Source organism: Rhizobium sp. Leaf341 (genome assembly GCF_001424325.1).
Taxonomy (GTDB): domain Bacteria; phylum Pseudomonadota; class Alphaproteobacteria; order Rhizobiales; family Rhizobiaceae; genus Ferranicluibacter.
This window is the reverse complement of the sequence record NZ_LMPE01000003.1, coordinates 338,099-395,769: the sequence shown is the minus strand read 5'-3', so window position 1 is coordinate 395,769 and position 57,671 is coordinate 338,099. Positions and strand designations below refer to the sequence as shown.

The following is a 57,671-nucleotide window of genomic DNA, read 5'->3' as shown; positions in this document are numbered from 1 at the left end:
CGTCAAGGGCGTCCTTTACGGCATCGCCGCAGCGCTCCCCCATATGAAGGAGCAGAGGTCGGGCCACATCATCAACCTATCCTCCGTGGCCGGCCACAAGCTCTTCGGCGGCTCCGCCGTATATTCGGCGACCAAGTTCGCAGTGAGGGCATTGTCGGAGGGGCTGCGGCAGGAGATGGCGCCTTACAACATCCGCACGACGATCATCTCGCCCGGAGCCGTCAAGACGGAGCTGCTTGACCACATCAGCGAGAAGGACGTGCAGCAGGCGAATCAGGATTACGTAGGCCAGGTCGGCGTACCAGCCGACACGTTTGCGAGGATGGTCGCCTTCGCAATCAGTGAACCCGATGATGTCGCCGTGAACGAGATCCTATTCCGCCCGACGGCACAGGAACTGTAGTTAAGACTTCAAACTGCCCGGCGGCGGTTATCAGACCCAATCGAAAACGGCCGAAGGGACAGCCCTAGGTCGTCTTTCTGTTCCAAGTCTCGCGCGACCTTTGTTGTCCATATCAGATAGACCCTATCAGAAACGGCTGTCTAATCCTGCGTTTGCTCGCTCCTATCTCAAGATGGCAAGTCCATCAAAGAAAGGATGACGACCGTGAAATTCCTGGCCGCCGCCACCCTAACTCTTGCGACCATCGCATCCTCCCCCGCCTTCTCACAGCAGAGTTCGACCATGACCAGATCATCAAGCGTGTCTTCGGACGTCATCTGGGGCGTTTCCCCCGCTCTCGGGCGATACGAGAAGGAAGACGTCGTGGAGGGCCTGTGGGCTCGCCCGCAGCTTTCCATCCGCGACCGCAGCGTCGTTACCGTCGCCATCCTCGTCGCCCGCAGCCAGGCTGCCGATCTTCCACATTACATCAACCTCGCGCTCGACAACGGCGTGACGCCCAAGGAACTTTCCGAGATCATTACTCATCTCGCATTCTATGCGGGTTGGACGAACGCGATGTCGGCGGTGGCTGTCGCCCATGACATCTTCGCCGAGCGCAACATAGGCGAGGATCAGTTGCCTGAAGCTTCTCCGGATCTCATGCCGCTCAACCAGGAGGGTGAGGCTGCGCGCCAAAAGGCGGTGCAGGGCCTGCTGGGCGATGCGTCACCTGGGCTGGCCGATTTCACGACGGATCCGCTGTTTATGGATGTCTGGCTGCGACCGGATCTCTCGCCTCGTGATCGCAGTCTCGTGACCATCACGTCTTTGATGGCCAATGGTCAGGTCGCTCAGCTCGCAGGTCACCTCAACAGGGCGCTCGACAACGGACTCACCCCGGAACAGGCGGGCGAGGTGGTCACGCAGGTCGCCTTCTACGCGGGCTGGCCGAATGCCTTCTCGGCAGGGCCTGTCGTCGCCGAAGTGCTCAAGAAGCGCCAGCAGTAAACCAACAAGCAAGAAGGACTGACTTTTATGAAGAACACTCTCATCGCCGCTACTCTTTCCACGATGGCCTTGGCTGACGCGCCTGCGGCTAGATCCGAAGGCATTACAGTCAACCCCGTCGGCGCTGCAGCGTCAGTCATCGCTGATCCGAAGAACTTCACAGGCAATGTCGTCGTTGACATGCTGCTGCCTACTTCGATTTCGACGCCAGCGTCGTCTGGGCTTGTCACCTTCGCACCCGGTGCCCGAACCGCATGGCATACCCACCCTCTTGGTCAGATGCTGATCGTCACAGCAGGTAAGGGCTGGGTGCAGCAGGAAGGTCAGGCACGTCAGGAGATCCGGCAGGGCGAGACCGTCTGGATCCCGGCAGGCGTCAAGCACTGGCATGGCGGCACCGCGCAGAACGCGATGAGCCACTACGCCATTACCTACATCCAGGACGGCAAGAACGCCGAGTGGTTGGAGCTCGTTTCTGACGAGCAGTATCTTGACTAGGTAGCGTCGACCCACTCGCCTCGATGATCCGGAAGTCGAACGACCGATACCGCGAGATAAGGAGCTGGCTTAGCATTCGAGAAACTAGACAGCGGTCCCGCACCTGTCGGGGCCGTGCCTCGCTCTCTCGCCTGGTCGCCTATGCCGCGGAACGAGGTGACGATGATCTGCAATGGAAGAGGCCTCTTCATGCAATCCAGAACCCACTTGGGCGTACTAGCCCATACCTCGGGGCCTCAGCGTCCGGTGCTTGAATGTTAGCATGTCTTCCTCCTTTGTCCGCCAGATCGAAAAACACGGTCTCTTGTCGGACCGATAGCCGTGTTCAGTCACAGACTGTTTGAAGTACTCGAACGGGGTCCCCAGCCATCTTTTTGAGACTTCCAAGCATTTTGGGATCTGGGGAACGTCACATACCACTTGAAGAGAATTCGGGCCAAGTAGCTGAAAAGACGCCAACTTTTCCGCAACTACTGAAAGAGGGAATAGGCCCGAAAAACGGCTTTCCTGGGGACCTTGGATTCTCACATTATTTCAATGGCTTAGTATAAAGGCCTTGAAATTCCCTCTATTTTCCCGCCGCGAGCGACCTTGGATGCCACCTTTGTGCCCTGGCTTTGAGCATCAGTCAACTAGGCGGTCAAGCGGCAATAATTTCCGCTTTCGAACCTCAAGTTTGCGGTGAGGCGGCCATTAATCGCCCGGTAGCTTTGCGCCTTGATGTCGGTCATACACGCCTTAGGGAGGCGCGCCTGAAAGCAGACTTTCCGACCGCGCGTCTGCCATGCGCAGAAGATTGAAGACGTGCCGCTTCGCCTGCTGAAGGACTCGTTTCAGCACGGTTTATTTAGGTCCTCCAGAGCTGGGTTCGCGTATTCGTGAAAGCCGCTTCGTCCTCAGAGAGGTGCGAGTTGTGCGCCCCTTTAACGCAGCTTAGTCGGCTTGCTGCTTGATTTTGTGCGTGATGTCTTCCACTCGAAATAGTCGACACCACTCGACTTCAAAATCGTCTATATTGAAAACCGCCACATTGTAGCCGTCTTCACCAAACGCGCTTTTGTACGCCACGCCGTCGTAACCGAGGGAGCGGAACAACTCAGCGAGGATCTGTGTTGGAGCGTACTCCGCTGCGTCGTCGGACCGATCTGCCGGCGTTGAAAATGCCCTGTCGATATCCGACCAAACTGCTTTCTCCAACTCCGCGCGTTCCGGCTCTTTGAGGTATATGAACTGCTTTTCGGCGAGAATGCTGCAGTCGATAAGCTTCAGTTCGCGCATACATTTCAAAACGGCAACAGTCACGTAAGCGCCGATCGCAGGTCTGACTTCCGATACTGCCGTGGAGTCGTCTGTCGCCATATAGAGACAGGGTATGCCACGGGTGTTCACGCGCCCGTCGCTGGCGCGATCACGCAAAGGCATCATGCGGGTCTTGTTGGCCGCGCACTCGATGTCGTCGATGTAGATGTCTTCACCGTCGTCACCGGTTTGATATATCGGTCTCAGGCCATGTGCCACTTGAGCGCGCCTTAACCTCGTGCCCACGTTAACGATATTCTCTCGGGTATGACACGTCGCGGCGACAGCTTGCAGAAATTCTTCCGTCTCCGGAGAGCGAATGAAACGACGCGACTTCACGACTTCGCGTCGGAAATGATGATAATCACGATGCGACTTGAAAGTTCGAGCCAAACGCTCTTCAGTCACGACTCCGCTCCCCATGATCGTCAATCACTACGTCAGTACTATATGCTCAACTGGTCCAGGAACATGCTCAAGAAGGTTTTCCTGACAACGCGCGCTTCCTATGCCGACATTTCTTTCGACAGCTATGGCATCAGCCGGCCGCAACCGGTTCTCTCTCTTTGAGAAGTCTCGCGCCAAGCGAATCATCCATCGCTCTCCAGAGGTCGACCACGACGTCGCTTTCGAGCTCTGACGGGGTCAATCCGAGTATCTTCTTAACTTCGGCTCGCACCCGCGCGACAAATGGCAAAAATTTCTCTGTCCTCGGCGACTTGGGTAGAACAGCCTCGATGGTGTCCAACGACCACAGAACCGTCGCCCAGCATTCCAGGAAGTCTGCAGGCATCGAATTGTATTCGCGGGCGATCATGAGACGTCGGACGGGAGGCCTTTTTCCGCAGAAGAACGACGAGATCACTCTGAATGCCATACGAGGCCAGCCGCGGTCGTCCGTGGAAGGCTCAAGACCGTTCGGCAGATGAGTCGTCCTAGCTTTGTGAAGGAGCATCATCAACCAGAAGCGGACACGAAGAACGTCGGGCGCACCAAGCGGCTCGTCCCCTGCCGTCACTCGCTCGACATAAAGGCCGACCATCTTCTCGTACTGCTTGGCGTCAACCCAGATCTCATGAGCGGGGCTATCTTCCTCTTCTTCTTCTTTCATTTCGGCCCGCCGCGTGGCGGCTTCCGTCAGGGCCACCTCGTTCTCGTCCCCAAGATCCATCCAGTCTTCGTCGTCCTCGGCCTCATCTTCGTGAACAAGGGCGCGCGACTGGCCGACGAGTTCGTTCATGAACTGGCGGATACGGTCGGAATGTTTGCCCGACAACGCGTTCTGGCGCTCGTCGGAACGAGCGTCCGGAACACGCGTCCTCATGAACTCGTCGTAGCTCAGAAAGCGCGTCTCCTGCTGCTTCGCCTCGGTGCGGGGACCGTGGGAGGCGCGGGACGACGCGATCGATGCGGTCGAAATCTCGTTGAGGTCTGCCCGTGCGAGCTCGTCGGCCGCCTGATGCATCCAGAGCTCGAAGTCAGCGTGCGCATCGAAGATCTCAATCGCCTTCGCAACGGATCCGGTCGCTATTTCCCGGCGCCGGCTTCTTAGCAAGGACCGCTGGATGACGTAGGCTCTGCTGGAGACGAACTGGCCGGATTCGACTGTCACGAAGCTTATCGCGCTCCTGCGTTCGGCCGTGATCCGGAACGTCACGTTGGGGCGTTCGGATCCGAGCGCGTAGGCGATAGTGTCGATCAATTGGGTGTTTCCGTCCAGCAGGCGAATGACTCCCTCGCTCGGCACCTCGCTCGGAACCATCCATGTGAGCACGTCGCCTTCCATTTCGAAGAAGCCGGGCCGCCGAGAAGATATATCTTCGAGCGGAATGGGTGGAGACCGCCCGGCCTCGATCAGATCATCAGGGTCGAGCGGATCTTGTTCTAGTATCTCCTCCAGACCAAGGGCCTTCGCCGCCGCGCCCGCTGGGAGCCTTCGATAGATGCAGGCCTCAGCATTTCTTTTCGAAGGTCCGAGTAAGCCGAGCGCGGCCGTCGTGCAGTTGGCGCTTCCGACTAGCACATGATCATGTTCCGCGGTGCTCGCAACGCAGACCTTCGCATGGGTAAACCGGCCGGCGAGCTTGCGGGGCAGATTTCTGAACTCCACCTCTGCCGGTCGTTCCGCTTCGACAGGAAACCCGATGTTCTCGGCATCCAGCAAAACGGAGATTCTGTCCGCCCGGAGCTGCTGCTGGAGGAACTCGAGCGCAGACAAGTTTTCGTCCCAGTAGGGGCTGACGACGACGAGGCTCTCGACTGCGACATCACCGACGAGGTCGAGGAACCGCCGCCCGATCCCGTCGTCGGCAGCGTTGGTCAGGAACGCGATGAGCGTCCCATCATCGAGCGTCGCCGTCCCCGCCTCGCCTCCGCCGCGCAGCCAGGGCGTTCTGTCCTTGATCCAGTCTAGGGCGTCGACCGCAGAGCGAGATCTCTCCTTGACCAGGCCTTCCAGGTAGGCCCAGGCAGCTCGTAAGATGTCACGTTCGGGACCGGGTTCGTCGCCGCATTCGATTTCGATGACGGCTTCGGCGTTGCCTGCAAGGCCGGCAGCGGTGATGTTCGCCGATCCGACGAAAAGGCGACCGCCTTTGCGACCGAGCTGCAGAACGACCTTCGGGTGGAAGAGACCGTCGGCAACTGGTGGTGAAGTTAGCGCGTAGTCACGACCCAACTGCGACGGAAGGCGGGAACCGTCCGACAGCGACATGGAGGCCATGCGCTCGTCCGCGACGACGAGGATGTTCGTCGCACCACTCGCCACGAGCTGGGGGAGCATAACCTCTTCCAAGGCCGAGAACTCGACGGCGAACGTCGTCGCGACGGCTGAATGATACGGGCGTCCTCCGCTCCGACGCGCCATTCGCTCGAGGTACTTCACGCCGTCCCTCCGAGCAGTTTTGCGGCACGTTCAGTGAGGCCGTCGTCATCGACCAGTCCGACGTCCACGAGGAACTGGATGGCGGGGTTGAGCCGTGGAGTCGTGGCGACCGGCGCGTATCCATTGCGGCGAAGGAGCCGTCCGTCGCGAACTTCGAACAGAAACGTGTAGTCCTTCTGTCTCCGGAGCTTCTGCATCGCGACCCAGCTATGTCTAAGGACCACCCGCTCGATGACATATGCCGAAATCAGGTCGCGAACGGGCTCATCCGCCCGGCGTGAGAACCAGTTCATCTCCGTCACGATGGACCTTGCATTGCCTGAGATGGGAAGCTCCCGCCGCATCACTTCGCTCAGACGTTCGTCCGATGCTATCCGCTCGAACAGCGCGGCGAGCGTCGAAATCGCGTCCCAGGCCTTTGCTTCCGGAGTTCCACGTCGTCCTGTCAAGTTCGACCACCTACCGCGATAGTCGAATGCCTCGTTTCCTAGCCTATGCTGAAAAGCGGACCACCGTTCGTCCGCACTCTCATCCAACCCGAGCCGTCCCCAGATCTCTCCACGGATTTCGGCGAGCGTCAAACCTGCATCCTGCTCTCCCATGAGAGCGAGAGCCCATTCCAGAAAGGCCGCTGCGGCGATCTGCATGAAATCGTGGCAGTGGTAAGCTTCCCACCGAACGCGCTGCCGGTCCAGATCGTCGTCACCGAACGTGGGCGTCGAGAACAGATGCCACCGGACGGACATCGGATCAGGGCGGCCGGCCATAGCCTTCGATGTTGCTAGGACGAGCTTAAGGGACGCCGTGCGACTCAGGTCACCTGTCGTCGCTTCGGCTCCTGTCATGAAAAGGAGCTGGTCGTAGATCGCCAGCTCGTCCGAATTTTCGAGAATCTGCGAGGGGAGGATCGGCCAGAGCTCGTCCAAGATCGAGGGCGTGACCTTTGCCGACTTTATGCACTCGATCAGAAGGGCCTCAACCTCGTCTCCAATCGCCTCTCGAAAGGCCTGGGCCGCGGCCAGTCCGAGACCGTTGCTTGCCCGCTGGATACCATGGTCTCCTTCAACGAAAAGTCCGAGTTCCACCATCTGCGAATAGTAGGCGCCGCCGAAGACGCCCAACGACTGCCGGAGGTAACGAGTCACGTTCGCGTCGTTAGAAGCGGCCTGCGTGAAATCTATCTCAGCCTCCTCAAGCGAGAGCCTCCGGTCCGCCCACTCGACACCGCCAACCCCACCCTCGCCTCCATGATAGGACGCGACGAGCGCGAAAAGAGCTTCGGCGCGCCGGACCCAGGAGCGCCATTCGGCAAAGTCTGTGGATCCCTTTTCGCGCGCGTAAGCCTCGCTTACCCAGCAATAAAGGCCGTAGTAGCGGATGCGCAAAGTGACGTTGCTGATGCCCGGAACTAGAGACTGATAAAGCGCGACGCCGGCATTCTGCATCCCGAGAGGGTCGAGTCCACGCTTGTCGATCCGCTCCGTCCACTCAGGCTCAGCTATCATTCAAGTCTCACCGGCATCGGTTTACAAATAGCGCTATAGGGCGGGAAGATCTAAGAGTTGGCAATATTGATTTTAGCCCGGCATTAAGCGTCGAAAACTTCCCGCTGCCATCACTCTGGCGGAGGGTTAAAAACAGATGTCCAGTTCGGCGCGATCAGATGGTCTGACGATGAGTAGATTATATTCTCGCAATCCTGCGTCGCTCCGCCAACTTGTTGATGTATCCGCGTGCGGAGGCCGTCCATCAGCATTTTGCCGTGGCTATGCTCGAAGGCCACGGGGACAAGGCCGTTTGGAGGCACGAAGTTGGCAATTGCTGGCGGATCCGCAGGCATGCCGCACTGTGCCCATTCGGGTTTTCCGCGCTTGCGCGTGCTTTCGTAGACCGTCGTTCGGATTTGGCCGCGCGCGGTGTGGGCGGCAGCGACAAGTTGGTCACGCTTAAAGGCTGTGACCTGGGAGATTGCAGCGTCGACCACCTCGGGCGCAAGCTGTGGAAACTTGGCCTTCAGGTGCTCGGCTTGGGCGAATGAATGTTCAACGTCGTTGAGAGGCGTGAACACTTCCGTGACGCGTGTGACGCCATTCCGCAGCCGCTCGGCGTCCGCAGTCGCGATCTCAAAATCCATCTCCGGTTGAGTGCGGAAGTCGCGGTCGCGATGGAGGATGATCCGCGCGTCGGGTCTCATGTCAGTGATCATGCTGGCGAGCAGGCGGGCGGCTGGCAGATTGCCGCATCCGTTGTAGGAGATGACGGCGAGGTTTTGTGGAGCCCCGTTGGCTATCGCCAGCGCGGTGACTGGTTTGGTGCGCTTGTCCTCGGTCATCAGGAGGACGGGACGCGCGGGGTCGAAGGCGTCGGCGCCGGCTGAAAGCGCACCGAGGGTCATGAGTATGGGAATCGCAGGCCGTTGGGCTTCGTCGACGGGCACCTGGACGCCCTCGCTCATCCAGACGACGGCAGCGTCGGCGTCATACATCAGGCGCTGGATTAGCTGCGGGGAGTGACTGGCGAATAGGATACGCGTTTGTGTCTCTGCGGCGACACCGCGCAACGCCTCGTAGAGCCGCGACTGGCTGTCGGCGTGAAGATGGGCATCCGGCTCGTCGAGTAGCAGGAGCGGGGGCGCGTAGAAGCAAGCGTAGGCGATGATCTGGATAACCTGCAGCATGCCCGTGGAAGCCATGTCGATCGTCACTCGGGAATCCGTCCCCTCGACTTCGACCTTCACATACCGATCGCGGTGCTGGTCATGCGCCACGACGACGCGCGCACCAGGATAGCAGCGGTCAAGGAGGGTAGAAAAAGTCTTCCAACCGCTGTCAGGAAGCACCCCGATGTTGCGTGTGTGCGTCCACGAGGCCCGAGCTATCTCGTCCAAATCACGGGTAAATAGGTGGTCGAGCACGGTACGAAGGTACAGGTTCGCGTCACCGTGCATGACAGCAGCATCCATCGCGCCCTTCGTGCGCCACTCCTCGCGCATCGGGATGCCGGAAAGACCCGGTGTCAGTATCGAAAATGGTCGGTCGGGATCTGCGAGCACGGCTGCAAAGTCGTCGTCGCCGATACGGTTGATCGCGATGTTAGCGTTCTTTCCGCGCCGTACCTCAATCGTGATCTCTTTTGCGGCGTCCGTATCGAGATCCACGCCGCTATAGGTAATGGAAAAGCCAAGGTTCTGCGTTGCCGGATCACCCCGGCGCAGATCCAAGAGACGTTCGGTAGGCCGAAACAGGACTGCGTCGTTCGACACTGTGGCGGCGAAATCGGGCGTGCCGTCGCCACGCAGCCTACGCAACGCCGCCTGCAGGATAGACACCCCGAGCTGCGCTGCTTGCAACGCGCTGCTCTTGCCGCTGGTGTTCCCGCCGACAAGTGCCGTGACGGGCTTCAGATTTATAGTGAGCTCTTCAATCCGCTTGAAATGCCTCACCGTAATTTGGTCGAGCCGAACCTGCATGCATCCCCCGCCACTATAGGCTGCAGTCTATAAAAAGGGGTCACCGCGGAAAGTGCAACGTCAATCGCATTGGGTCCACAGGACGATCGCCACGGTCAGTCTCGTCATCGGACCCGAACGAATGACTGCTTCCCAACATAGCGCACTCAAACCGGTCAATTCGCTTGCGGCCCCTCAGCGGAGATTATTTCCGCTTTCACCTCTTGTAGAACATTGTTTGAGCGAAGTGATACGCGGAATGCGTCATTCGGCGTCTAGTGACACTGAAGTAGGGTGGCATTTTCACAATGCGACGATTGGAAAGCCAATTGTGCTTTCAATACTAGCTGTTTATCGTAAAAAAATCTTGTCGTTCAAATAGTTGGGCATCTTGATGAAAGCGTTCGAATTTGATCACCAATTGATAGCTGCCTATGAGCACTTCTCGCGTTCCTTCATCGCGATTCGGGCGCCTGACCTGAAATCCGAGATCGACGCGCAGTACGACGCCGGAAAGTTCTGGCCTGATGCCCTCCTATCACTCAACCCGCGCTTTATGGATGGGCCGACGGTCGATGAACTCGTCGGCACAGGTGACCTTGATGAGGGCACAGGCAAGGTTTTCCGGTTCGGAGCGACACCCCTTCGCTTCCACCGTCACCAAGCCGAAGCAATTGCGAAGGCGAAACAGGGCAAGAGCTACGTTGTCACGACCGGCACAGGTTCGGGGAAATCCCTTTGCTTCTTTGTGCCAGTTGTCGACGCAATTATCCGTGCTCGTCGCGCGGGAAAACCGCGGCGGACATCGGCAATCATCGTCTATCCGATGAACGCCCTGGCTAATAGCCAGATGAAGGAAATTGACAAGTTCATCGCTGGTTCTGGGTTGCCTGATAATTTCAGGCCGGTGGTAAAGCGTTACACTGGTCAGGAAAGCCGAGAAGAACGCGAGCGAATTGCCGCCAACCCGCCAGATATTCTCCTGACAAACTACATGATGGCCGAATTGCTGCTGACGCGGCAGGACGATCTGGACTCGCAGGTAATCGCAAACGCATCTGGCCTCGAGTTCATAATTCTCGACGAACTTCACACCTACCGCGGACGCCAGGGAGCCGATGTTGCAGTCCTGGTTCGGCGTCTGCGTGATCGATGCTCTCCTGACAAAGAGCCGATCTGCATCGGCACCTCGGCAACGATGGCATCCGAGGGGTCGGATGAGAGCCGCGCACTCGCCGTCGCGAAGGTCGCGTCACGACTGTTTGGCACCGAGATTGGCCCGGATGCAGTCATCGACGAGTCCTTGCAGCGTGCCACCGATGACGCCTTGAAAACTGAGCATGTCGTTGGCGCGTTGAGCAAAGTCTTAACGCAGCCCCTCCCGGACGCACTCGACGACGAGGCCCTGAAGCACCACCCGCTTTCGGTGTGGGCGGAGTTGGAACTCGGATTGGACGACGGGCTCGAACTCCGGAGAAAAAGGCCGATCCCGTTCGAACAGGCTGTCGAAAAGCTGTCGCTGGCCACTGGGGTCGACGCCGAAACCTGCCGCCACTATCTCGAAACGTTCCTAACCCGGACAAGTCTGCCTGAGAATGAGCGCGGCGGCACAAAGGATGGTGCTTTTCTCGCCTTCAAGCTCCATCGTTTCATCTCCGGCGCCAGCGAAGTATTTACGACACTCAAAGCCCGACCCCGGCGGATTCTTCTCGAGGGACAGCTTGAGGATCCTGATGCGCCTGGCAACCGTCTTTATCCGACGCGTTTTTGCAGAAGCTGTGGCCAGGAATACCATGTCGTGACGAAGGTCGAGGATGATGGGGATTTGCGTTTTCTTCCCCGAAGCATTGATGACACCCCGCTCGATACTGAGGACGACGAGGTTGCCGGCTATCTCTGCCCAGTAAATGTCGACGATAATGACTTTCAGTTCACCGGGGAGCTTGAGGGCTACCCTGAGAGTTGGCGGGAGGAAAAGAATGGCATCGAGCGGCTGAGAGGCTATCGTAAGAAGCGCACCCCTATATCATATGCGGTGGGTGCAAACGGCCTCCATGGAGCGGGCGGCAATGATTTCTGGTTCATCCCCGGGAAGTTTGCCTTCTGCCTTTGCTGTCATGATGAGCCCACGCAAGGCATGCGTGAACGAAGCAAGCTTGCCGGGCTCTCTGGCGAAGGGCGGAGTTCTGCGACAACGCTGCTCGTGGCCAGTGCCCTGGAGTGGATGAACAAGCCGGGCAGCGGCGTACCTGAGACGAAGCGCAAACTGCTGGGCTTTACAGACAACCGTCAGGATGCCGCACTGCAGTCAGGTCATTTCAACGACTTCTTGTTCGTAAGTCTGTTGCGCGGAGCCATTCTTCACGCGGTGATCTCCGCTGGCTCAGAAGGCCTTGCAGAAGACGAGTTCGGCCTTCAGGTAGTGAAGGCGCTTGGTTTCACCGCAGCCAAAAAGGAGGCTCGGCCGCATTGGCTTCTGGACGCGAATGTTGGCGCCATTATCCGTGAAGACGCACAGCGTTCGCTCGCTAAAGTGCTCGCCCATCGTGTCTGGACGGACCTACGCCGTGGATGGCGCTTCACCAACCCCAGCCTGTCTGTTCTCAATCTGATCGATGTTAATTTCCTCGGCCTTGAGGAACTTTCTGAAGATCGCGAGCGCTTCATGGCCATCCATCCAGCTCTTGGCGATCTCGGCACCGATCAGCGGCAGGCTATTCTCAAGGCTATATTGTCTGCGATGCTCGAAGGCCTGGCTGTTCAGACCGAGGCCTTAGACCTGACCGTCCTCGATGGTGTGGCTCAGAAATCCCGTATACTGCTTCAAGCTCCATGGGCAATTGACCAGAAGGAGAACCCGAGAGCACGCTCTTCGCTGGTCCTGCGCGGGGGCAGCAAGAATGTGGTCACGCTTCGCGAAGAACAAACTCTTCTCCGGGCCGGCCCCAATTCCAGAATCGCAAGGTTCCTGAACCGGAAGTCCGTCCTAGGCGCGAAGCTGAACAAGGATGAGTATTACGAGTTCATGGAGGGAGTGCTTGCCTTCCTGAGCGATGAAGGGCTGCTTGTGCCCGTCGAGCTCGATGGTGACGTGACAGGCTGGCGCCTGTCACCATCCGCGGTCCGGCTTATCCCCGGGCCCGCGCTTTCTGATGAAGGCCAGCGCGGCAACCGATACTTCCATGACCTTTACACCACGATCGCGAACGACCTTAGCGATGGGCGCAGCTCCTATTGGGGCCTGGAGGGCCGTGAACATACGGCGCAGGTATCGCAGAAACAGCGCGAATGGCGTGAATGGCGGTTCCGATTCGAACAGGATGATATGCAACATCTCGCGACCTCGGAGTACCGCACGGAAATTCGAGCAACCGGCGAAACCGACCGGTTTTTGCCAGCGCTATTCTGCTCTCCGACGATGGAACTCGGCGTCGACATTTCGGCATTGAACGCCGTGTATCTCCGCAACGTACCGCCCACGCCTGCAAATTATGCACAACGCGCCGGACGTGCCGGACGGTCGGGGCAGGCTGCGGTTGTCGTGACGTACTGCGCTTCGGGATCTCCCCATGACCAGTATTTCTTTGAACGGCGCAATGATATGGTGGCCGGTGTCGTTCGGCCGCCCGCGCTTGACATCACGAATGAGGAACTTGTTCGGTCGCACCTTCATGCGGTTTGGCTGGCGGAAGCGAAATTGGCGCTTTCCCCAGATATTCCTGAAATCCTAGACCTTCACGGCGATAAATTCCCGCTGAAGGACGAGGTTCTGGCGGTAGTTTCGAAGTCTACTCTTGTCTCTGGGGCGCGGGGCCCGATGGCGCGAGTTCTGAAACAGATTCTGGCGTCCGATGGTGGCAAAACCCCAATCTGGATGGAAGATCCGGACGAGTTTGTTCTTCAAACGGCCATGAACGCGCCGAAGGCATTTGATCGGGCATTTGACCGTTGGCGTGAGCTCTACAGCTCCGCTAGAACGCAGTTGGCCGAGGCGAACAAGCGCTCGGAGATCACCGGGCTCTCTGGAGCGGACCGACGCAAGATCAAGGCCGCGCAGATGCAAGCCCAGGATCAAATTGCAATCCTCGAACAAGGCAAGGCCTCGAATGGATCCGATTTCTATTCGTATCGGTATCTTGCGACGGAAGGCTTCCTGCCTGGATACAATTTCCCACGCCTACCGCTGTACGCGTTCGTACCCGGTGAAGGGAAAACCGGCACATTCCTGTCCAGGGCCCGTTTTCTGGCCATTTCCGAGTTCGGGCCGCGCAGTCTGATATACCATGAAGGCCGTGCCTATCGGGTTATGAAGGCCAAGCTGCCCCCCGAGGTACGCCAAGGCGATGGATCCGAATTGGCGACCAAGGACATCTACATTTGCTCCAACTGTGGTGCGTCCCACGAAGGCGAAGTGGAGCGTTGTCACGGGTGCGACAATCACATGGCTGGAGAGGTCCCCATCAAGAAGACGCTTCGTATCGACAATGTCGAAGCGGCGCCGACTGAGCGCATTACGGCAAACGATGAAGAACGGGTACGGCAGGGCTTTGATATCCAGACCGTGTTCTCCTGGCCGAAAAAGGACGGCCAGATCCAGGTGACCAACGCCAAGTTCGTCTGCGAAGAAACGTCGCTCCTGTCACTTCAATACGCCAATAGCGCCGAAATCAGCCGCTTGAACAAGGGCCTGAAGCGTCGAAGGGATCAGACCGTTTTCGGCTTCCACATTGATCCCAGATCCGGTTACTGGGCGAAGTCCGACGGCGAGGATGGTGACACGGATGTGCCGCCAGAGGTGGTGAAACCGGTCCGAATAGTACCAATAGTTCGCGACCGAAAGAATGCCTTGCTGCTCCGCTTTGAAAGGCCAGAACAATACGAGCCGGAAACGATCGCAACGGTCCAATATGCGTTGCTGCGTGGGATAGAGGTGGTCTTCCAGCTCGAGGAAGGTGAAATCCTGAGTGAGCCGTTGCCCGCGAGAGATAACAGGCGAGCAATTCTCACCTATGAAGCGACCGAAGGCGGAGCCGGCGTGCTTACGCGCCTGATTGACGACGAAAAAGCAATCAATGAGGTCGCCAAGACGGCGCTCGGCTTGATGCATTTCGAAAATGTAGATGCCGCGATTGCGGCGGGGGATGCAGATCTGCTGCAGGAGAAAGAGGATGGGAGTTGCGTGCGTGGCTGCTATCGCTGCCTTCTCTCCTACTTCAATCAGCCAGACCACGAGCTGATCAATCGCGCGAGCCCACAAGTTGCGCAGTTCCTAATCGATCTGAGTTGCGGGGAGATTTCCCGAGTGGCAAAGGCAGCACCAGGCGCAGTGGTATCGCCTTGGCTTGAGGCGTTCGGAGCCGCTGGCATTCCTCAGATCGATACAATGCCCGCACGTTTCGGAGGCATTGAGTTCGAGTTTGCGTGGCGTGCAAGTATGGTTGCTGCGTCCACCAAAAAGCTGACATCGGAAGCTGAGGCGGATGCGATGAGCAAGGGCTGGGTTGTATACAGCTTGCCCGAAGTTCCGTCCGAAGGGCTACCAGACGGTTTTATCAAGAATTTTGCAGGTTGATATGACACTGAATTTTACTCCTGGCGACCTAATCAAAGCACGCGGCCGGGAATGGGTAGCTTTGCCGGCACCCGCGGAGGGGCTCCTCGCTCTGCGCCCTCTCTCAGGTAACGAAAACGACATCGTCGTTCTCGCACCGGATCTCGAACTGACGCCTGTCGAAGCTGCTCGCTTTGACCTGCCGGAGGATGCCCGCCCGACAGTCCAGTCAAAGGCGGCACTCCTTGCGGATTCGCTCCGGCTGACCCTTCGTCGCGGCGCGGGGCCGTTTCGCTCGGCCGCGCAGCTCGCATTCGAGCCGCGCAGCTACCAACTCGTTCCATTGTTGATGGCTTTGCGCCTCCAGGTGCCGCGCCTACTGATCGCTGACGACGTCGGCATCGGTAAGACGATCGAAGCGGGCCTGATTCTTCGCGAACTCATGGATCGTGGTGAGGTCGACGCTTTTTCGGTGTTATGCCCACCCCATCTGGTTGATCAGTGGATCATCGAGCTGAAGGACAGGTTCGGGATCGACGCTGTTGCCGTCACCTCCGGGACGGCCGCACGTCTGGAGCGAAATCTGCCGTTGGCGCAGACCTTGTTCGATGCTTACCCCTTCACAGTCGTCAGTCTCGACTACATCAAGGCCGAAAAGCGTCGCGATGGTTTTGCCAGGGCGTGCCCAGATTTCGTGATCGTCGATGAAGCCCACGCTTGCGTCGGTACACATAAAGGGAGGCAGCAGCGCTTCGATTTGCTGCAGGGTCTTTCCCGAGATCCGGAGCGTCGGCTGGTGCTGCTGACGGCAACACCGCATTCCGGGGATGAAGAAGCTTTCGCCCGGCTTCTGTCGTTGATCGACCGGGATTTCGGGAGCGTGAACTTCGACGATCCAAAGTACCGAGAGCGCCTATCAAGGCATTTCGTTCAGCGGCGACGCGTCGATCTCGTCGAGGGAGCATGGGACGAAAACCGTGCTTTTCCCAAGCACGAGACCACCGAATACTCGTACCGTCTGAACGACGAACATCGAGCATTTCATGAGGCCGTCCTCGATTATTGCTTCGCTGTTGTCTCTCGGGCGGGAGATACGCAGAAGGACCGCCATCTTGCCTTCTGGGGCACGCTGGCACTGATGCGGTGTGTCGGCTCATCTCCTGCTGCGGCGATGAGTGCGCTGCGAAATCGGGCGTCTAACGAAGATGAACGCCTCGAGCCGCAGATCTATGACGAGGATGGCGACGACGAAGACGCTGTTGATATCGAGCCGAACACGGTCTTCTCCAGCGATCCCTCGCTCCAAGGGCTGCTTGATAAGGCCAGCACACTTCTTTCAGCGGATGATCCCAAGCTGAACGCCCTCATCAAGGCCCTCAAGCCTTTGATCAAGGAAGGCGCGAATCCCGTCGTTTTCTGCCGCTACCTCGCGACGGCGGAACATGTGAAGGAAGGGCTTCGCAAAGCCTTCCCGAAGCTGAACGTGCAAGCAGTGACAGGAGAGCTGACACCAGACGAACGCCGCGATCGTGTTGCAGAAATGGCGGCGGCGAATGTAGATGCCGACGAACAGCGTATTCTTGTCGCTACTGACTGCTTGTCCGAAGGTATCAACCTTCAGCAACTGTTCGACACTGTGATCCACTATGATCTCTCCTGGAATCCGACACGCCATCAACAGCGTGAAGGCCGGGTGGATCGCTTCGGCCAGCCTGCCGAGCTCGTTCGGTCGATCATGATGTTCTCCCCTGACAGTGCGATCGATGGCGCCGTGCTCGAAGTCATCCTCCGCAAGGCTGCAGAAATCCGCGAGGCGACCGGCGTAACAGTTCCTCTCCCGGATGAGCGCGGGCCGGTCACCGATGCGCTGATGGCTGCGATGATATTTCGCCGCGGTGGCGGTGTCCAACAGCAGCTCACGCTCGACCTGCAACTGACCAACGGCATCCAGGTGATGGAGACCCGGTGGCGCGATGCCAGTGAAAATGAAAAGCGGTCTCGTGCTCGATTTGCCCAGAATGCCATTAAGCCGAGCGAAGTTGCCCCCGAATGGGAAAAGGTCAAATCGCTGCTAGGTTCGCCGGAAGAGACGCTTCAATTCGTCGAACGCGCCATGTCGCGCTTCGGCGTCCCGCTGGAAAAGAAAAAGTCATTACAGCTCGCGCATGTGCATGCCCTTCAGCCCAGTCTGAAGGAAAAGCTGGAACAACTGGGCCTCAAGGGATCTCTCAAGCTCGCAATGCAGGAACCGGCGCCGTCAGGGACATCGCTCCTGACGAGAACACACCCACTGACGTCTTCCCTGGCGGAAAGTCTCCTTGAAGCCTCGTTGGACAGTGAAGCGCTTCCGGATTTGGGCATCGGTCGTGTCGGCGCCTGGCCGAGTGCAGCGGTAACTCAGATGACGCGAGTTGCGCTCCTGCGCATTCGCTACAAACTGACGGTCCATGCAAGGCGCGAGCGCCTTTTGCTGGCGGAAGAAGCGGCGCTCGTTGCCCTCGAAAGCAACACCGTCATCGCTTCCGGCAGCAAGGCGCGAGAATTGCTCGCTTCTGCCGCGACTGCGGATCTCGCGCCTGTTGCTCGGGATCGCATAGTCAACGCGGCACGGGCAGTAGTCCCGGATCTGTTGGCCGGTCCGATTGCTGAGTTCGTTCGAAAGCGTGCAGCCGAATTGGCGGATGATCATGCACGTCTCCGTGCTGCCGCTGGTTCGGCGTCTCGTGTTAGTGTCGAGCCGATCATTCCCCCAGATGTCATTGGCCTCTTCGTGCTCGTTCCGGGGGAAGTGTAATCATGGCGCGCAAAACCATCACTGATATGTCGACTTGGCCATCGCTGAGCCTCGAAGGCAACCTGATCGCTCCTGCAATGATAGCCAAGATCGATCAGCGTCAGGCCCCGGAACAGACGCCCGAGGACTATGCCGTTCGCAAGGGGCTGCAGATCCGTGAGGAAATCGCGACAGCCTTTCGTGTGGGGCAATCCCATTTCGACGCCTTCGCAAAGATAGAGCATCCATCGGCGGCGACGACCACGCGCTTCATCTCCGGCCTCTTCAAGGAAACCTTCGGCTATGACGATCTGAAGGCGGCATCCGCGCCGATGGCGCTATCGGCGTCTGGCCGCGTGCCGATCGTGGTTGTTCCGCCGCAGGAGCAGATCGATCGCCGCAGTCCGACGCTCTCGACAGACCGGTCTCGTTCTCCCGCCTTCGCGCTCCAAGATTATCTGAACGACCGCGACGATGCTCTCTGGGGGATCGTGACCAACGGCGCACAGTTACGCCTGATGCGCGACAACGCCTCGCTGACAAGGCCTGCCTACATCGAGGCAGATTTCGCCCAGATGTTCGTTAACGAAGATATAGCCTCCTTCGCTGTGCTCTGGCTTTTGATCCATCGTTCCCGCTTTGGCGCAGCCGACACTCCAGCAACCGATTGCGCTCTTGAGCGTTGGCGCGACGCCGGCTCCAAGGAAGGGGAGGCCGCACGTGATCGCTTGGCAGATCAGGTCCAGCTTTCCCTCAAGCTTCTCGGCTCCGGCTTCCTCGAAGCCAATCCCGATCTCGCGGCCAAACTGCGTTCCGGAGAGGCGAACCTCACTGAGTGGTTCAACGAACTCCTGCGCCTCGTCTATCGCCTGATCTTCCTCATGGTGGCCGAAGACCGCAACTTGCTTCATCCGGACAACGCAGGGCCCGAGGCCCGCAATCTTTACGCCGAAGGTTACTCGCTGCAATCGCTGCGCAAACAATGCTATCGCGCCGCCACTTGGGACAAGCACCATGACCGTTATGAGGGCGTGAAGGTTGTCTTCCGTGCCCTCACGCATGGCCAGCCCGCCCTTGCGCTGCCTGCCCTCGGCGGGCTCTTCGCGGAAGACAGGCTACCCCATCTCGAAACCGCCAGCCTGCGCAACCGCGCGTTTATGGAGGCGCTCTATCGCCTGTCCTGGCTCGCGGACAAGAACGGCATGGTCCCGGTCAACTGGCGTGCGATGGAGACCGAGGAACTGGGCTCGGTCTACGAATCCCTCCTCGAACTCCAGCCTCAGCTCGGCGACGATGGAAAGACGCTCGTCTTCGCATCCGAGGCGGCCGAGCAGAAGGGCAATCAGCGCAAGACCACCGGTTCCTACTACACGCCCGACAGCCTCGTTCAGGTGCTGCTCGATACTGCGCTCGATCCTGTGCTCGACAAGACGGAGACCGAGGCGGATGATCCCGCCAAGGCGCTGCTGAAGCTTTCGGTCATCGACCCCGCCTGCGGCTCGGGCCACTTCCTGCTGGCCGCCGCCCGTCGCATCGCTACGCGGTTGGCCCGTATACGGGCCGAGGGCACTCCCTCGCTCGCCGACTTCCGCCACGCGCTGCGCGATGTCGCTCGCTGCTGCATCCACGGAGTTGACCGCAACCCGATGGCGGTGGAACTGACCAAGGTCGCGCTCTGGATCGAAACGGTGGACCCCGGCCTTCCCCTTGGCTTCTTCGACGCGCAGATTCGCTGCGGCGATGCGCTGCTGGGGGTGTTTGACTTGAAGGTGCTGGAGGAAGGCATCCCCGATGCCGCCTACAAGCCACTGACCGGCGACGACAAGGAAACCGCCAAATACTACCTCAAGGCCAATCGCGACGCCACGGCGGGCCAAGGCGGGTTCGACTTCGGCTCCGGTCAGGCGTCTATGCCTGCGATGAAACCGCTGGCGCTGGATTTCTCGGGTTTCCGCGACCTGCCCGAGGATACGGTGGAGCAGATCGGGGCCAAGACCAAGCGGTTCAAGGAACTGCGCAAGGGGCAGACCTTTGTCCGCGCTAGGGCGGCAGCGGATCTCTACGTCGCAGCCTTCCTGCTACCCAAGGTCGGCGACGCACCGGCGGGGGCATCGGAACGGACGGTGCCAACGACAGAAGAACTGTGGATGGCTCTCAATCAGGGCAGGACGCGCCAGACGATGGTGGATGCGCCAAAGGCCGCCCGCAACGCTCGCGCGCTTCATTGGCCTCTGGAATTCCCGGACATGATGCAACGCGGCGGATTCGATGTGGTGCTTGGCAATCCGCCGTGGGAGCGGATCAAGGTTCAAGAGCATGAGTTCTTCGCGTCGCGTGATCCGAGAATTGGGAGCGAGAAAAGCGCTAAAGCCCGCTCCACCCTTATCTCTGCACTTCAAGTCGCACCAAATGGCAGCGTTGAACAGAGCCTATATTTGGAGTTTGAAAGCGCTCGCCGCGAAGCCGAAGCAATCTCGACCTTCGTGCTTTTGCCTGGCAACAGTGGTGGCCGTTTTCCACTGTGTGGTCGAGGAGACGTGAATACCTACGCTCTCTTTGCCGAGCTGTTCGATAAGATCAAGAGACGTGGTGGGCGGTCGGGCATAATAGTGCCAACTGGAATTGCAACGGATGCCCTTACGGCTCCGTTTTTTGCTAATCTTGTCGATGAGAAAAGGCTTGCTGGCCTAATCGACTTCGAAAATAGAGCGAAGATTTTTGCCGACGTTGATAGTCGTATGAAATTCTGCCTCCTTACGTTGGGAGATAGCGAACCAGAGGCAAGGTTTGCGTTCTTCCTGACGGAGACGTCGCAACTTGGAGAGGCCGAACGGATCTTTACACTCTCGCCGGAACAAATCGCCGCGATCAATCCAAACACCAAAACCACTCCCGTGTTTCGTTCAAGACAAGATGCAAATATTACTGCAAAAGTCTATCGGACAGCGCCTGTACTAATCGAAAAGGCTAGGGGTGATAAAGGAAACCCTTGGCACATCGCGCATGCTAGTACCTTCTTCGACATGACCCGAGATGTCCGCTTCTTTTTTTCGGCTTCCGAGCTTAAAGATCGCGGTCAAATTCTCGAGGGGAATGTTTGGCTTGATCCGGGCAAACTAGAACCGAGTTTTCTGCCGCTGTTTGAATCCAAGATGCTTCATATATTGGACCATCGGTGGTCTTCCTCGGAATCCGATCAGGACGACGATATCAGTATTGAGGTGAATCAGAAGGTCGATCCACGCTACGAGCCATTACCAAGGTTTTGGGTTCCTGTAGATGAAATCCATGCTCGCTTGCAGAAACAGGGCTGGCAGCGAGATTGGCTGATCGGCATGAGAAAAATCACAAATGCAACAAACGAAAGGACCGTAATTTCGGCAATCTTCCCGAAAGGCGCTGTAGGCAACAGCGCCCATATTCTTTTCCCCAAAGGAAATATCTCTACTGCTCAAATTACCTTCTTTGTCGGAGCGGCGACATCGTTGGTTCTCGATTATGTTGCTCGGCAAAAAATAGGTGGGACAAATCTCAATTTCTTCTATCTTGAGCAGCTTCCCTTCCTCGCACCAGATCAGCCTTCCGAAACTGCGTTGAGCTACGTTTCAGAAAGGGTGCTGGAACTCACGTACACCTCTTACAGCCTCGCCCCCTTCGCCCGTGATCTGGGCTACGATGGCGTGCCCTTCGCTTGGGACGAGGATCGTCGCGCGCTCCTTCGCGCAGAACTCGACGCCTTCTACGCTCGGGCCTACGGCGTGACCCGAGACGAGCTAAGCTACATCCTTGACCCCGCCGTCGCGAAAGGTCCGGACTACCCCTCGGAAACCTTCCGCGTCCTAAAGGAGAAGGAAATCCGCCAGCACGACGAATACCGCACCGGCCGCCTCGTCCTCGAAGCATGGGATCGAATGCAACAAGAGGGGACATTTGCCGCACTCGGTATGGTCGATCCTATTTCTGCTGCTGCGCAGCCGATCGAGCTTCCGTCGCTCGGACAATTACCGGATGCAGTTTGGGCTTGGTCGCAAGCTAGCAACGAACATGACAGGGTGCGCACTCAGCTTCGCGCTTTGGTGGGCATCCTGCCAGAGCCGTCCGACGTGCGACGCGTCCGTCTGTCCGCGCTGGCCTGCCTGCAGCCGGCTCTCCTTGATGGTTTCCTGTCCGAAACCGATCGTCGAGAGTGGCAACGTCTTGTAGCGCACCCGGCTAACGTGACCCAGCTCGTCCCGCCAACAAATGCCGCATGGGGTGCAGCATTCAGTGCCCTCGTTTCTTCGGCCGTGCTTGATGTTTCGAGCGACGGTGCCCTCTGGAGTGCGGGCAAGAGACTGGATCGCTCAACCTTGAATGCGCATGATCCTGCTGTCGGTCGCGCACTGTTCGCTTGGTCGCGGCTCGAAGGTATCAGTCTCGATCGGGAGTTGGCGCAGGTGCCTGCTGTCATCTTGCCATTCATCCGGGAGGGCCGTGTTGCAGCCTGATCTGTTTCAGCCGGCCGAAATTGAACTCACCTTGCCGGAAGGTCAGCAAGGACCGAGGCTGTGGGTTCGACGCATAGCGCTCTGGCAGGACCCTCAGACCATGCTGCGTGACATTCCGCTTCGGCGCGGAGTCAATATTGTCTGGTCGCCGGATCTCTCGACGAACGGGACTGGCGCCACTCCTCACGGCAGTGGCAAAACAACATTCTGCCGTCTGATCCGATACTGCCTGGGTGAGCGGCACATCTCCCACGAAGAACAGCGACCACTTATGCAGCAGAAGCTGCCCAATGGTTTTGTTGGGGCGGAGATAATCATAGATGATGAATGCTGGGTGGTTACCCGTCCTATCGGCATGAACCTGCCGTCACGCGCCTCCCGCGCGGAGCGCATTGAGGAAACTTTTGACGAGCTTCTGGTAGCCACCCTACCTCCGACCATTGCCCCCATGATTTCGGAGAGCTTTTGTACCCGCTACCGAGATCAGGTTCCTGAAAACTTGAAGGCAGAACATGTTTGGGACGTCTTGCTCGCATGGCTCACCCGCGATCAGGAGTGTCGGCTGGATGACGTGTTTGATTGGCGGTCCAAGCGATCCGGCTCAGGATCACCTGCACAGGAGCTCTCTCTTGAAACAAAGCTGACGGTGGTGCGCCTTGCTATCCGCGCGCTCTCCGCTGACGAAATCCAGGCCACCGCCGAGGCCAGAGTTCTCACGCGTGAGCGGGACAAACTGCGCGAGAAGCTTGGTCATCTCGACTGGTTTCAAAGCCAACGGTTTTCTGAGCTTTGTGAAAGGCTTTCTTTCCCGAAGGAGCGTGATCCGACCGAGGAATTGGTCCGCAAGGAACTCATCGACAAGGCGAATGAACTGCTTGCAAAGGCCGTTGGTGCTGAGCACGCAAAAGGTCAGAGACCAGGCGACGGGCTGCGCGAGAAACGCCAAATTCTGCAATCCGAACGGAACAAGAGCAGTGACGCGAGAGCTGAGAAGAAAGCCCTATTGTATAGCCTTCCGAGTCAGGTTTCTGCCGCCCGCGCTGAACAGGGAACCGAGCAGGCGAGGCTGGAAACCGGCGTCATTGTCCGCTGTGCAATCTGTCACGTCGACATAGATGAAGTGACGGCCAATGGATGCGGCATCTCATTGGAGCGTTGCAACCTCGACGAAGTGCGGTCAAGGATTGCGCTGGCCGAGCAACAGATAGAGGAGTTAGAGCGCCAGCAGCGCGCTTTGCCAGCAGAAATCGATAAACTAGACCGAGAGATTCTCCGATTAGACCGAGAGATCGCTCAGATCGATGGTTCATTTGCTCAGCTCGAACAGCAGATGTTGGCCAGTAATAAGGCAGTTAACCGAGCAAGCGAACTGGTAAGAGAGACGACTTGGTTTGACCTTCAGTTGAAGGATCGTGTTGGGATAGCTCAACGCCTACTTCTCATCGACAAAAAACTAGAAGGGGCGCGGCAGAAGACGGCGCTTGAGCGAGAGCGCGCCGCGGCAGCAATCGGTGATCTAGCGGGGCTTTTTGGGCAACTCGTCGCCACACTGATGCCTAAAGGCTGTTTTGGTAAAATGAAGCTCGATGGCAACGGCCTTCATCCAGAGATTTCGCTGGAACGTGGCGCGGGACTATCAACTGCCGCTGTCGAGTCGTTTAAAATCGTAGCCTTCGATCTCGCCGCAATGATCCTGTCTGTGAATGGTAAGGCCGACATGCCGTCCCTTCTTATCCACGACAGCCCACGCGAAGCAGACCTAGACGCCAGCATCTACGCCAATCTTTTTGATTTCGCTCTTGGTTTGGAGAAAAAGGGAAGTCCGCCCCCATTCCAGTATATCGTCACGACAACAACGGCGCCCTCGCAGATCACGCTTGATCATCCCGCGTTGCGGCTCCGACTTTCATCGACGCCGCCTGAGGCGCGGCTGTTCGCAATGGACTTCTGATGATCGAGTCGCCGCAGTCTTTCGTCATCCGTCAGGAATGCGACAAGGTAGCATTCCAGAACGGATTCCGGCGGCCACATGAGGAGCTAAACGGCTGGCGACACTACACCTCGACAACTGCGCAAGGCTCACTCTGGCTTGCACGCGAACATACGGGCGCTTGGGTGATCGCGATTGATCATCCCGGTATCGTCGCAGAGATTGGACTGGAACCAGTTGATGAGGGAGGGCCCGGCCTTGCGCGCTACCGGTTCGCCGATTTAGCTATGCTTTATGCGGCGATGCCGCGACTTTACGAACTAGCCGTCAGCCTTCCAGATGCACCGCTCCACGAGTTCTTATGGCAGACGAAGGATCTTCCGAAAACGACCGAAGCGGAGCGGCTTGTCGTTCAACGGGTCGGGCAAAACATCTTTCGCGAGCGGCTGATGGCGTATTGGCAGGGACGTTGCCCTTTGACGGGTATTGCCGACAGAGCGCTTCTCCGAGCCTCCCACATCAAACCTTGGAAGGACTGTGACAGCGATGCCGAACGGCTTGACGTCCACAATGGCTTGCTCCTGTCCGTTCTGTGGGATGCCGCATTCGATAGCGGTCTTGTGAGTTTCGATGACATAGGTAGGCCGCTTTTCGCGCCCACCCTTAGTTTGGAAGCAAGGGCGCTGCTTCGTTGGGAAACTCCGCTTCCTCTAAGCGCTATGCATCGAGAGAAGCTGTCATGGCATCGAGCGGCTTTTTCGTACAGAGTGGAATAGCCATTTCCACGGACCGGATGGAAACAACTGGCTCAACCAACGACCACAGGGCTGTAGCCGTTCCATCTTGCCAGCTAGGTAGCTGCGATGATCGCGGAAATAATTTCCGCTACCTCAACCCTTGAATACCCGCTCGCGATGATATTGCAAGAACTGCGAATGCGGCCGTTCGTCCGTTCGCGCGGGCACCCGCAGGCGTCGCTCCGGATTCATCAGCCGCGAGATTGTGTCCGGCACGCCGCCGTTTGCGATCAGCATGTTGTAATCGTCACCCACCGAAATCAGACCGCGATCAAACATCCAGTGCACCGTAGGTCGGATCGACTTTTGTCGTCAGCACCGCTTTTGACATCGTGTCACCTCTATGAACTGTCTCGGTGTTACCGGCTCGGCGGGTCTGCGAAAACATGCACGGACGGGCAAGGTAGCGCGCCCAGTGGTTGTATTTTGTTATTTTGGCCAAGCCGAAGTAAGAAAAATTTTAACGCGTCAAAAATGAAGTAGAGTAAGTATAAAATCGTGAAAGATTGTGAGTTAATTAGGTAAAAACTAGATATACAACTTTTGATACGCCTTGAGGTACTTTTAAATCCAAGGGATAATCTACATATCAATTGCGCAGGTGCAGTTGATGCTTTTGCAACATGCAAGGATCTTTGACATGACGAAGAAAACGAACGAAGCGGCATCCGGCCGCTTTGACTACGACGCGCTCAACATCGGCGCGCAGAGCAAGAAAGCACTGGAGGCGACAGCCGCCGGCATCCTGGCTTTGGGACGCCGGTCCACGGAGCAGGCCTTTGAACTAGGTGACCTGCTGGAGCAGGCGTCCGAACTCGTTGAGCCGGGTACTTTCGAGAAATGGGTCTCGCAGCGATGCGACATCTCCTCGAAGACCGCGCGCAACTATCGCTCTGTTGCGCGCAACCTCGCTCCGTACCGTACACGTGCGGTCGAGCTGGCCGTCAGCCCCACGGTTCTTTTTCATCTGGCGTCCGCGCCGGAAGAAAAGATCGAAGCTGCCTTGGCTCATGCCGAGGAGCATGAGGGCATTCGAGTGAGCGAAGTGAAAGCTCTGCTAGCGGACGGTGCCGACCCATCGTCCAAAGAGGTCACAAGCACTGAGCTTGCTGACATCGGGGGTCTTTCTGGGCTGAGGGCACTGATCGATCTCAAGACGAAGAGTGGAGTTGCCGCCTTCGTTGAGAGCGCGTCAGCGCTTGCCAAGACTGTGGATGACACCTTGGAAAGCAAGCCCCAGGGAAAGCGGCTGCAGAAGGCAGCACTGGTTCCAGTATTGGAACCGTTGGCTCGAGCAGCGAAACGTAGCCTCGGCAATGTTTTGCTGCTGGATGCGCCCGGCGACGTCGACGTCCGCAAGCTTTCCGAGAGCGAACTTCCCGCCAACAGCCGCTGGTACAAGGTCTTCTCGACATTGGACAAGCTCGGCAAGCGAGAAGCCTGGCCTGAGGCCAAGGAGTTGGAGATCTGGCTCAGCCAGTCGGTGCTGCCGCTCCTCGATTGGGCAACCTCTCGAACGAAGCAGCCTGAATGGCCGCTTGAGGTCGCCGTTGCCTCGAACTCGCCCGACAAGGTGATGCGCAGTGGGTTGGAGGCGCTGGGTGGCGTCGTGCGGGTGGACGCGCCTAGTCTCGATCTGTCCGAGGACGAGGATGAAACGCTCGAGGACTACGTACCGCCGGCGATGTTCACCCGGAGGGGTGGAGCATCTGAAACCACCGGTTCCAACGTCCTTTCTTTCGGCTCGACCGAAAGTCTGCCTGGACTAAGGAAGCCGAAGGCGCTCACGCGCAAACCCGCCGAGGCGTCGGCGGACTGAACATAAGAAAGGGGCTTTCGGGCCCCTTTCTTGATTCCGGCTATTCGCGTGGGGATGTGCTCATGGCAAAGGATGTGAGCCCGCCGTTAACCGCGTTCGGGATCTGTTCTCTTTTTGCCGATAGGGTCCTTGAGATCCGGTTGCGGTCCTGCGACATAAGAAGGGCTTCACTGATGAAGCTAAGCGGCCCAAGGCAGCGCGCCAACGCTACCAAGGGCCTGACCCTCAAGCCTTGTACTAGAAGGAATCGGGCTTTGACGAACCTACACGCTTCGACCCCCGCCGGGGAAGTTCTGCGTGCCGCATCAGCGGCATCCTCCACCATGTCTTTTGCGGCCGGCTCGGCGTCGCGCTGCCACTTCGTTGAGCGTCTTACTTCTCGTGCCGAACCGCCGGCGCTGCGTCGCCACCCGCATCTGGTGCGCTATCCCGATGTCGAGGCCGACTTCGACATCCTTATCGACAAGGCAATCGCCGCCATCGCCGACGGCGAGCCGGTCGAGGACGAGATTCTCGGGCACTATGTCAACGTTGCCTCGCTCGTCCGCGCCGTCTCCTTCCGCGAGGGCAAGCTGCTGGAGCAGGCCGTTGAGCGGCTAGCCAAGGCTAATCCGAATATTCTCGTGCTGACGCAGTCGATCAAGCTGCCGCTGGTCAAGGCGGCCATCGAAGCGGTTGCCGGCAATCACTGGCGCCAGCTTGAAGGCGTCCGGCTTGACTGCGAGGCGCCGGCCAAAGGCAGCTACACGCCGGACCTGATCATCGTGAACCGCGCCAAGCGGGCCGCCTTCGTGTTGGACCTGAAGCGCTCGCTCGCGTCCTACGGCGACACCAGCCGGCTCGAAGAGCTGAAGCTCAAGATGCTGGCATCGGCCATGGTGCTGCCGGACTGGCTCTACAAAACGCAGAAGCGGCTGATGGTCGAGACGGTCGGTGTCGCGATCATCGATGGCGCCAGCCGTCCGAGCGATCATGCGGCGGGTGTCTGGGCGCTCTCGGAGATCGACGATCTTCTGGAGATCGATGGCGCCGCGGCTTGCATGGCGGAACTGCGCCTACGCTTCGGGCGCCGCGTGCAGCAGCTTCTCGAGGCTGAGGCTCGCCTTGCGCTTGGTCTCCAGGAGACGCCAATGGTGACGGCCACCCCACCGCTCGCCGCCGCTGCTTTCACGACGTCGCTCCATGCGCGCCGCTTTGGGACGCTGCGGGCGATCCCACGCGTGATGTTCTGCGAGGACGTCACCGGCGACACCGAGGATCACGGACCCGGATGCCTATGCGGCGACTGCGAAGGATCGAGCTTCGATGATGACGACGATGGTCGCGATGATCCGGAGGCGCTGGCGGATGACATGGTCTGCTGGCCACCCGAGCATATCCGCATTGGGTTTGCCCGGCGTCTGCTCGACGTCTAACGCAAGTCCGGCTTTGCTTGAAGGAGGCTACCGCTGCGGCGCGTGACGCCGCGGCGACCTCCTTGCCGTTTCCATCATCCTTGAGAAGACGCCGTCCGCTGAAGCCGGACCGGCGAGGAGATCCTGCATGCCCGCAGACATCATGTCCACCCAAGCAACATCGACATTTGCCCGCCTCAAGCCGGGCGGCTCGAGAGCTTCCAAGCCCAATCAGCCTCTTCTGGCTCCTCGTCCGCAGGACGACCCGGCTCTGATCATCGGCCTCGCTCTTGCCTTGACCCGGCAGGGGTCATCGGACACAGCCGCTATTCCCGCTGTGGTGCTCGAACCACTCCGCCACCTGGCAGAATCCGGCGATCCCACTTGCCGGCTCGTTCTCGATTGCCTCCAGAGGAGGGCCGGCGCCAATCATCGGACGAATGCCGGTCAGGGCGTGCCGACGGAAATTGTTTCCGCTCATCCGGCGATCCAGGAGGAATGCTGATGGATCGTCTGGCTTCCTTCCTCCTTCGACGTCTCGCCCATGTCGAACGCCGTGCCGTCCGTCGTCTCGCGGTCCGCAACGGCCTGTTGACGATGAGCACCGCCATCATCGACGGTCATGTCATCGGCCGCTTCAGTCCTGCCTTCGATCCCTCCCATCTTTGCGGCAACGCCGATCGGGACCTGCAATGGGTGGGGGAGCACCTTGCAGGCTTTCTGATCGAGGCGCCGCAGGACGGTAACGGCCGACCTGTTCTCGTACCGGCCGTGCCGGTGTGGCCGGCGTATCTCGCGCGGCGTTCGGCAAACGAGGCAGATACCAACACGGCCACACTTGCTTACGCGGTGCGTGTCGTTGCCGAGGCAGGGTATCGTCCGAGCGCCAAGCATATGGTGACCCTGCTACTGCTTGCTGCGGCACTGGAACAGTCCGGCGTCACACTGCGCGATCTGAGCACGGTCCTGCGCCAGCCCGCACCCGTCTTCTCGGTCGCAGTCCTCGCCGACGGCTTTGAGCGGGCCCTGCCGCAACTCATCGAAGACACCGGCATCGTGCCGTACGGACCTTACACGGGCGTGACGGCGGACTTTGCCTTCACCGACGATCTATGGAAGTGGGTAGACAGCGAGACCCGGCGCGTCTTCTTGCAGGTCCCGGCTGGAGAGACCAACCGCCCGAGCCGAGCGGCCCTGCGCGGGCAATTGCTGCGGGCGCTTGCGGATGGCACGCCGGTTCTCGCGGTCTCCGAGAAACACACTGGCATTCCCGATCAGGTGGATCTGACCTGCGATATCAGGCTGACGGGTGCCGGGATCGATCGCCTGCTGATCGCCGACCTGCTCGAAGCCATCTATGACAGCGAGGCGGTCATGCGCCGTGACAGTTGGATTGCGAAGATCGACGCGGAGGCGCTGACGCTCGATGATCTCGCCATCGCCATCCGCCCAGGACGCCCAATCCTCTCCAGCCTTGATGCGCTCGCCGGTCTGGCGGCGCTCAATCGCGAGGACAGGGAAGATGACAAAAACGAAGACAAGGCTGATGCCTCGCGGCGGCTGATCACGCAGAGCCCTAGCGAGCGAAGAGAGCAGACGTCGCGGGATGGCGGCAATAGCGGCGATCGCGCGGCATCGACGTCGACCGCCTCGTCCAAGGGCAAGGCGAAATCGAAAAGCAAGCCAACCGGCGCCGAGGTGATCCAGCCGGAGCCCTTCGATGAGGCATCGAGGCCGGCTGTGCCGCCCGTGCTGAGCGTTGAGACGCTGACGGGCTATGGTGCAGCAAAAGATTGGGCGCTTGGCCTGAAAGTCGATCTCAGGGACTATCTGGCGGGTGAACTCGCCTGGTCGCAGATAAGCACGAAGCTGCTCCTCTCCGGGCCGCCGGGCACCGGCAAGACCACCTTCGCACGCGCCTTGTGCAACACGCTGCAAGTGCCGCTGGTCGTGACGTCCGTCTCGACCTGGTTGCAGGGCGAGTATCTGCATGATGTGCTGGATCGCATGGCAAACACGTTCGCCGAGGCCCGGCGTCAGGCGCCGTGCATCCTGTTCATCGACGAGATCGACGGCATCGGCCAGCGCGCCTCGGCGTCGAGACCATACGCCGACTATTGGAATGCGTGCGTCAACAAGCTGCTGGAGCTTCTCGACGGCGCCGTGAGAACCGACGGCGTCATCGTCCTCGGTGCCACCAACCGGCCGGACGATATCGATGAGGCGATCCGCCGCTCGGGACGGCTGGAAACGCACATCGAAATCCCGCGACCAGATATTCCAACGCTCGCTGGAATTCTCGCCCATCATCTAGGCAGCGACCTCGATGCCGTCACCGCGCCTGACACCCAGATCGGAGGTCAACCATGATGGGAAACACCAAAGTTGGCGGCTCAATGGACGAGATCGAGATCATCCTGGAGGACGATGGTGGACGCGGCATCGAAAGACCTGAGACGGCCGAGCAGGATAACCCGGTGATTCAGGCATTGCGACGTCTGGCAACCCGAGCAATGGGCCTGACTGGCGCCGACATTGAACGCATCGTCCGTGAAGCGCGATTGAAAGCTCGCCGCGAAAAGCGTCGCCTTACTTACGCCGATGTCGAAGACGGCATTCGCGGTCACCGCCCGCCGGTCCCGTATGATGTCCGATGGCGCTTTGCGATCCATGAGTCCGGCCATGCGGTGGTTCATCACGCTCTGCGGCTCGGGTCGATCAAGGGGCTGACGATCGACACCAAAGACGGCGGCCACAATCTGCTGACCTTTGCGACCAATGCACCTGATACCGAAGCTTGGTACGAACGGCTGCTGGCAATGCTGATGGCAGGCCGCGCCGCCGAGCTGATTGTGCTCAAGACCGTATCGGCAGGCTCCGGCGGCGCCGAAGAGAGCGATCTTGCACGCGCGACTCGCATTGCGCTCGATATGGAGCAGGCGCTCGGCTTTGGTGGCCGCCATCCACTGCTCTATCTCGGACACAAAGATCCGACCGCGACACTCAGCCGCGACGCCGATCTGGCAGAGCGGGTGCATCGCCGACTCGAGTTCGCGCAGGCACGGGCGATGGAGGTCATCATCCAGAACCGGCGGGCCTTCGACCGATTGGTGCGCGCGCTCTTCGACGCCCAGGCGCTCGATGGTCAGGCGGTCATGGACATCCTGGCCGGTGCCTCGTAAATCCAGAGCGAGGGATGGAGGACGGAATGTCAATAACGGTTATCGCACATTGCGACTGGAGTATCGACGGCAGGAAGCGGTGGATGTGCCTTTCGGTCCGGCAGGACGAGACATGGGTCCTTTCGGCGCCGGAGCCCGTCGGCGACACGCGGAACCTTAGACATCGGCTGCGGCGGCGGATGGGAGCAGACGCCGCAGTGCTGATGGGTTTCGACTTCCCGATCGGTCTTCCTGCCGCCTACGGCAGAACTCTAGGGACACCCGACTTCCCTTCTTTTTTGCGGTCATTCGGGGACGCACGCTTTTCGCGTTGGTTCGATGTCGCGGAGCATCACAGCGAAATCTCCATCGACCGACCCTTCTATCCGATGCGGCCGGGGGGCACGCAGCGTCAGCACCTTTTCGACGGCTTGGGGCTGACGGCCAGGGATCTTCTGCGCCGCTGCGAACGGGCGACGCCCGATCGCGGCGACGCCTGCATGTTGTTCTGGACGCTCGGCGGCAATCAGGTAGGCAAGGCCGCCTTGGCCGGCTGGCGTGAGATTATCCTGCCGAACTTGGAGGAGCTATCGCTTTGGCCGTTCGACGGGCCGCTCCATGAGTTGATGATGCCGGGCGCCACTGTTGTCGCCGAGACCTATCCCGGCGACGTTTATTGCTAGCTTGGAATTCCCCGACGCCCTGTTTGGAGTAAGCGACAGCAAGACGGACGCCGGTCCGTGGCAAGTCATCTGATGCGGTGGCTGGAGAACAGGCCACACGTCGATGGGAGCCAACTCCAAAGTCTGATCAGCGACGGCTTCGGAAACGGCAAGGACGGTGAGGACCGGTTCGACGCGACGGTCGGCCTGCTCGGCATGATCGACGTTGTCGATGGCCGACGGGGCGAAGGCGTACCGCAAGCTGATGATGTCAAAACGTGGGAAGGCTGGATCCTCGGTCAGCAGGCTTAAGTCTCCCGCAAGTTGATCTACCTTAGAACAAGCTGATGCAGGTCGCCGGCAACCTGAAACAAATTGCGCTCATTTGATTCGAACTTCCGGGCTAACGATTCGAAAGTCGAGGGCAACGTTTCCAGGCTCGGGGCAAACGTTTCGATCGTCCAGATTTCCGATTCAACCGAAATCGGAATGGTCGCACCCTGTGCGTCCGGCGCCGTCAACATAGCCGCGGGATTGCCGGCAACCTGTCTCGACGTGCCCGCAACTTGAAACAAATTGCGCTCATTTGATTCAAAACTCGAGAATTCCGATTCAAAACACAATGATTTCGTTTCGGCGACAAACGCCTTGCGCCATGCCGCCGGTCCCCTGACCATAAGAGTGCCATCAACGAAAACAGGGGGGAAGACATGGCGCGGCAGTCTTTAGAAGAGCGGAACGCTAAGCAGAGGGAACGGCAGCAGCGGCTCCGGGACCGGCATCGGGCCGAGCGGCGCCCGGATCGCGACGACGTCGCGCGAGCGATGCTGTTCTGGACGATCACCAGCTATCTCGACCAAGGACGGCAGGACTGGATAGAGGAGCTGGGCGACGCCGTTGTCGGGGTTCTGGTTGACCAGGGCTTTGACGAGCGGGCAGCGGACGAGGTCTTCGATGATCTCGTCGATCGCTATGCCCGCGACGACCAGCCCTTTCGAAGTAAGCCTCACCTGCGGGGCTGACGATTTCTGGCGATCTGCTCTGCCTGATCACCAACTTTTTGTGCAAACGGCGTTATCATTGGGGACTTCGTCCCCCCGTTACTTCGTGAAACGCCGTTTGCAACTGAATCGTTTTTATGAAGCCATTCGCCCACGGAAACCCTTGGTTACCGGAGGTTAACTCCATTCGCATAGCTCGCGTGCCCCGCATCTGCGGGAACGATCAACAACAGCTACGTGAATGGAAATGAACCAATTTTCTGCCAAAGCCTTTCAACGCAAGATCGATGCTTTCTGCCAACTGCGGCTGGCGCCGCTTTTCAAGGACGACGAACTTCCCCGGCTGAAGTGGTATTTGCACACGCTCATTCAGACGAGGAGGCCGGCGCCAAGAACCAACGGCAGGACGGACTGGCACGTTGTCGCGGCGGCGTGTGGCCTCGACACCAATCTGCTCGCCGGCAATGCACGTCAGATCGATCCGGCCTTCGACGCGATTGGTCGGTGGATCCGGGACACGCGCCTCGTAGCCGCGGCAGCAGACCCCGACGTCCGTCAAACACTAAAGACGCCAAGTACGAAGGCGGTGCCCAGGAGGCCCCGACAAGCTCGCGCGACCCAGAACCAGCCCAAACCAGCATCGGGGGCTACCGCAGCAAGTACAGGCACAAATCTCGAATTCCCAGAAGCGCTGTTCGACGTCAGGGAAGATCCGACGGAATTCTCCGAGGCGTTGCAGCTCCAGCTCCGACGCCATGGCGAAACGTACTGGACGCTCCATCGTGCCATCACCGGTCCGGATGACGTTACGGAAAAGACAACGCTTTTAAGCTGGATCGAAGGCCGGAAGGTGCCGCGGACTGTCGAGAGTTTTGAGATTCTGTCGCGGATCGAGCGACGGTACCGGCTCCCGGCCGGTTATTTCAAATCCAAGCTTGCACACCCTTCGCGGTCGGCGTCAGGGTTTGAGCTTTCCGGAATAGAGCCCGCGGAGCGGCGTCGTATTGCCTGGCATCTTCCTGAGGATTTCAACACGCTGTCCTTCCAGAAAAGGGAGGAGATCGTCGACTGGGTGCGGCGGGTCATTATCAGCGGCACGACCGACTACCGGAAGTACCAGGCGGCCGCCGCCAAGCAGCGCTACGCTATCCGTTTCCCTGGCGTCTCCTATGGTGGGCGGGCGCCACGCGACGGTAAGATCGTTGTGCCTGCGAACTATGAGCAGACCTGGGTCGAGGATCCTGACTTGCTGTCAGGCGTGATAGAAGCGCCACCGTCACTCGCCATGGAAATGGCCGACCTCGTGCGCTTCAAAACGTCGGCTTTGACGTCGGTCGGCTTTCAGCGAAACGGGGTCTGGGGCGAAGAAACCGCCTCACAAAAGATCGAGCATCTCGGGCTGATGTTCGGTGCCCTTGCAGCATCCAGAGATGGAGAGGTGAAGGGCTACGGGGTGCCGGTCCGGCAGTTGACGTTCGGGCTCCTCATTTTCCCCGGCGTCTGGGATTGGTATCTGCAGTGGCGGGAGACGCGCCGCGGCTTTTTCACTGCTTGGGAAGTCGACATGTTGCGGATCGCCTTGGCGATCACCAAGGAGGGGACCGGATGGCTTCGGCAGCATCCGGAGCTTCTGGCGCGGGTTCAACCGATCGCCGGCCTCGTCTCGCAGAATGAGATCGACTATGCGAATGCGGACTGGCACGGTGCCTGCGACGATTTCCACAAGCATGCTGCCCACCGGGTCAAGGAAATCCAGCGGATCGCGCGCGTCCATCGCGATCCGTTCGAGCCGATCATGCCGGTCCTTGAGGCGGCAAGCCCCGTTGGCGAGTATCGTAAAATCACCGAGGAGATCATTCGCCTGATGCCGGATGAGCATCGTTATCCTCGGCCGGCCGCCGAGGCGGTCCGATCATTCCTGATGCTGAGGCTTGGTTTGCATCTTGGGCTTCGCCAGAAGAACCTCAGGCAACTGATGCTCAATCCAAAAGGCTCGATGCCGCGCTCGGAACGCGCGCTGGAAAAGATGAAGCGCGGCGAAATACGGTGGAGTGATCGGGAAGGTGGCTGGGAGGTCTTCATTCCCTCGGTCGCCTTCAAGAATTCGCACTCGTCCTTCTTTGGCGACAAGCCGTTTCGGCTCGTGCTTCCGGACCTCCTGGACCTCTACAAGTACATCGACGCCTATGTCGACCGGCACCGCTCGGTGCTCCTGCGGTCGGCCGCGGATCCCGGCACGTTCTTCGTCAAGACTGTCAAGACGACCAGCACAAACGCGGCCTATGACACGACGAGTTTCTACGAGGCGTGGCGTCACACCATTCAGCGCTACGGCATCTATAACCCCTATACCGGACGAGGCGCGATCAAGGGGCTGCTACCGCACGGTCCTCATAATGTCCGTGACGTGCTGGCGACCCACATCCTGAAGCAGACTGGCTCCTATGAGCAGGCGAGCTACGCCATCCAGGACACCGCCGAAATGGTCGCCAAGCACTACGGGCGCGTTCTCCCGCAGGACAAGGCGGCACTTGCGGCGCGTATCCTGAACCAGGTCTGGGAAGCTGCTTCACGAAGAAGGAGGCGTCGGAAATTATTTCCGGCGTCTTGCCTCGTTCTTTGCCTCGCGCGCCCAAGGCGGCGGCGACCGTTGTTCGATCCATGGGAGAAGCTTGATCGGCTTGGGTTCGATGCCGGCGGTGATGATCGGATACTTGCTGAGAGCATCGCGCATCAACGGCAGACCAGCAGGGTTCGTGTAGCGAAGGCTGGTCTCACCGCCCTGACTGAGTCGTCCCGAGATGTCGTCGATGACCAACGGGGGGACGCCTGCTTGAAGGAGGGTATCTGCCATTCCGTGGCGTAGCGCATGGAAAGCGCGATCCCACATCTTCTCTTCGAGGGACTGCTTCATGATCGGGAGGAAGACGTCGTAGAAGCGGTCGCCCGGATCGTTCACGGTCTTATCGGAGAAGAGGTCAGGGAACACGGCCTCGTACCCCAGGTTCTGGAGCGCAGCGCAATAGTCCATGAAGCCCAAGCGAACCAGCTCTTGCGGGAGCGGCAGCAGCCGCTCTGATTGCTCGGTCTTCAGCCGCCGAAATTTGTTTGTCCGCAGGATCAGCACGAGACCGCCATCGTCTTCGGCAATATCGTCTAATGCAAGCCCTGCAAACTCGCGCCGCCGGGCCCCGAGGTATGAGAACATGATCGGCAAGAAATAGGCGGCGTCATGAAAGACGTGCGGTCCCGGCTTTTTGCGGCCCCTGTCGTGGTTTAGCGAGCCTGTATAGATCGGGCTGGAGAAAATGGGTTTGATCTCGTCGGGCGTCGGCTTGTGCTGCTGTTTGCGAATACTGCCAAGTTTCGGCTTTTTCGGCCTCAAGCCTTCGAAGGTCCAATCGTCGATTTCGAATCCGTGGCCGCGGACATGGTTCAGAAAGTGGTTCAAGTTTCCAAGGTGTTTGCGAATGGTGCCTGCTTTGAGGCCCACGGCCGCCTCTTTGCCCTCCGTCCCGGCCTTCTCGCGCAACCTCTCGCCCTCAGCGCGAAGCTCGGGTGCCGACATCGCCCTCATTCTGGCGCTCTGTCCCCAGCGAGCGGGAATATCGTTGAAGTGCTTGCGAAGCCTGCCGATATGGTACTGGGTAATTTGGCCGGTGTGCTCAACACCGTGTTCTTCGAGTACGCCCTTGAACATGCGAACGAGAGCGCGTGCGTCACGTGCGGTGGTGTCGTCCCAAGCATCCTTCATATTTTCGACGAGCTCCTCGCACGCAGCTTCGAAATCCGCGAGGGGAATGACGGGCCGCGTCTCTTCCTCAACCGGCTTATTGATCGCGGCGGCGCGCGGCGAAGGATCGAGATCGAGTGTCAAGATCGGCCGAGCTTCGAGCCTAGGGGACTCGATAACGTCATCGACGGGAGCTGCAATCTCCGATAATGGCGTCGTCGTTTCCAAGGGCGCAACTTCGATGAAGGCAGGCTGTGGTGTCGAAGCCGAACCACCCGTGAGTTCGCTCAGGTCACGATCAGCGAGTGGATGCCGTTCCGCGACGTCGAAGAGAGCGTCTGCCCTGCCACTGAAATAGGCCTTCATGGCCTTTTCCTCGTTGAGCGGGTTTGGACTGATTTCGAAGAGGTGCATCAATCTTCGAATACCCGCCTTGAAGCCGCGCGTGTTGGCCTCGTGAAGCAGTTCGAAATAGTTGGAGCCGATGGCGGAAATATGGGACGCGGGAACCCCGTTTTGCCTGAGGTAGGCCAAGCCTCGGCAATTGTCTTTTAGCGTCAGGTGATGGGTGATGCCGAACATGCCGAGCAGTCGATAGGCCCATCCATTTTCGACATCCATTTCCAGCTCGGCGATGTCGGCGGGCCGGCCATAGCGTCGTGCCACGATCGAGACATCTTCAAGATGCATGAGCATCATGTCTCGTTCGTGTTCGCAAAGCTTTTGGAGCTGGGCCTTGGACATGGGTTCCTTCTGCTTCAACTTCAGTTCGGCGACCAGCAAGTTCAGCTTGCGGCCGATCGCCTGCGCTTTCTTATGATCAGAACAGTGAAGGCTCAGTGAAAGCCGGCTGCCTGGTCGGCATTGCCCGAAGGCGCTCGGGACGCGTGCACGCCAATAGAAGATATTACCGCGGCGGGTGAGATTCTCGACGTCGTGGCGGACCGCCATCAGGTTGTTGCCCTTGCCTGCCGCCGGTGTTGCCGTCGCGCATATTTCGCGTGGGCATCACCTGTGGGCTACAGTTTTGGGCATCAGGTCGCCAATGATGCCAAAACGATATCCGGCACGACTGGAAAATCAAGGAATTAGGGGTATTTAGGGAGAATTGGCTGGGGAACCTGGATTCGAACCAGGACTAACGGAGTCAGAGTCCGTGAAAGATCGTTGTATATATTTAATTATTCACGATATGTCGCTCTCTTGTCGCATTCATTCCAAAATCGCGTTGGCGGCATGATCCATCTGGCTGCCGTCATCCCCTTTGGGGAACAGATGGGAATACACGTCGAGCGTCACCTGAATCGAGCTGTGGCCCATGCGGTCTTGCACGACTTTCGGCGGCAGCCCGAGGCCACCATCTTCTGGTCTGTTGATCAGCCAGCTGGCGTAGAAGTGCCGAAGGGCGTGAAGGCCTGGGTACTTCGGGGCAAGGATGGGCTTGCCGTTCTTGTCGAATTCGCCCGTCTTGATCGTAATGCCAGCCTTCATCTGAGGAGGGTGGTACCAGCGCTTGACGATGTTTGCGTGGTACTCAATACCTCCCGTGCCCGTCGGAAATACCAAGCCGAGTTCGCCGTCTGGGCACTCGCTCTTCCATTGTTTGAGCGCTGCCACCAGGCCGCTTGGAATAGGGATCGTGCGACGACCTTTCGCGGACTTCGGGCTTCCAATTTCCTGAAATGCATCGGCGCGCTGGCGTACCGTTATCTCTGCCTTCTTGAGATCTACATCGGTCCACCTAAGCCCCCGCAGTTCGGACGCACGCATGCCCGTCAGAACGGCTGTCTTGATGAAGACCTTCGACTTGCCCTCTGCCGCCGCGATTATGGCGCGTACCTCTGCCGCTGTCGGGATATCGACGCCGACCTGCACCTGCTCTTTGTGGCGAGCGGCCGCCTTGCTTTTGCTCTTGCTACGGCCAATGTCCTTGACGGCGTTCCGTACCACAAGGCCACGCTCTTGCGCGTCCGAAAGGAGTGCACCGATGCTAACGCGTACAGCGCGGACCATGGCCGCCGATCGACCGTTGGCTTTGAGCTTATCAAGGAAAGCTCGAATTACTGGGATGGAAAGTTCGTTCAGTCGCATGTCGCCGATGAAAGGCGAAATATGCAGGCGGAGATGCTGATCGTACTGTGCGATCGTGCTCCGCTCCAGATCGGCCGCCTCGCATGCCGCGATCCAGTGCTTGCCTGCTGCAGCTACAGTTATCGTATCGCTGTCGGCAACATGGATCCGGCCCGTGACCTCGACGTGCGTCTGCGCATCGAAAGCGGTCGCTTCGCGTTTGGTCCGAAATGTTTTCTGATGCCGCTTGCCGGTCTGGTCGGTGTAATCCGATATCCAGGCGGTCTTAGTCTCGCCGCCAGTTGTCCATTTTCGAGTGCGCACTGTCATACAGACACGCATAAGCGACTAACGGAGTGCGTGCAACATGAGGCAGCCAAGAAAACACTTGACAATAAATGTAAAATGCGCTATGCAAACTACCCGCACAATAAACCCATTAGCGCATGTATGTCAATCTAAGGAAATTTGACAAACGTGTCAAGCGAAAAATGAGGAGAACGGAAAATGAATGCAGACAACGACAATTTGGCTACGGACCTTTTGCGAGGGGCGGACGCAATCGCTGCCTATTTAGGCTTCCCGCGCCGCGCCGTCTACCATCTCGTGGCTAAGGGCGAGATGCCTTCTTTCAGGATCGGAGAAACGATCTGCGCGCGTCGGTCGACGCTGTTGGCTTGGATTTCCGAGCAGGAGAGGGCGAGCGCATGATGCGCCATCAGAACAACATGCGCATGCAGGGCAGGCTCGCGCGCTTCCAAGCTTATGATCGTCGGCTAGCGGCAATTCATGAAGCCGGCCACGTTCTCATGGCCATACATCTTGGGTATCGGGCCAAAGCTTGGGTTAATCCCAATGAGACAGGCGATCCATTCGGGGAGAAGACGTGGGTCGGCCATATGACGATGCGCGGCATGCCGGAAGAGCGTGACCATCCGCACGTCCGTATGGTGGCCGTCGCTGGCATGGTCGCTGAGGAGCTATGGAAAAACGGACACGACGAAGAGTACGCAGAGACTTGGAGATGGGAAGACGCCCTCAAGGATGAAGATATCATGTCCTACAGTGACTGGCGCCTAGCAGGTTGTGAGCCGGGCGAGCCAGACGATGACCTGCACCAAGTCGTAGCCACTGTCGCAGCCCTCTTTATGCATCACCTATGGACGCAGTTGACAGGCATCTCGCGGGTGCTGATGAGCGAAACCCAATCGATACACAGCTTCGGCTGCAGCGACACGCCGTCGGCGGTAGCCGCTTAAACTCCCCAACAATCCTGAAACATAAGCGTCCGGCGCGTCCGGCGGAGGAGAATCCATGACCATTATCGCCCTTAAAGACGGCAGGTACGTCAGTTCTGACCACGTCCTGTCCTACCAAACTTTCAGCCATGAAACGCGTTTTCATATGTCTGACGGGTCGGTCGTGTCCGGCAATCCGCATGGCGATCTGTACCCCTGTTTCACCTCTGCAATCCCCGCGCTGCCCGGCTTCCGTGCGATTTACGCCATCCGATTGGACGATGGCTGGAAGTACGTCGAGCGCACCGTCATCGCGTGGTGCCACACGGACTCTGGCAACTGGCCGCTGTTCGCTGGGTACCTTGATGACGGGCTCACAGAGTACGAGGCGATCTGCGAGCCATCTGGGAAAGTCTTCGACGGAGAAGGTGACCAGTTCGATAGTCTCGACGCTTGGAAAGCATTCTTCGAAGAGCACAATCTTGTTTCAGAGTTGGCGGTTGCCGCCTGATGAAGATCACCGAAATCCACCGCACCACCCCGCAGCCCGGCAAAGCTGTCCGGGCCGTTGCGATCTTCGACCTCGAGGTGTCAGACGACCTCAGAATGTTTGGTCTTCGGCTTATGGAGGCGCCCGATGGGCGCTTCCTAATATATGCGCCTTCCGCCAATGGTGGCAGGCGGCTGGCGACGTTCTCTCCCGCTCTTTCCTGCCAAATCGCCGATCTCGCTGCAACAGAACTGAAAGGGGCACGTGACCGCCATGGCAACGCTTCCGGCTACTGATACCCAATCGGCGCCCGCCTTCGACGAGGCGGCAATCCGAGACCACGTCTTCATGCTCCACCAACTGGCTTCCGGCCTGGTCGGCAAGTTCGTCGTGTCGGTGTTTTTTGCCAACCCGACAGGCGAGGATGCTGCCGGCGGCGTCATAACCCATCACTCCGTTGGCGACGTTGAGGGAATGGTCGCAGCGATCTGTTCGCATGCAGGAACGCCGCGTGCGAACGTGTACGCGTGCCCAAACCTGATGCGGAGCTCGCTCGAGCGAGGTAAAAAAGGCGGCGAGGCAGACGTCATAGCCGTGCTGGCACTCGTTGCAGACCTTGACGACGATACCGGACGATCGGGCTCTATGCCGATCGACCCAGATTACGTGATCGAAAGCTCGCCCGGCAACTACCAGTGCAACGTTCTACTCGACCGGTATCTATCGCCAGCGGAAGCGAAACCTCTTGCGCGTGCCCTAAAGCGCGGCGCCAACGCCGACCACTGCACCGTTGATCTCAGTCACGTCTGGCGTGTGCCCGGCTGCTTGAACTGGCCGAATGCGAAGAAACTCGCCCGAGGCCGGAATGCGGATCCAGCGCCTGTCACAGTCGCGCAGGCGTGGGACGGAAGCCTTACGTCCGTCGAGGAACTGCGGATAGCGCTGGCCCCGTGGGATGGCCCTGAAACGCATTCCGGCCAGTTGCGGCCACTTGGTGAACTGCCGCCAATAGAGGGCATCACGCTGTCTGAGATAGCCGTCGAGTATCTTGCAGCCAACGACGTGGGCGATCGGTCGGAGTTCGCTGCGCGTGTCGTCGAGCAGCTGTCATTTGACGGGCTTACTGCCGAGCAGGCGTGCGCCGCCTTCTTGTCGGCAACAGGGGACTGGTTTGCGCGCTATGAAACCCGCGACCCAAGGAGGGATTTCGAACGGCTGTGGGCGAAATACGGTGCAGAGCGTACCGCAGAGCGGGAAGCGGCTGCCGGTTTCGTTGCCAGCTTTATCGAGAAGCGGCGAGCGCAGGAAGAACCTGTCGCTGCGAACGACAACCAGCCAGCTTCCACGAAGCTCGTGGACCCGTGGCTGCAACGCCGACATCCTTGTCTGCCGCTCGGAATCCTGCCCCCGATCATCGAGGAGTACGCTCTATCGCAAGGGGACATCATGGGTGTTGATCCGGGCGGGTTAGCGGCGGCGGCGATTGCAGTATGCGCTGCGGCGACACCAGACTCGATAACTCTCAAAATGAAGCGGCATGACGACTGGCAGGAGTCGCCGCGACTGTGGGTGGCGCTTGTCGGTAATCCCAGTGCGAAGAAGTCACCCATCATCAGCGCTGCAACGCGCGCACTCCGCTCGCTGGATGACGAGCTCGTCGGCACATACCTTGCCGAAAAGCGCGTTTGGGACGGCCTGGACAAGGCGGGTAAAGCGGCAAATCGCGCGCCGCCGCAAATCCGCACCCGTATAGAAGACGTGACTGTAGAGGCGGCGCAGGAGATTCTGAAGGACAGCCCTGAAGGGGTTCTTTTGATCCGCGATGAGCTGTCGGGCTGGTTCGGCAGCATGGAGCGCTATGGGACGGGGAAGGGGGCGTCTGCAGACCGCAGCTTCTGGTTAACGGCGTATAATGGTGGGTCGTACAGCGTGAACCGCGTTGGCCGGGGCGTCGTGAGCATACCGAACCTGTCTGTTTCGATGCTTGGAGGCATCCAGCCAGAAGCAATTAAACAGATCGCGAAGGATTCGGCCGACGATGGTCTCCTACAGCGTTTGTTTCCCATCTGCATGGGTGCGGCGTCAGTAGGGCAAGACGTGCCACCAGCCGCCGCTGTGGGCCAGTATGGCGCGTTGGTGCGCGATCTTTACCGCACGAAGCGGCCCTTGATGGGAGGACTTAGCGAAACGACGCTCAAGTTTGATGCAGCCGGTCAAGATCTTCGGCAGGAGCTCGCCGAAAAGCACCACGAATTGGCGACGGGATGGGAGATCCTGAACAAGAAGTTGGCATCGCATATAGGCAAGTACGACGGTCTCTTCGGCCGGCTGTGCATCACGTTCCACTGCATCGATTTTGCAGGGAGGCCGTTGCCGCATGTCATTCCTCTCGAGACGGCTCAACGCGCCGCAGAGTTCTTGCACGAGTTTCTGTTTCCGCATGCGCTGGCATTTTACACGAACGTGCTTGGGATGTCCGATCGGCATGACGCCCTTCTGGCGACGGCAGGGTGGATCCTGACCCATGAACCGGAAAGCATAACTGTGCGCGATGTCCGGCGTGGCGACCGGATTATGCGGGAAATGGATGTGGAGGACGCAGAGCAGATCCTGCGAAAGCTGGACGCCATGTCATGGCTAGACCCGAAACCAAGCGCTCGTCGGGATTCTGTGACCTACGCCGTCAATCCTTTGGTGTTCAGTGAGTTTGGGCACCGTGCCGAGAAAGAGAAGGCCCGACGAGAGCGGGCTCGCGCTTTGATTGCATCAACTTCATAATTTCATCCACGAGACGACAACTGGCACCAACTGGCCCTTGCGCGCATGGCAAATAGTACGAAATTGGTTTCTCTCTTTCTAAATAAGCCGATTTTACTGCCGCGCGCGTACAAGGGCCACTTGCGGCCACTTCACAAAAGAGGAGTGATCAGCATGACCCCAGTGACAATTACCATCTCGACGTCACCGCACGGGCCTACTCAATGAGCGGCCGCATCAAAACCGCGGGGCAATCCGCTCAACGCGAGACTGCCAGACTGAAGGAGGCTTACCTGACCCTCGCCGCCGACAGCTGCGCACCTCGGGACCCAAGATCGCAGGGTGAGCACTATCGACGCCATCTGGCCGATGCCCAGCGCGTGATCGAAAAGCTGCAGCTGAAGATCGGGGAGCTTGAAGCGGAGCGAGACAGGATCAGGCAGCGGGCAGAATACGACATGAGCTTGTGCGTGACGCGGAGCGAGGCCGAGAGGGAACGGCTAGGGGCCTTCCGGCTCGCGCGAGGCAAGGCGGCGCTACTTGCAGAAGGCGAGGGCGGAATCACTACCGAGCTGTCCAACGCCATTGAAGAAATCCCAGATATCAAACCGAAGTGGATTTAGGTATGACAATAAACAAAGACCTGTCGCGCCTCTCGGAGCTTCTGGCGTCCGCGTCGCAGCAGACCGAAAAGAAGCGCCCCGCCGCCAAGGGCTTCGCCCCAGCCAACGATAACAAGCGCGCGCCCGACGTCTTGGCGTGGCCGACCCTCGAGCGGCTAGCGTACCGCGGCGACGAACGCCGTGTGCACGCTCTGCGGCAATGGCGGAACATCTGCTTCCCCGGAACGGTCCTGCCATTTCAGCAAGACACCGACGGCAAGGATACAGAAGCGCGAGCCGAGATCCGGCCCAGCGAGGGCGAGTTGCTTGCTGCGATCGGATGGACCGTGATCGATCGCGAACGTTGGCCAGACACTGGGAGGAAAATGAACGTCTACGAAAAGGCCGAGACCATTCCGCATACGTCCCGTAATCGCAATGGCGGATCAGACACCAAGTTGGGCAACCTGCTTTTCCGCGATGGCAAGCTCATCGTCTGGGGTGAAACAGCCAAGGGACGCCCGCTCAAGCCGGTGGAGCGCTCGGGCGGGCCGAAGGGCGGAGTTTCAGCTGAGCGAACAGCAGCAGCTATCTGGGCGTATTTGGCGCTAAAGGGCGCCGTGTCTCCGCTGAAGGCCGATGGGTATCGCAAGCCGTTTTCCGGCGAGCCTGCAATCTCCTGCTCGATTGACCCGCTACCTCGCGAGGAGCCAAGCGCAAAGGACAAGGCCGGCCGGTTCGGTGTTGCCGAGGGGCGGGCGCTACTGCAGGCGCTTGGCGTGGACGGGTCGGTGCCGTTTGATCAGTTACCCTACACATCAAGCCGATGCCCAGACGCGTTGGTGCTTGGATCATGGGTCGGCGGCGTCAAGAAGCCCAAGCCGCTTGGTGAGATCTCCGCCGCTGCGGGCGGTGAGCCTGTGACCCTGCGCGAGGTCGAAGGCCAACTGTTCGTCGAGTTTCTGCGTCAACATCTCGGGAAGCATGCGAAGGTGCTCGATCTGGCAATTGGCGATGCAACGGCAAAGGAGATCGGGGTTGCGATGGGGCAGGGACCGGCCTATGCGGAGAAGCGTGGCCCGGCGCTCATCGACGATGCAATTGATGCCCTCATTGCGCTGGACGAGACGGCACGAATGGACATTGAGCCCATACCGCAGAAACTTGCGGCCTAGTGTCCGGCAAACCCGAGCGCCGCGTCGTATTTATATGAGAGCATTACTTCTGGGGTCGCTTCGGCGGCCCCTTTCTATTGGGGCGTCGGCATCGCGCGGACGTTTGAAACTCGCGGCGTTGCCGAGCCAGCCCCAACACCCATAACGAAGATGCCGCGGCCCAGTGATGCGTGACGCCTGCGCCTACAGCCCGATCAACAAGCCGGGACGGCGACTATGCTGCAGCGGTGCTTGTTCCGCTCAGCCATCTTCGTTTGCCTACACAGCAGTGTCCAGGGCTTGGCCCGCGACATCGCCTTTGCGGTGCACTGCTGTTACCCCATCGCTGCCCGCTCCGTCTCCTCGGCGCCGCAGCGATCCTGCTGGAGGTTGAGTGTGCACGGTGGCCAAGGCTATCGGTAAGCCGCGCTCCCTCCAGCTTTCGTTTTATAGCGCGGGTTAGAGAAGCGGTCATCTCGTCTGGCTCATAACCAGAAAATCATGGGTTCGAATCCCATACCCGACACCAAACATCTGTGTGTAGCTCAGCCTGGTCAGAGTACCGCACTTGGACTGCGGGAGCCGCTGGTTCGAATCCAGCCACGCAGACCATCTCACGGAGGACGGCATGGACTACGACAAGATAGCCAGCCTGCCACCACACAAACGCATTCTGCCATTCCTCATCGGCATGTGGCCTACGGTTCTGCTGGCTGCTGCCTTGGCTATTCCGCTACTTATCTTGTCGTCTTGCTCCACCGATCGCCAATGGGCTGATGTTGCTACTGTTGTGCAGCATACGCAGCCAGCCCGATGACCGACACGCGGCCATGGCGCAAGCTATACAAGACAGCCCGCTGGCGCGCTGTCCGGCAAAGGCAACTCGCTGAGCATCCGCTTTGCGAATGGTGCCTTGAGCGCGAAGAGATCACCGAAGCCAACGAGGTCCACCACCGCATCGCCCACAAGGGCGACCTTGACCTGTTCTGGTCGGGCCCGTTCCTTTCGACCTGCAAGCCTTGCCACTCCTCGAGAGGGCAGCGGGAGGACGCAGGGCAGACGGTCGTGGCCTACGGGGCGGATGGGTGGCCTCTTTAGGGGTGCCGGGGTGCCTCCGAAGTCCAGACCCCGAAAGGGCAGGGAAACGGCGTTGGGCAAACGCGTACAACGCCACATTTCAAAATATGAGGGTATGACGCCATGGCACGGCAGAGAACGCCAGCCGCCAAGGCAGCAGTCACTGGCGCTGACAAGAAGAACAAAGGCCGTTTTGAGGAGCGAAACGAGCCGATTGTCGACGGGGATCTGGGTGAGCCGTTCGCATGGCTGTCCGAAAATGCGAAGCAGGCCTGGCGCGAGCTGGCTGAAGAAATTCCGTGGCTCAACAAGAGCCATCGAGGCGTCCTCTCGATAGCGGCAAAAGTCCGCGGGCGAATGATGGGTGACATGGTCAACGGCGAGACAGATGTCGGCGTCCAGGCCATGAACCTTTACCGGCAATGCTTGGGATCAATGGGAGCTACGCCAGCAGACGCATCGAAGGCGGGAGCTAAGCCAGATGGCGAAAAGACCGACCCTGCCGACGCCTACTTCTGATGATCCAACGACTGCATATGCGCGTTCTGTCATCTCCGGCGAGACGGTCGCTGGGCCGCACGTCCGCAACGCATGCCAGCGCCATCTCGACGACCTGAAGAACGGCGCGAAACGCGGCCTGATCTGGGATCCGGCGGGCGCTGCGCGTTTTATCGGCTACTGCCGTGATGTTCTGCGCCTCAATGGCGGTCAGTTCGAAGGCCGGCCGTTCATCCTGCAGCCAAGCCAGGCGTTTATCGCCGGCTCCATCTTTGGATGGAAGCGCACGAACGAGGACGGCAAGATCGTTCGACGGTTTCGCCGCGCATATGTCGAGCAGGCAAAAGGTCAGGGCAAGTCGCCATTCGCTGGCGCGGTCGGGCTTTATTGCATGACCGCAGACGGCGAGGCGGCGGCAGAGATCTACGCGGCCGGCAAGGATAAAGCGCAGGCCTTCGTTCTGTTTCGCGACTCAGTTGCGATGTATGAGCAGTCGCCAAAGCTTTCTCGTGAACTGACGCCGTCGGGCGGAAATCCCGTCTGGAACCTGGCGCACATCAAGTCGCGATCGTTCTTTCGTCCGATCTCGCGTGAGCAGGCGCACAGCGGGCCGCGGCCTTATGTGGCGCTGGTCGACGAGTTGCACGAACATCCGAACGGCCACACGATCGAAATGCTCGAGCGCGGCTTCAAATTTCGCGATCAGCCGCTGTTGCTGATGATCACAAACTCCGGGAGCGACCGCAACAGCGTCTGCTGGGCGGAGCACCAGTGGGCGGTCAAGGTTGCGGCTGGGACGGAGACGCCTGACGACGACTTTCACTATGTCGGCGACGTCATCGGCACCAACAACTCGAGCGATGAGACGTTCAGCTATGTCTGTGCGCTCGACAAGGATGACGACCCGTTCACGGATCCGTCCTGCTGGGTGAAGGCCAACCCGCTTCTGGGTGTGACGCTCAAGTACGAGTACATCGAGGGCGTCGTCGCGCAGGCGAGGGACATCCCGTCAAAGCGCAACAACATTCTGCGGCTGCACTTCTGCGTCTGGACAGAGTCGGACACGGCCTGGATACCGCGGCCGCTGCTTGAAAAGGTCATGGCCGACTTCGATCCGTATGCCGAACACAAAGGCAAGACGATCAATGCGGCTGGGCTCGACTTGTCCGGCGCGAAGGATCTGACGGCCGCAGCCTTCATCATTGAGACGGGCACCAAGCGCGTTGTCAGAACAGATGGTGAAGAGGTTGATCTGCCCACTTACGATTTGTGGATCGAGGCTTTCACGCCGCGCGACACGATGGATGAGCGGTCCAAGGTCGACCATGTTCCTTATCGGCTGTGGAACGAGACGTTTCATAAGGATGCCAACGGCAATGACACTGGTCAGCCATACATCAACGCTCCCGAGGGCGCTCGCGTTCGTTATGACCACGTAGCGGCAATGTTCTCGCGCATCAATACGGAGCACGGCATTGGCGTTCTGGCCTTTGACCGCTATGCCTTCGACAAGTTCGAAACAGAGCTTGACGACTACGGGGTCGAGCTAAAGACGGTTGCGCATCCGCAGGGCGGCAAGCGTCGGGCTAAGCCTGACGAGGATAAGGTCGAGGCGGCGAAGGCTGCTGGCCTTGAGGCACCTTTGGGGCTCTGGATGCCTGGTTCCGTTGCGGCTCTGGAAACGCTTATCCTTGAGGGGCGCATTCGTTTGCGCCGATCTCCCGTCCTGCTTGGCGCTCTCATGGGCGTAGCAATCGAGACGGATCCGCTGATGGGCAATCAGTGGTTCAGCAAGAAGAAATCAACGGTGAGGATCGACCCGGCTGTGGCTGCTGCAATGGCGGTAGGCGCTGCGGTTGATGGCGAAGCTGCGCCAGGGGCCGACATCGGCGACTTCATCAACAACATGGTAATGGTGATCTAATGGGCCTCTTTGAGAGATGGCGCGGAGTGCCCATAAAACTCACCGACGGCGAGTTCTGGCGCGGGTTCTTCGGGCTGGGAACGACGTCAGGCGAGACGGTGACGATTGAAAGTGCGTTGCAGCTTGATGCTGTATGGGCGTGCGTTAACCTGATCCGCAATGCGTTCATCATGCTGCCGTGCTTGGTCTACAAGGCTGACGGCGTGACCGTCGACACGAGCTCCGACCTCTACAGCTTGCTCCACGACATGCCCAATATGGACGACACCGCGTCGGACTTCTGGGCAATGGTCGCGCTCTGTTTCTGCCTAGACGGCAATTTCTTTGCTGAGAAGAAGTTCAATGGAACGAGGCTGGTTGCGCTCAACCCGCTACCTCCTCTGAACGTCGACGTCTGCCGCGACAGGCGTGGCGCGCGTTATTACGAGGTACTTGAGGACGGAAAGCGCCGCCGGATCGCCGAAGACAAGATGTTCCACGTCCGTGGAGCAGTTCTGCCGGGCTGTGACCGCGGCATGTCGCCTATCGGCGTTGTGCGGAATGCAGTAGGCAATGCTCTCTCAGGTGAGCGCGTAGCAGGCAAGATGTTTGCCAACGGCTTTCAGGTTGCAGGGGTTCTGTCTTCGGACCAGATCCTGAAGCCCGAGCAGCGCAAGCAGCTGGGCGATGTCTTGGGGCAGTTCGCCGGATCTGATCGCGCCGGCAAGATCGCCGTCCTCGAGGCTGGCCTGAAATATCAGCAGCTCACCATCGATCCGAAAGACGCGCAGATGCTTGAGACGCGCCAGTACAGCGTCGAGCAGATTTGCCGCATCTTTGGTGTCCCGCCGGTCATGATCGGCCACGCGGCCAACGGCACCACGACTTGGGGCAGCGGGATCGAGCAACTAATCCTCCAGTTTACCAAGACCTGTCTTGGTCCAATGGTGAAAAGCATCGAATCCGCTATTTATCGCGACCTTCTGAGCAGCGAAACGCGCAAGCAGATGGTCGTCAAATTCTCGATGGAAGGCCTGTTGAGGGGCGATAGCGAGGCTCGGGCTGATTTCGTCTCCAAGATGATCCAGTCTGGCGTTTACACGGTCAATGAGGGCCGCGCCTACGAGAACAAGGCGCCGATCGAAGGCGGCAACCGCTCGATCGTCAACGGCACGATGACGCCGCTCGATATGCTCGGCAAAGACACCCAGGCAACGCCTGAACCGCCCGCAGCACGCGCTGCATAAGGACAAATCATGAAATTTGAACACCTGATTTCGGCCTTTCTGGCCGAACCCTGGGCGATTCAGCGCGAAAAACTGGGCATGTTGGCTGATGTTTTGGTCGCGCGAGCCGAGGGCGAGAAGCTGTTTTCGACCGAGTTTGCCGCGGCGATCGACGACGCGCGAGCAAAGGATATCGCCGAAACCGACGGAAAAGTCGCTGTTATCCCTGTCTATGGGGTGCTGGCGCAGAAAATGGACATGTTTTCCGCCATGAGCGGTGGATCGTCCTACGCCGGCATCAAAAAGGCGCTGCATTCGGCTCTTTCCAACGCGGATGTGAAAGCTGTTGTGCTCGACGTCGATAGCCCCGGCGGCACAGTCCCCGGCACGGATGAGCTTGCGACCGAAATTCGCAAGCTACGTGGCGGCGAAAAGCCGATTATCGCGCAGGTCAACAGCCTGGCAGCCAGCGCTGCCTACTGGGTGGCGTCCGCAGCCGACGAAATCGTGGTGACGCCTTCGGGACGCGCCGGATCGATCGGCGTTTACACGGCGCATGACGACGTTTCGAAAGCTCTTGAGCAGCGCGGCATCAAGCGCACGTACATTTCCGCCGGCAAGCACAAGGTCGAAGGCAACGAGACCGAGCCGCTGAGCAAGGACACGCTCGCGCATGTGCAGGATGGTGTGAACCGCTCCTACAACAAGTTCGTTGCAGCCGTCGCCGAAGGGCGAGGCACGACGGTCGGCAAGGTCGAAGACGGCTATGGTCAGGGCAGGGTGTTTTACGCCGAAAGTCTCATGGACCGTGGCATGGTTGATCGCGTTGCCACACTGGAAGAAACGCTTGATCGCTTTGGCGCCGAAACACAGCCGGCATATGTGCGGCGCGTGAAGGCAAGCAACCAGGCGCGCGCAGAGGCTGCGACCTTGCTTGCGAGCAAGATGGCGGCCGGCGAACCAATCACGAAACGTGAGTTTGAAAACGGCCTCAAGGGACTTGCAGGCTTCTCGAACTCAGAGGCAGAGCGGGCCGCTCGGCTCTACCTCAAGGCCGATCAGGGGGAGCCTGATGTCGAGACGGATGCTGCTGCTTTGACAGCGCTGAACGCGGCTCTGGCCGAAGCACGATCCTTCAAAATCAAGATCTAGGAATCCCCATGACCACTGAACTGGCAACAGGTCTCGCCGACCTGACGAAGTCGCTCGCCTCCATCAAGGAGAACGTGACCGAACTGGCGACCGAATTTACCCGCAAGACCGCCGACGGCGAGAAGATCTCTGCGGACCTCACCGACAAGACCGACAAGGCCCTTTCCGAACTCGGCGCCGTCACCACTCGCATCAGCGATCTGGAAAAGCGCGCTGCTCGCGAGAAGGAAGAGGGCGTCGAAGAGCAGAAGTCTCTCGGCCAGCTCGTCATCGACAGCAACGAGTTCAAGGCCGGCAACCTGACCGGCTCCTCACGCGCCTCGATCAAGGTCTCGGCAGAACGCGCTGCCATCACCACCGCTGATACCACGCAGGGCGCCGGCCGTTCGCCTGGTACGTCTCTGGTGCAGGGCGCTCGCGTTCCTGGCATCTTCGGCCTGCCCAATCGGCAGATGAAGATTCGCGACCTTCTCCTGAAGGGCCAGACGTCGTCCAACAACGTCGAGTACGTCAAGGAAACCGGCTTCACCAACGCGGCTGCCATGGTCGCGGAAACCACGGCGAAGCCCTACAGCGACCTGACGTTCAACATGGCGTCTGCGCCGGTTCGCACGCTGGCTCACCTTTTCAAGGCCAGCCGCCAGATCCTCGACGACGCGCCGGCCCTCAAGAGCTATATCGACGGCCGCGCTCGCTACGGTCTCGAGTTCGTCGAGGAAAACCAGCTGCTCAACGGTTCGGGCACGGGCCAGAACATCGCCGGCCTCGTCCCGCAGGCAACCGCGTTCGCACCGGCCTTCACTCCGACGTCGTCCACGGGTATCGACCGTCTCCGCCTTGCTATCCTGCAGGTCGTTCTGGCGGAGTACCCGGCCACGGCGCTCGTTCTGAACCCGATCGACTGGGCGAAGATCGAACTGACCAAGGACGCCGGCGGCAATTACATTCTGGGCAATCCCCAGGGTTCGCTGACTCCGACCCTCTGGAATCTTCCGGTCGTTGCAACGCAGGCCATGGCATCCGGCAAGTTCCTGACCGGCGCCTTCTCCTATGCCGCGCAGATCTTCGATCGCATGGACATCGAAGTCCTGCTGTCGAGCGAAAACGTGGACGATTTTGAGAAAAATATGTTCACGATCCGCGCCGAAGAGCGCTTGGCCCTGGCGGTTTACCGTCCGGAAGCCTTCGTTACCGGCGACGTGTCTGCCGCTTAATGCAGCGGGGCGCTTCGGCGCCCCTTTTCGCTAAGGAGGCGAGATGACCGATTACGTAGACGTGCAGCCGCTCAAGACGTTCGACAACGGCTCCGGTCTGAAGACCGCGGAGAGCAAGTCGTTCAAGGTCGAGCGCGGCGAAGCCAACGAGCTTCGTGCTCTCGGCCTGGTATCGTTCGAAGACGGCAAGAAGGTCGACGAACCTGTCGCTGAGGCAGAAGTCGAAGCGAAGCCCGAGCCCGAACCGGCGCCTGCAAAGGCCGTCCATACCGAGCCGAAGACGGCCAAGAAGAAAGACTAACCCAGATGGCGACACCGAAGACAAACAAGCATCGATTTGCGAGCTACATCGGCGGTGTCGCCAACCCCGTTGCGCCGGCATTTACCGTCCTGCCTGCAATCACGGGCACGGCTCGCGTTGGCCAAGTGCTGACGGCGAGCGCTGGAACCGTGACAGGAACGCCCACGCCAACCGTCGACAGGCACTGGCATGCCAATGGCGTCGGTATTCCCGGCGCCTACGGCACGACCTACACGCCCGTCGCCGATGATATCGGCAAGACGATCACGGTACGCACCCGGGCGCAGTCGCTCGCAGGGCGCTTGACTGTCACCAGCGCTGCGACGGCAGCAGTTATCGCGGCCTGACATGGCGCTGGTTGATCTCGAGCTCGCGCGCAAGCATCTGCGCATCTTTCATGAGGACGAAGACGCTGAGATCGGCGTCTATCTGGCCGCGGCGGAATCGATCGTTCTGGAGTATCTGGACAGGCCTGTCTTGCCGCTTGGCGGAACTCTTCCAGACCCTGACACGGTTGGCTACACGATGATGGTGACGCCGCCCATTGTGGCTGCCGTTCTCCTTGTCTTATCCGATCTGTACGAACGCCGTGAGGCCCCGGAGAAGGACGCAGGCGACGCCGTGCTCCAGCCGACAGTACGACGGCTTCTAGCGCCTTACCGCGTCTGGCGGCCATCCTTGGAGGATGAGACATGCACGTACGTTTCGTAGAAGATTTCGACTGGCGGCAGCCTGGCTTCACGATCGCTTACAAGGCCGGCACGTCCAAGAACGTGCGCCGGATCTGCGGCGAGGAAGCGGTTGCCAAAGGGGCGGCGGTCGCCGACGACACAAAGGCTGAGGACCCCGAAGATGGCTCGGAATCCTAGTTCAGGCGCGATGCGCGAGAAGCTGCACTTCCAGAAGCGGGATCTGATCGACGACGGGTATGGCAACGAGGTCTCCGGCCCATTTGCGACCGTCTTCACTGAGCCAGCACAGTTGGTAGCCCGGGCTGGCGGCGAAGCTGTGCAGGCCAGCCGATTGTCGGGTGTCCAGCCCTATACGGTTTGGGTTCGATCCAACGAGCGCACGCGGTCGGTCACGCCAGCCTGGCGCATCGTCGATGCTCGCTCACCGCGAGAATTCAACATCCGGACGGCGTCCAATCCAGACGGGCGCAACGGCTGGATCGAATTCTTGGTCGATGATGGGGTGGCGACGTGATCAAGGCAAAAGTGCAGGGCCGCGAGGCGCTGATGAAGCGGCTAAACGCTTTGGCGCCGAATGCTGAGAAATATGCTGCCGACGCGAAGATCGCCATCATGGAGGATTTCGCAGCCGAGATGGAGCAGAAGGCGCCAACCGGCGCGACGCTCGAATACATGCACTCGTTTGACGCTGATTTCCTGCGAAACCGACCCGCTCAGGAGCAAGTCGGCATTCAGGCGAGCAAAGACAAAGACGCAGTCGGTCTGTTCGCCGCGTGGATTTGGCGGTTTCTGGAATTTGGGACCGCTCCGCACAGCACTGCAAAGGGGGGCGGCACTGTTGCAGGCAAGAAGGCCGCCGCAGCCAATCCGGTCGGCATGCACCCAGGCACACCGGCTCAGCCGCACATTTTCCCGGCGTGGAGGGCCGTTAAGCCCCAAGCCAAAAAGCGCCTAAACGCTGCCATAAACAAAGCAGTGCGGGAGGCAATGAACAAATAATGGCCTCACCAGAACTCGAGATCCAGGGCGAAGTCGTGCGCCTGCTGAAGGCGGACGCGACCGTGACGGGGTTGGTTACCACCCGAATTTACGATCAGCCGCCAACATCACCGCCTTTTCCCTACATCAACATCGGCGAGGCTCAGACCCTACGCCGCGACGCAACCTGCCTTGAGGGCGGGGATATCTATCTGACCATGCACGCATGGTCGCGCGCGGTCGGCTTTCCGGAAGTCAGGCGCATCGCTGACGCCATGGTCGAAGCGCTGCATCTAGCGCCAATGACGCTCAGCACAAACCGTTTCATCTCAATCATGCATCGTCAGACGCGTGTCTTGCGAGATCCAGACGGCCTTACCAGCCACGCGGTCGTCGAGTTTCTTGCTCGGTACGATCGGGCCGAATAGCGGCCGCCATCACCACCACAAACGTTGCCGGCCATGTGCCGGCCTTTTTCTCTAAAGGACCAGCACATGGCACAGCAGATCGGCCGTACTCTACTCATTCAAATCGGGGACGGCGCCTCCACCGAAGTTTTTACCAATCTTTGCGGCCTGAAGACGCGCAGCTTCAGCCTCTCCGCAGGTGAAATCGACACCTCGATCCCGTCGTGCACCAATCCCGGCGACGAAGTCATCAAGACGTCGCGCCCTGGCATGGTGAACCGCACGTTCTCGGGTTCTGGCGCGTTTGTGTCGTCGACCGCGATGAGCGCGTTCATGGAAAAGGTCATCAACGCCGAGCAGTTCAACGCGAAGGTCATTGTGCCCGGGCTAGGCACCTTCACGGGCCCATTCTTCGTGACCGACTTCGAGTTCTCTGGCGACATGGAGAACAACATGGAATTCAGCGCAACCTTCGTTCCGGCCGACGCCATCACGTTTGTTGCGGCGGTGTAATCCATGGCAGAACCCGTGAACCTGGCGCGCGGCGAAGTCGCGCTCAAGATCGAAGATGTCGACCTTGTTCTGGCCGGCACGATGAACGGTCTGGCTGCCGTGTCCGCGGCACTTCAGTGCAAGTCGCTGTCCGATCTGTGGCAGCGGTTGGCCGGCGTCGAGATTGCCGCCACCCTGGCTGCGATCCAGTTCCTTACGATCAAGGGCGACAAGGCTGCAGCACTCGAGAAGATCCAGTTGCGCCATTTCGCCGACTGTTCGGTTGCTTTCAACGACCTGATTTCCGCCCACCTCGATGAGGCCGGCGAAAAGGGAAACGAAAGCGCCGCGCCGGCAAAGAAGACCGGGGCGGCGAAGAGCTAAACACCGAGCAGCAGCTGCGTCAGTGGCTGCGCACGGCGCATAAGATCGGCTGGCGTCCGCCCGACTTCTGGGCGGCCACGCTCGTCGAGTTCTTTGAGGCGATCGAAGCACATAACGACGATGGCGGCGAAGAGGCAGGCGGTGCGCCGTCTGAACGCGAGATGCGCGAGCTTATGGAGAGGCATGGGGGTTAGTACCCCCTGTCCTTGCAGTCTTGATAGAGGGCAGGCGCGAAGCCTTTGTTCTTCTCAGCCAGAGCGCAAGTTTCCCGCACTTGCTGTTCTTTCTCGTCTGCAGCGCGCTGCGTTGCGACGGTGTTTTTCTTGATCGCGTAATAGGCGCCGCCTGCAATTATCACGACGCACGCCACGGCGATCAGCGCCTTAAGCCAGCCATCCATTCTCCACTCCCTAGGCCCGCAACTCCTGCGGGCTTTCTCGCATGCTAGGACACTTGCCGATGGCTGACAATTCCGATGACCTGATCATCTCGATTAGCACGGACCTTGCCACGGTTCGCCGCAGCCTCAAAAGGCTAGAAGCCGACATTGCCGCATCGTCGAGCAAGGTCGAAAAGCAATTTGACGGCATGGGCAAGGGTATCGACAAGTCGATGTCTACGGCCCTACAGGCCCGCATCGACAAGATGGTCGGTATCGGTACGCAGGGTGCCAAAGAGTGGAGCGGAGCTCTTGCCGACCAGGGCAAGGAGCTCGAACGTCTTCGGGCGAAATACAACCCGCTCTTTTCCACGATCAACAATTATAAGCAGTCGATCGCCGACATCAGGCGGGCACATTCTATCGGCGCGATCTCCGCGACGGAGATGACTGCTGCCATCACGAAAGAGCGCCAGGCTGCACTTGCATCAACGGCCGCCATCAAGGGCCGCAACGCGGCTTTGGCCGATACGCCGGCGCAACGTAGCGGCGCTCAAGGCGTCAGTTCATACAACACCTCTAATATCGCTGCTCAGTTTCAGGATATCGGCGTAACCGCCATGGGCGGGATGTCGCCGCTCCAGATCGCTTTGCAGCAGGGCACGCAGCTGTCCGCGGTGTTCAATGATCTGAAGTCAAGCGGCTCAAGTCTTGGGTCTGCACTGGGCGCGGCTTTTGCATCGGTTGTTTCACCTATTTCGCTTGTGACGATCGGTGTGGTTGCGGCCTCCGCTGCGGCAATTCAGTATTTCAGCAGCATTGAGTGGGGCGGGGCCAAATCAGCGGAGACGCTGAAGAAGGAAGCCGAGCTCATCTCTGCGGTGTCTCAGAAGTGGGGTGAGGCTCTTCCAGAGCTGAAGGCCTACAACGACGAGCGAGAACGCGCTCAACAGACGAAAGATATCAAAGACGCCTCGGCTGCGGTTGCGGATAAGCAGTGGACTGAACTTCGCCAGAAGGTCGATGACGTCAATATTGCCATGGCTGACACCGCTTCGCAGTTGCAGCAGTTGGGCAAAGACGAAGGTCAGGTCGGAAATCTGCAGCGTGATTTCGCGGCGCTAGAAAAGGCAATCAACGATGGCACGGCCACGTCAGAAATGGCGCGGAAGGTTCAGCAGGACCTAGCAGCGATCATAGCCGACGGCTCGACACCAGCCGTTGATGATTTCGCGCGTGCTTTGTCACTGTTGCCGGCGCTTCTTGATGAAGCTTCTAAGAAGGCATCTGAACTCACAAAACGCGGCGCTGAGGCGGCGAACACGCTCAAAGTGCTGGCAGCCCTCAATCAGGGAAGCGGCAGCCCCGACGGCGTGCAAGACTACCGCCTGCGCGACCAGCTGCGCCGTCAGGAAGAGAACGCAAACCCAACAGTCACCAACCCGCAGGGCGTGACTGTGGCGGTTCCGGTGCCAGGCCAGAAGCCTGTGCAATTGGGCGAGGAACCTGCCAAACTCGACGCCGCGTCCAAAAAGGCACAGACATCTGCCGAGAAGGCCCGCAACGCTTACCGCGACCTGATCAAATCGGCCGATGACCGCATCGAGCAGATGCGTCTTGAGCTCGAGATCACAGGCCAATACGGCACGGCTACCGATGCCGCACGCTTTCGCCTTCAGCTTCTGCAGGATGCGCAGGACAAGGGTCGGACGATCGGCGACAAAGAGCGCGCGGAGATCGAAACGCGCGTTGCGGCTTATGCCGGCTACTCCGAGGCATTGGCGAAGGCCAAACTGCAGCAGGATCTACTGACAGATGCCCGCATGC

At 59.3% G+C, this 57,671-nt stretch carries 48 protein-coding genes and 2 tRNA genes (2 of these 50 running past the window's edge); 42 read left to right on the top strand and 8 right to left on the bottom strand.

Annotated elements, in window-relative coordinates; genetic code table 11:
- From ASG03_RS03485 to ASG03_RS03475, 3 genes are all read left to right on the top strand, one after another.
- A protein-coding gene (locus tag ASG03_RS03485; RefSeq protein WP_062692241.1) for an SDR family oxidoreductase crosses the window boundary here: on the top strand, positions 1 to 403 show its 3' portion. It extends 344 nt beyond the left edge of the window; 403 of the gene's 747 nt are visible here — the last part of the coding sequence; the start codon falls outside the window, past its left edge; it ends in the stop codon at positions 401 to 403.
- 195 nt (positions 404 to 598) lie between these two features.
- Positions 599 to 1,393 (top strand): carboxymuconolactone decarboxylase family protein, encoded by a 795-nt coding sequence (locus ASG03_RS03480; protein WP_062692239.1) that lies wholly within the window; start codon positions 599 to 601, stop codon positions 1,391 to 1,393.
- 27 nt (positions 1,394 to 1,420) lie between these two features.
- Entirely contained in the window at positions 1,421 to 1,891 is a 471-nt protein-coding gene (locus ASG03_RS03475; protein WP_062692237.1) for a (R)-mandelonitrile lyase, read from the top strand.
- 933 nt (positions 1,892 to 2,824) lie between these two features.
- On the opposite strand, the gene ASG03_RS03470 is transcribed toward ASG03_RS03475, so the two are convergent.
- From ASG03_RS03470 to ASG03_RS03455, 4 genes are all read right to left on the bottom strand, one after another.
- Positions 2,825 to 3,598: an RES family NAD+ phosphorylase gene (locus tag ASG03_RS03470; protein ID WP_162241357.1), complete on the bottom strand. Its 774-nt coding sequence runs from the start codon at positions 3,596 to 3,598 to the stop codon at positions 2,825 to 2,827.
- 130 nt (positions 3,599 to 3,728) lie between these two features.
- Positions 3,729 to 6,074, bottom strand: coding sequence for a hypothetical protein (locus ASG03_RS03465; RefSeq protein WP_062692233.1), 2,346 nt, complete (start codon positions 6,072 to 6,074; stop codon positions 3,729 to 3,731).
- Positions 6,071 to 7,579 carry a hypothetical protein gene (locus tag ASG03_RS03460; RefSeq protein WP_062692231.1) on the bottom strand — a complete coding sequence of 503 codons (1,509 nt, stop codon included), beginning with the start codon at positions 7,577 to 7,579 and terminating at the stop codon, positions 6,071 to 6,073. Before ASG03_RS03460 ends, ASG03_RS03465 begins: the two co-directional genes overlap by 4 nt.
- Positions 7,580 to 7,689: 110 nt before the next feature.
- On the bottom strand, positions 7,690 to 9,543 hold the full coding sequence (locus ASG03_RS03455; RefSeq protein WP_062692229.1) for an AAA family ATPase: 1,854 nt from the start codon (positions 9,541 to 9,543) through the stop codon (positions 7,690 to 7,692).
- Between the two features lie 373 nt (positions 9,544 to 9,916).
- On the opposite strand from ASG03_RS03455, the gene ASG03_RS03450 reads away from it, so the two are divergent.
- Genes ASG03_RS03450 through ASG03_RS03430 form a run of 5 tightly spaced genes read left to right on the top strand, consistent with a single transcriptional unit; the run spans position 9,917 to position 25,039 of the window.
- A complete protein-coding gene (locus ASG03_RS03450; RefSeq protein WP_062693025.1) occupies positions 9,917 to 15,094 on the top strand; it encodes a DEAD/DEAH box helicase in 5,178 nt (1,725 codons plus the stop codon).
- A 1-nt stretch (position 15,095) separates the two neighbouring features.
- Positions 15,096 to 17,867, top strand: a complete 2,772-nt coding sequence (locus tag ASG03_RS03445) for a DEAD/DEAH box helicase (protein ID WP_062692227.1) — start codon at positions 15,096 to 15,098, stop codon at positions 17,865 to 17,867.
- Between the two features lie 2 nt (positions 17,868 to 17,869).
- The gene (locus tag ASG03_RS03440) at positions 17,870 to 22,333 is read left to right on the top strand and encodes an Eco57I restriction-modification methylase domain-containing protein (RefSeq protein WP_062692225.1); all 4,464 of its coding nucleotides are present in this window, start codon (positions 17,870 to 17,872) and stop codon (positions 22,331 to 22,333) included.
- Entirely contained in the window at positions 22,320 to 24,284 is a 1,965-nt protein-coding gene (locus ASG03_RS03435) for a DUF2326 domain-containing protein (RefSeq protein WP_244475145.1), read from the top strand. The genes ASG03_RS03440 and ASG03_RS03435 overlap by 14 nt, the downstream gene beginning before the upstream one ends.
- Entirely contained in the window at positions 24,284 to 25,039 is a 756-nt protein-coding gene (locus tag ASG03_RS03430) for an HNH endonuclease (RefSeq protein ID WP_062692221.1), read from the top strand. Before ASG03_RS03435 ends, ASG03_RS03430 begins: the two co-directional genes overlap by 1 nt.
- A 114-nt stretch (positions 25,040 to 25,153) precedes the next feature.
- Here ASG03_RS03430 and ASG03_RS03425 read toward each other — a convergent pair whose 3' ends face one another.
- Positions 25,154 to 25,297: a hypothetical protein gene (locus ASG03_RS03425; RefSeq protein ID WP_244475144.1), complete on the bottom strand. Its 144-nt coding sequence runs from the start codon at positions 25,295 to 25,297 to the stop codon at positions 25,154 to 25,156.
- 403 nt (positions 25,298 to 25,700) lie between these two features.
- Here ASG03_RS03425 and ASG03_RS03420 point away from each other — a divergent pair, with 403 nt between their 5' ends.
- The 7 genes from ASG03_RS03420 (at position 25,701) to ASG03_RS21745 (ending at position 32,408) form a co-directional block, all read left to right on the top strand.
- Entirely contained in the window at positions 25,701 to 26,879 is a 1,179-nt protein-coding gene (locus tag ASG03_RS03420; protein ID WP_156381720.1) for a hypothetical protein, read from the top strand.
- A gap of 254 nt (positions 26,880 to 27,133) precedes the next feature.
- Positions 27,134 to 28,294, top strand: a complete 1,161-nt coding sequence (locus tag ASG03_RS03415) for a hypothetical protein (protein ID WP_443216577.1) — start codon at positions 27,134 to 27,136, stop codon at positions 28,292 to 28,294.
- Positions 28,295 to 28,421: 127 nt separating this feature from the next.
- On the top strand, positions 28,422 to 28,778 hold the full coding sequence (locus tag ASG03_RS03410; RefSeq protein ID WP_062692214.1) for a hypothetical protein: 357 nt from the start codon (positions 28,422 to 28,424) through the stop codon (positions 28,776 to 28,778).
- Positions 28,778 to 30,643 (top strand): AAA family ATPase, encoded by a 1,866-nt coding sequence (locus tag ASG03_RS03405; RefSeq protein ID WP_062693024.1) that lies wholly within the window; start codon positions 28,778 to 28,780, stop codon positions 30,641 to 30,643. The genes ASG03_RS03410 and ASG03_RS03405 overlap by 1 nt, the downstream gene beginning before the upstream one ends.
- Positions 30,640 to 31,455: an ATP-dependent Zn protease gene (locus tag ASG03_RS03400; protein WP_082475515.1), complete on the top strand. Its 816-nt coding sequence runs from the start codon at positions 30,640 to 30,642 to the stop codon at positions 31,453 to 31,455. Before ASG03_RS03405 ends, ASG03_RS03400 begins: the two co-directional genes overlap by 4 nt.
- A 26-nt stretch (positions 31,456 to 31,481) precedes the next feature.
- Positions 31,482 to 32,117 carry a hypothetical protein gene (locus ASG03_RS03395; RefSeq protein ID WP_200934677.1) on the top strand — a complete coding sequence of 212 codons (636 nt, stop codon included), beginning with the start codon at positions 31,482 to 31,484 and terminating at the stop codon, positions 32,115 to 32,117.
- A gap of 72 nt (positions 32,118 to 32,189) precedes the next feature.
- A complete protein-coding gene (locus ASG03_RS21745; protein ID WP_210168546.1) occupies positions 32,190 to 32,408 on the top strand; it encodes a hypothetical protein in 219 nt (72 codons plus the stop codon).
- A 17-nt stretch (positions 32,409 to 32,425) separates the two neighbouring features.
- On the opposite strand, the gene ASG03_RS21340 is transcribed toward ASG03_RS21745, so the two are convergent.
- Complete coding sequence (locus ASG03_RS21340) at positions 32,426 to 32,773, bottom strand: hypothetical protein (RefSeq protein WP_156381719.1); 348 nt, start codon at positions 32,771 to 32,773, stop codon at positions 32,426 to 32,428.
- 33 nt (positions 32,774 to 32,806) lie between these two features.
- Here ASG03_RS21340 and ASG03_RS03385 point away from each other — a divergent pair, with 33 nt between their 5' ends.
- Together ASG03_RS03385 and ASG03_RS03380 are read left to right on the top strand one after the other, a co-directional pair.
- Complete coding sequence (locus ASG03_RS03385) at positions 32,807 to 33,118, top strand: hypothetical protein (protein WP_062692209.1); 312 nt, start codon at positions 32,807 to 32,809, stop codon at positions 33,116 to 33,118.
- A gap of 220 nt (positions 33,119 to 33,338) precedes the next feature.
- Entirely contained in the window at positions 33,339 to 35,963 is a 2,625-nt protein-coding gene (locus ASG03_RS03380) for a hypothetical protein (RefSeq protein WP_244475142.1), read from the top strand.
- Between the two features lie 2,079 nt (positions 35,964 to 38,042).
- On the opposite strand, the gene ASG03_RS03370 is transcribed toward ASG03_RS03380, so the two are convergent.
- Positions 38,043 to 39,230: a site-specific integrase gene (locus ASG03_RS03370; RefSeq protein ID WP_062692205.1), complete on the bottom strand. Its 1,188-nt coding sequence runs from the start codon at positions 39,228 to 39,230 to the stop codon at positions 38,043 to 38,045.
- Positions 39,231 to 39,407: 177 nt separating this feature from the next.
- Between ASG03_RS03370 and ASG03_RS03365 the strand changes: the two genes are divergently transcribed.
- From ASG03_RS03365 to ASG03_RS03255, 24 genes are all read left to right on the top strand, one after another.
- Entirely contained in the window at positions 39,408 to 39,611 is a 204-nt protein-coding gene (locus tag ASG03_RS03365) for a helix-turn-helix transcriptional regulator (protein WP_062692203.1), read from the top strand.
- Positions 39,608 to 40,159 (top strand): hypothetical protein, encoded by a 552-nt coding sequence (locus tag ASG03_RS03360; RefSeq protein ID WP_062692200.1) that lies wholly within the window; start codon positions 39,608 to 39,610, stop codon positions 40,157 to 40,159. The genes ASG03_RS03365 and ASG03_RS03360 overlap by 4 nt, the downstream gene beginning before the upstream one ends.
- Positions 40,160 to 40,214: 55 nt before the next feature.
- On the top strand, positions 40,215 to 40,649 hold the full coding sequence (locus ASG03_RS03355; RefSeq protein ID WP_062692199.1) for a hypothetical protein: 435 nt from the start codon (positions 40,215 to 40,217) through the stop codon (positions 40,647 to 40,649).
- The gene (locus tag ASG03_RS03350; protein ID WP_062692197.1) at positions 40,649 to 40,924 is read left to right on the top strand and encodes a hypothetical protein; all 276 of its coding nucleotides are present in this window, start codon (positions 40,649 to 40,651) and stop codon (positions 40,922 to 40,924) included. The genes ASG03_RS03355 and ASG03_RS03350 overlap by 1 nt, the downstream gene beginning before the upstream one ends.
- The gene (locus tag ASG03_RS03345) at positions 40,902 to 43,406 is read left to right on the top strand and encodes a DUF3987 domain-containing protein (RefSeq protein WP_062692195.1); all 2,505 of its coding nucleotides are present in this window, start codon (positions 40,902 to 40,904) and stop codon (positions 43,404 to 43,406) included. The genes ASG03_RS03350 and ASG03_RS03345 overlap by 23 nt, the downstream gene beginning before the upstream one ends.
- 203 nt (positions 43,407 to 43,609) lie before the next feature.
- Positions 43,610 to 44,008: a hypothetical protein gene (locus tag ASG03_RS03340; protein WP_062692193.1), complete on the top strand. Its 399-nt coding sequence runs from the start codon at positions 43,610 to 43,612 to the stop codon at positions 44,006 to 44,008.
- A 2-nt stretch (positions 44,009 to 44,010) separates the two neighbouring features.
- A complete protein-coding gene (locus ASG03_RS03335; RefSeq protein WP_062692192.1) occupies positions 44,011 to 45,162 on the top strand; it encodes a hypothetical protein in 1,152 nt (383 codons plus the stop codon).
- A 433-nt stretch (positions 45,163 to 45,595) separates the two neighbouring features.
- A tRNA-Met gene (locus ASG03_RS03330) sits at positions 45,596 to 45,670 on the top strand.
- Between the two features lie 5 nt (positions 45,671 to 45,675).
- Positions 45,676 to 45,753 (top strand) — tRNA-Pro (locus ASG03_RS03325).
- A 16-nt stretch (positions 45,754 to 45,769) separates the two neighbouring features.
- Entirely contained in the window at positions 45,770 to 45,958 is a 189-nt protein-coding gene (locus tag ASG03_RS21335; protein ID WP_156381718.1) for a hypothetical protein, read from the top strand.
- A 383-nt stretch (positions 45,959 to 46,341) separates the two neighbouring features.
- Complete coding sequence (locus ASG03_RS03315) at positions 46,342 to 46,737, top strand: hypothetical protein (protein WP_062468587.1); 396 nt, start codon at positions 46,342 to 46,344, stop codon at positions 46,735 to 46,737.
- Positions 46,700 to 48,640, top strand: coding sequence for a terminase large subunit (locus ASG03_RS03310; protein WP_062692188.1), 1,941 nt, complete (start codon positions 46,700 to 46,702; stop codon positions 48,638 to 48,640). Before ASG03_RS03315 ends, ASG03_RS03310 begins: the two co-directional genes overlap by 38 nt.
- A 26-nt stretch (positions 48,641 to 48,666) precedes the next feature.
- On the top strand, positions 48,667 to 49,866 hold the full coding sequence (locus tag ASG03_RS03305) for a phage portal protein (RefSeq protein ID WP_244475141.1): 1,200 nt from the start codon (positions 48,667 to 48,669) through the stop codon (positions 49,864 to 49,866).
- A 9-nt stretch (positions 49,867 to 49,875) separates the two neighbouring features.
- The gene (locus tag ASG03_RS03300) at positions 49,876 to 50,997 is read left to right on the top strand and encodes a S49 family peptidase (protein WP_062692184.1); all 1,122 of its coding nucleotides are present in this window, start codon (positions 49,876 to 49,878) and stop codon (positions 50,995 to 50,997) included.
- Positions 50,998 to 51,005: 8 nt separating this feature from the next.
- Complete coding sequence (locus ASG03_RS03295) at positions 51,006 to 52,211, top strand: phage major capsid protein (RefSeq protein ID WP_062692181.1); 1,206 nt, start codon at positions 51,006 to 51,008, stop codon at positions 52,209 to 52,211.
- A gap of 43 nt (positions 52,212 to 52,254) precedes the next feature.
- Positions 52,255 to 52,512, top strand: a complete 258-nt coding sequence (locus tag ASG03_RS03290) for a hypothetical protein (protein WP_062692179.1) — start codon at positions 52,255 to 52,257, stop codon at positions 52,510 to 52,512.
- 5 nt (positions 52,513 to 52,517) lie between these two features.
- Positions 52,518 to 52,859: a hypothetical protein gene (locus ASG03_RS03285; protein ID WP_062692176.1), complete on the top strand. Its 342-nt coding sequence runs from the start codon at positions 52,518 to 52,520 to the stop codon at positions 52,857 to 52,859.
- Between the two features lies 1 nt (position 52,860).
- The gene (locus ASG03_RS03280) at positions 52,861 to 53,223 is read left to right on the top strand and encodes a head-tail connector protein (protein ID WP_062692173.1); all 363 of its coding nucleotides are present in this window, start codon (positions 52,861 to 52,863) and stop codon (positions 53,221 to 53,223) included.
- The gene (locus ASG03_RS21740) at positions 53,205 to 53,381 is read left to right on the top strand and encodes a hypothetical protein (protein ID WP_200934675.1); all 177 of its coding nucleotides are present in this window, start codon (positions 53,205 to 53,207) and stop codon (positions 53,379 to 53,381) included. Before ASG03_RS03280 ends, ASG03_RS21740 begins: the two co-directional genes overlap by 19 nt.
- Positions 53,365 to 53,718 carry a head-tail adaptor protein gene (locus ASG03_RS03275; protein WP_062692172.1) on the top strand — a complete coding sequence of 118 codons (354 nt, stop codon included), beginning with the start codon at positions 53,365 to 53,367 and terminating at the stop codon, positions 53,716 to 53,718. The genes ASG03_RS21740 and ASG03_RS03275 overlap by 17 nt, the downstream gene beginning before the upstream one ends.
- Positions 53,715 to 54,203: an HK97 gp10 family phage protein gene (locus ASG03_RS03270; protein WP_062692171.1), complete on the top strand. Its 489-nt coding sequence runs from the start codon at positions 53,715 to 53,717 to the stop codon at positions 54,201 to 54,203. Before ASG03_RS03275 ends, ASG03_RS03270 begins: the two co-directional genes overlap by 4 nt.
- On the top strand, positions 54,203 to 54,610 hold the full coding sequence (locus ASG03_RS03265; protein WP_062692170.1) for a DUF3168 domain-containing protein: 408 nt from the start codon (positions 54,203 to 54,205) through the stop codon (positions 54,608 to 54,610). The genes ASG03_RS03270 and ASG03_RS03265 overlap by 1 nt, the downstream gene beginning before the upstream one ends.
- 66 nt (positions 54,611 to 54,676) lie before the next feature.
- A complete protein-coding gene (locus ASG03_RS03260) occupies positions 54,677 to 55,102 on the top strand; it encodes a phage tail tube protein (RefSeq protein ID WP_062468558.1) in 426 nt (141 codons plus the stop codon).
- A gap of 3 nt (positions 55,103 to 55,105) precedes the next feature.
- The gene (locus ASG03_RS03255; RefSeq protein ID WP_062692169.1) at positions 55,106 to 55,465 is read left to right on the top strand and encodes a hypothetical protein; all 360 of its coding nucleotides are present in this window, start codon (positions 55,106 to 55,108) and stop codon (positions 55,463 to 55,465) included.
- Between the two features lie 190 nt (positions 55,466 to 55,655).
- Here ASG03_RS03255 and ASG03_RS03245 read toward each other — a convergent pair whose 3' ends face one another.
- Positions 55,656 to 55,865: a hypothetical protein gene (locus tag ASG03_RS03245; protein ID WP_062692164.1), complete on the bottom strand. Its 210-nt coding sequence runs from the start codon at positions 55,863 to 55,865 to the stop codon at positions 55,656 to 55,658.
- 59 nt (positions 55,866 to 55,924) lie between these two features.
- On the opposite strand from ASG03_RS03245, the gene ASG03_RS03240 reads away from it, so the two are divergent.
- Positions 55,925 to 57,671 carry the 5' portion of a phage tail length tape measure family protein gene (locus ASG03_RS03240; protein ID WP_062692162.1) on the top strand. It continues 1,367 nt past the right edge of the window, so only the first 1,747 of its 3,114 coding nucleotides appear in the window; it begins with the start codon at positions 55,925 to 55,927; the stop codon falls past the right edge of the window.

Coding starts and splice junctions, on each gene's coding strand:
- ASG03_RS03480 (WP_062692239.1), top strand. CDS start 599: ATGACGACCGTGAAATTCCTGGCCGCCGCCACCCTAACTCTTGCGACC.
- ASG03_RS03475 (WP_062692237.1), top strand. CDS start 1,421: ATGAAGAACACTCTCATCGCCGCTACTCTTTCCACGATGGCCTTGGCT.
- ASG03_RS03460 (WP_062692231.1), bottom strand. CDS start 7,579: ATGATAGCTGAGCCTGAGTGGACGGAGCGGATCGACAAGCGTGGACTC.
- ASG03_RS03455 (WP_062692229.1), bottom strand. CDS start 9,543: ATGCAGGTTCGGCTCGACCAAATTACGGTGAGGCATTTCAAGCGGATT.
- ASG03_RS03450 (WP_062693025.1), top strand. CDS start 9,917: ATGAAAGCGTTCGAATTTGATCACCAATTGATAGCTGCCTATGAGCAC.
- ASG03_RS03445 (WP_062692227.1), top strand. CDS start 15,096: ATGACACTGAATTTTACTCCTGGCGACCTAATCAAAGCACGCGGCCGG.
- ASG03_RS03440 (WP_062692225.1), top strand. CDS start 17,870: ATGGCGCGCAAAACCATCACTGATATGTCGACTTGGCCATCGCTGAGC.
- ASG03_RS03430 (WP_062692221.1), top strand. CDS start 24,284: ATGATCGAGTCGCCGCAGTCTTTCGTCATCCGTCAGGAATGCGACAAG.
- ASG03_RS03425 (WP_244475144.1), bottom strand. CDS start 25,297: ATGCTGATCGCAAACGGCGGCGTGCCGGACACAATCTCGCGGCTGATG.
- ASG03_RS03420 (WP_156381720.1), top strand. CDS start 25,701: ATGACGAAGAAAACGAACGAAGCGGCATCCGGCCGCTTTGACTACGAC.
- ASG03_RS03410 (WP_062692214.1), top strand. CDS start 28,422: ATGCCCGCAGACATCATGTCCACCCAAGCAACATCGACATTTGCCCGC.
- ASG03_RS03405 (WP_062693024.1), top strand. CDS start 28,778: ATGGATCGTCTGGCTTCCTTCCTCCTTCGACGTCTCGCCCATGTCGAA.
- ASG03_RS03400 (WP_082475515.1), top strand. CDS start 30,640: ATGATGGGAAACACCAAAGTTGGCGGCTCAATGGACGAGATCGAGATC.
- ASG03_RS03395 (WP_200934677.1), top strand. CDS start 31,482: ATGTCAATAACGGTTATCGCACATTGCGACTGGAGTATCGACGGCAGG.
- ASG03_RS21745 (WP_210168546.1), top strand. CDS start 32,190: ATGCGGTGGCTGGAGAACAGGCCACACGTCGATGGGAGCCAACTCCAA.
- ASG03_RS21340 (WP_156381719.1), bottom strand. CDS start 32,773: ATGGTCAGGGGACCGGCGGCATGGCGCAAGGCGTTTGTCGCCGAAACG.
- ASG03_RS03385 (WP_062692209.1), top strand. CDS start 32,807: ATGGCGCGGCAGTCTTTAGAAGAGCGGAACGCTAAGCAGAGGGAACGG.
- ASG03_RS03380 (WP_244475142.1), top strand. CDS start 33,339: ATGGAAATGAACCAATTTTCTGCCAAAGCCTTTCAACGCAAGATCGAT.
- ASG03_RS03370 (WP_062692205.1), bottom strand. CDS start 39,230: ATGACAGTGCGCACTCGAAAATGGACAACTGGCGGCGAGACTAAGACC.
- ASG03_RS03365 (WP_062692203.1), top strand. CDS start 39,408: ATGAATGCAGACAACGACAATTTGGCTACGGACCTTTTGCGAGGGGCG.
- ASG03_RS03360 (WP_062692200.1), top strand. CDS start 39,608: ATGATGCGCCATCAGAACAACATGCGCATGCAGGGCAGGCTCGCGCGC.
- ASG03_RS03355 (WP_062692199.1), top strand. CDS start 40,215: ATGACCATTATCGCCCTTAAAGACGGCAGGTACGTCAGTTCTGACCAC.
- ASG03_RS03350 (WP_062692197.1), top strand. CDS start 40,649: ATGAAGATCACCGAAATCCACCGCACCACCCCGCAGCCCGGCAAAGCT.
- ASG03_RS03345 (WP_062692195.1), top strand. CDS start 40,902: ATGGCAACGCTTCCGGCTACTGATACCCAATCGGCGCCCGCCTTCGAC.
- ASG03_RS03340 (WP_062692193.1), top strand. CDS start 43,610: ATGAGCGGCCGCATCAAAACCGCGGGGCAATCCGCTCAACGCGAGACT.
- ASG03_RS03335 (WP_062692192.1), top strand. CDS start 44,011: ATGACAATAAACAAAGACCTGTCGCGCCTCTCGGAGCTTCTGGCGTCC.
- ASG03_RS21335 (WP_156381718.1), top strand. CDS start 45,770: ATGGACTACGACAAGATAGCCAGCCTGCCACCACACAAACGCATTCTG.
- ASG03_RS03315 (WP_062468587.1), top strand. CDS start 46,342: ATGGCACGGCAGAGAACGCCAGCCGCCAAGGCAGCAGTCACTGGCGCT.
- ASG03_RS03310 (WP_062692188.1), top strand. CDS start 46,700: ATGGCGAAAAGACCGACCCTGCCGACGCCTACTTCTGATGATCCAACG.
- ASG03_RS03300 (WP_062692184.1), top strand. CDS start 49,876: ATGAAATTTGAACACCTGATTTCGGCCTTTCTGGCCGAACCCTGGGCG.
- ASG03_RS03295 (WP_062692181.1), top strand. CDS start 51,006: ATGACCACTGAACTGGCAACAGGTCTCGCCGACCTGACGAAGTCGCTC.
- ASG03_RS03290 (WP_062692179.1), top strand. CDS start 52,255: ATGACCGATTACGTAGACGTGCAGCCGCTCAAGACGTTCGACAACGGC.
- ASG03_RS03285 (WP_062692176.1), top strand. CDS start 52,518: ATGGCGACACCGAAGACAAACAAGCATCGATTTGCGAGCTACATCGGC.
- ASG03_RS03280 (WP_062692173.1), top strand. CDS start 52,861: ATGGCGCTGGTTGATCTCGAGCTCGCGCGCAAGCATCTGCGCATCTTT.
- ASG03_RS21740 (WP_200934675.1), top strand. CDS start 53,205: ATGCACGTACGTTTCGTAGAAGATTTCGACTGGCGGCAGCCTGGCTTC.
- ASG03_RS03275 (WP_062692172.1), top strand. CDS start 53,365: ATGGCTCGGAATCCTAGTTCAGGCGCGATGCGCGAGAAGCTGCACTTC.
- ASG03_RS03265 (WP_062692170.1), top strand. CDS start 54,203: ATGGCCTCACCAGAACTCGAGATCCAGGGCGAAGTCGTGCGCCTGCTG.
- ASG03_RS03260 (WP_062468558.1), top strand. CDS start 54,677: ATGGCACAGCAGATCGGCCGTACTCTACTCATTCAAATCGGGGACGGC.
- ASG03_RS03255 (WP_062692169.1), top strand. CDS start 55,106: ATGGCAGAACCCGTGAACCTGGCGCGCGGCGAAGTCGCGCTCAAGATC.
- ASG03_RS03245 (WP_062692164.1), bottom strand. CDS start 55,865: ATGGATGGCTGGCTTAAGGCGCTGATCGCCGTGGCGTGCGTCGTGATA.